General features: G+C 27.9%; 51 protein-coding genes, 2 tRNA genes and 1 other annotated feature (2 of these 54 only partly in view). Of the genes, 48 read left to right on the top strand and 5 right to left on the bottom strand.

Translation table 11 applies throughout. From position 1 onward, the window contains the following. The 7 genes from KMP11_RS04550 to rpmA form a co-directional block, all read left to right on the top strand. Positions 1–6,217, top strand: partial view of a DUF1542 domain-containing protein gene (locus KMP11_RS04550; RefSeq protein ID WP_216279563.1) — the 3' portion only. The gene continues 1,238 nt to the left of window position 1, outside the view; the window shows 6,217 of its 7,455 coding nt (coding positions 1,239–7,455); its start codon lies off the left edge, out of view; the stop codon is at positions 6,215–6,217. 327 nt (positions 6,218–6,544) lie between these two features. Further along, positions 6,545–8,728 (top strand): RelA/SpoT family protein, encoded by a 2,184-nt coding sequence (locus tag KMP11_RS04545; RefSeq protein WP_216279562.1) that lies wholly within the window; start codon positions 6,545–6,547, stop codon positions 8,726–8,728. An 8-nt stretch (positions 8,729–8,736) separates the two neighbouring features. Continuing rightward, a complete protein-coding gene (gene dtd / locus KMP11_RS04540; RefSeq protein ID WP_216279561.1) occupies positions 8,737–9,192 on the top strand; it encodes a D-aminoacyl-tRNA deacylase in 456 nt (151 codons plus the stop codon). A 2-nt stretch (positions 9,193–9,194) separates the two neighbouring features. Beyond that, positions 9,195–10,622 carry an N-acetylmuramoyl-L-alanine amidase gene (locus KMP11_RS04535; RefSeq protein ID WP_216279560.1) on the top strand — a complete coding sequence of 476 codons (1,428 nt, stop codon included), beginning with the start codon at positions 9,195–9,197 and terminating at the stop codon, positions 10,620–10,622. A gap of 54 nt (positions 10,623–10,676) precedes the next feature. Further along, positions 10,677–10,749 (top strand) — a sequence feature (ribosomal protein L21 leader region). Between the two features lie 16 nt (positions 10,750–10,765). Then, entirely contained in the window at positions 10,766–11,074 is a 309-nt protein-coding gene (rplU, locus tag KMP11_RS04530) for a 50S ribosomal protein L21 (RefSeq protein WP_216279559.1), read from the top strand. Positions 11,075–11,076: 2 nt separating this feature from the next. Further along, positions 11,077–11,409, top strand: coding sequence for a ribosomal-processing cysteine protease Prp (locus KMP11_RS04525; protein WP_216279558.1), 333 nt, complete (start codon positions 11,077–11,079; stop codon positions 11,407–11,409). 2 nt (positions 11,410–11,411) lie between these two features. Continuing rightward, on the top strand, positions 11,412–11,693 hold the full coding sequence (gene rpmA, locus KMP11_RS04520) for a 50S ribosomal protein L27 (protein ID WP_215756028.1): 282 nt from the start codon (positions 11,412–11,414) through the stop codon (positions 11,691–11,693). A 58-nt stretch (positions 11,694–11,751) separates the two neighbouring features. Here rpmA and KMP11_RS04515 read toward each other — a convergent pair whose 3' ends face one another. Beyond that, the gene (locus KMP11_RS04515) at positions 11,752–12,738 is read right to left on the bottom strand and encodes a hypothetical protein (RefSeq protein WP_215755936.1); all 987 of its coding nucleotides are present in this window, start codon (positions 12,736–12,738) and stop codon (positions 11,752–11,754) included. Between the two features lie 145 nt (positions 12,739–12,883). After that, positions 12,884–14,182: a hemolysin family protein gene (locus tag KMP11_RS04510; protein ID WP_215755937.1), complete on the bottom strand. Its 1,299-nt coding sequence runs from the start codon at positions 14,180–14,182 to the stop codon at positions 12,884–12,886. Between the two features lie 193 nt (positions 14,183–14,375). On the opposite strand from KMP11_RS04510, the gene purR reads away from it, so the two are divergent. The 16 genes from purR (at position 14,376) to KMP11_RS04430 (ending at position 29,606) form a co-directional block, all read left to right on the top strand. After that, entirely contained in the window at positions 14,376–15,239 is an 864-nt protein-coding gene (purR, locus tag KMP11_RS04505) for a pur operon repressor (RefSeq protein ID WP_215755938.1), read from the top strand. Further along, positions 15,232–16,617: a bifunctional UDP-N-acetylglucosamine diphosphorylase/glucosamine-1-phosphate N-acetyltransferase GlmU gene (gene glmU, locus KMP11_RS04500; protein ID WP_215755939.1), complete on the top strand. Its 1,386-nt coding sequence runs from the start codon at positions 15,232–15,234 to the stop codon at positions 16,615–16,617. The genes purR and glmU overlap by 8 nt, the downstream gene beginning before the upstream one ends. 111 nt (positions 16,618–16,728) lie before the next feature. Continuing rightward, positions 16,729–18,036, top strand: coding sequence for a DRTGG domain-containing protein (locus KMP11_RS04495; protein WP_215755940.1), 1,308 nt, complete (start codon positions 16,729–16,731; stop codon positions 18,034–18,036). Positions 18,037–18,052: 16 nt separating this feature from the next. Continuing rightward, on the top strand, positions 18,053–19,027 hold the full coding sequence (locus tag KMP11_RS04490) for a DHH family phosphoesterase (RefSeq protein ID WP_215755941.1): 975 nt from the start codon (positions 18,053–18,055) through the stop codon (positions 19,025–19,027). Positions 19,028–19,109: 82 nt separating this feature from the next. Then, the gene (locus KMP11_RS04485) at positions 19,110–22,850 is read left to right on the top strand and encodes a PD-(D/E)XK nuclease family protein (protein WP_216279557.1); all 3,741 of its coding nucleotides are present in this window, start codon (positions 19,110–19,112) and stop codon (positions 22,848–22,850) included. A gap of 83 nt (positions 22,851–22,933) precedes the next feature. Continuing rightward, positions 22,934–23,821 (top strand): YidC/Oxa1 family membrane protein insertase, encoded by an 888-nt coding sequence (locus tag KMP11_RS04480; RefSeq protein ID WP_253195935.1) that lies wholly within the window; start codon positions 22,934–22,936, stop codon positions 23,819–23,821. A 175-nt stretch (positions 23,822–23,996) separates the two neighbouring features. Then, positions 23,997–24,986: a lipoate--protein ligase gene (locus KMP11_RS04475; RefSeq protein ID WP_215755943.1), complete on the top strand. Its 990-nt coding sequence runs from the start codon at positions 23,997–23,999 to the stop codon at positions 24,984–24,986. Between the two features lie 46 nt (positions 24,987–25,032). Continuing rightward, entirely contained in the window at positions 25,033–25,833 is an 801-nt protein-coding gene (srtB, locus tag KMP11_RS04470; RefSeq protein ID WP_216279556.1) for a class B sortase, LPKTxAVK-specific, read from the top strand. A 114-nt stretch (positions 25,834–25,947) separates the two neighbouring features. Next, positions 25,948–26,021 (top strand) — tRNA-Gly (locus tag KMP11_RS04465). Positions 26,022–26,129: 108 nt separating this feature from the next. Then, positions 26,130–26,203, top strand: a tRNA-Asn gene (locus tag KMP11_RS04460). Between the two features lie 111 nt (positions 26,204–26,314). Next, on the top strand, positions 26,315–26,653 hold the full coding sequence (locus KMP11_RS04455) for an Asp23/Gls24 family envelope stress response protein (protein ID WP_215755945.1): 339 nt from the start codon (positions 26,315–26,317) through the stop codon (positions 26,651–26,653). A gap of 9 nt (positions 26,654–26,662) precedes the next feature. Then, entirely contained in the window at positions 26,663–27,058 is a 396-nt protein-coding gene (gene nusB / locus KMP11_RS04450) for a transcription antitermination factor NusB (RefSeq protein WP_215755946.1), read from the top strand. Between the two features lies 1 nt (position 27,059). After that, a complete protein-coding gene (gene xseA / locus KMP11_RS04445) occupies positions 27,060–28,310 on the top strand; it encodes an exodeoxyribonuclease VII large subunit (protein WP_216279555.1) in 1,251 nt (416 codons plus the stop codon). A gap of 14 nt (positions 28,311–28,324) precedes the next feature. Continuing rightward, complete coding sequence (xseB, locus tag KMP11_RS04440; protein WP_215755948.1) at positions 28,325–28,525, top strand: exodeoxyribonuclease VII small subunit; 201 nt, start codon at positions 28,325–28,327, stop codon at positions 28,523–28,525. After that, entirely contained in the window at positions 28,515–29,381 is an 867-nt protein-coding gene (locus KMP11_RS04435) for a polyprenyl synthetase family protein (protein ID WP_216279554.1), read from the top strand. The genes xseB and KMP11_RS04435 overlap by 11 nt, the downstream gene beginning before the upstream one ends. 21 nt (positions 29,382–29,402) lie before the next feature. Next, the gene (locus KMP11_RS04430) at positions 29,403–29,606 is read left to right on the top strand and encodes a hypothetical protein (RefSeq protein WP_215755950.1); all 204 of its coding nucleotides are present in this window, start codon (positions 29,403–29,405) and stop codon (positions 29,604–29,606) included. A 135-nt stretch (positions 29,607–29,741) separates the two neighbouring features. On the opposite strand, the gene KMP11_RS04425 is transcribed toward KMP11_RS04430, so the two are convergent. Further along, on the bottom strand, positions 29,742–30,983 hold the full coding sequence (locus KMP11_RS04425) for an aminotransferase class I/II-fold pyridoxal phosphate-dependent enzyme (protein WP_215755951.1): 1,242 nt from the start codon (positions 30,981–30,983) through the stop codon (positions 29,742–29,744). Between the two features lie 279 nt (positions 30,984–31,262). Between KMP11_RS04425 and KMP11_RS04420 the strand changes: the two genes are divergently transcribed. The 20 genes from KMP11_RS04420 to prmC all read left to right on the top strand — a co-directional run bounded on the left by KMP11_RS04420 (position 31,263) and on the right by prmC (position 50,204). Further along, entirely contained in the window at positions 31,263–31,643 is a 381-nt protein-coding gene (locus KMP11_RS04420) for a PTS sugar transporter subunit IIA (protein WP_215755952.1), read from the top strand. A gap of 40 nt (positions 31,644–31,683) precedes the next feature. Then, complete coding sequence (locus KMP11_RS04415) at positions 31,684–33,123, top strand: rhomboid family intramembrane serine protease (protein WP_216279553.1); 1,440 nt, start codon at positions 31,684–31,686, stop codon at positions 33,121–33,123. Between the two features lie 5 nt (positions 33,124–33,128). After that, the gene (locus tag KMP11_RS04410; protein ID WP_215755954.1) at positions 33,129–33,320 is read left to right on the top strand and encodes a YqgQ family protein; all 192 of its coding nucleotides are present in this window, start codon (positions 33,129–33,131) and stop codon (positions 33,318–33,320) included. 18 nt (positions 33,321–33,338) lie between these two features. Further along, the gene (locus tag KMP11_RS04405) at positions 33,339–33,617 is read left to right on the top strand and encodes a DUF1507 family protein (protein ID WP_215755955.1); all 279 of its coding nucleotides are present in this window, start codon (positions 33,339–33,341) and stop codon (positions 33,615–33,617) included. A gap of 6 nt (positions 33,618–33,623) precedes the next feature. Next, entirely contained in the window at positions 33,624–34,826 is a 1,203-nt protein-coding gene (locus KMP11_RS04400) for an FtsW/RodA/SpoVE family cell cycle protein (protein ID WP_216279552.1), read from the top strand. A gap of 42 nt (positions 34,827–34,868) precedes the next feature. Next, positions 34,869–35,894: a tRNA preQ1(34) S-adenosylmethionine ribosyltransferase-isomerase QueA gene (gene queA, locus KMP11_RS04395; RefSeq protein ID WP_216279551.1), complete on the top strand. Its 1,026-nt coding sequence runs from the start codon at positions 34,869–34,871 to the stop codon at positions 35,892–35,894. Positions 35,895–35,908: 14 nt separating this feature from the next. Beyond that, on the top strand, positions 35,909–37,063 hold the full coding sequence (tgt, locus tag KMP11_RS04390; protein WP_216279550.1) for a tRNA guanosine(34) transglycosylase Tgt: 1,155 nt from the start codon (positions 35,909–35,911) through the stop codon (positions 37,061–37,063). Positions 37,064–37,128: 65 nt separating this feature from the next. After that, a complete protein-coding gene (gene yajC, locus KMP11_RS04385) occupies positions 37,129–37,386 on the top strand; it encodes a preprotein translocase subunit YajC (RefSeq protein WP_216279549.1) in 258 nt (85 codons plus the stop codon). Positions 37,387–37,499: 113 nt separating this feature from the next. After that, on the top strand, positions 37,500–38,264 hold the full coding sequence (locus KMP11_RS04380) for an undecaprenyl pyrophosphate synthase (RefSeq protein ID WP_216279548.1): 765 nt from the start codon (positions 37,500–37,502) through the stop codon (positions 38,262–38,264). After that, on the top strand, positions 38,254–39,030 hold the full coding sequence (locus tag KMP11_RS04375; RefSeq protein ID WP_215755961.1) for a phosphatidate cytidylyltransferase: 777 nt from the start codon (positions 38,254–38,256) through the stop codon (positions 39,028–39,030). Before KMP11_RS04380 ends, KMP11_RS04375 begins: the two co-directional genes overlap by 11 nt. A 20-nt stretch (positions 39,031–39,050) precedes the next feature. After that, positions 39,051–40,349 carry an RIP metalloprotease RseP gene (gene rseP, locus KMP11_RS04370; protein ID WP_216279547.1) on the top strand — a complete coding sequence of 433 codons (1,299 nt, stop codon included), beginning with the start codon at positions 39,051–39,053 and terminating at the stop codon, positions 40,347–40,349. A 102-nt stretch (positions 40,350–40,451) separates the two neighbouring features. Continuing rightward, on the top strand, positions 40,452–42,407 hold the full coding sequence (locus KMP11_RS04365) for a fructose-1,6-bisphosphatase (RefSeq protein ID WP_305798413.1): 1,956 nt from the start codon (positions 40,452–40,454) through the stop codon (positions 42,405–42,407). A 39-nt stretch (positions 42,408–42,446) separates the two neighbouring features. Continuing rightward, positions 42,447–43,193: an RsmE family RNA methyltransferase gene (locus KMP11_RS04360; RefSeq protein WP_215755963.1), complete on the top strand. Its 747-nt coding sequence runs from the start codon at positions 42,447–42,449 to the stop codon at positions 43,191–43,193. A gap of 16 nt (positions 43,194–43,209) precedes the next feature. Beyond that, complete coding sequence (locus KMP11_RS04355) at positions 43,210–43,515, top strand: DivIVA domain-containing protein (protein ID WP_215755964.1); 306 nt, start codon at positions 43,210–43,212, stop codon at positions 43,513–43,515. A 14-nt stretch (positions 43,516–43,529) separates the two neighbouring features. Further along, complete coding sequence (coaBC, locus tag KMP11_RS04350; RefSeq protein WP_215755965.1) at positions 43,530–44,699, top strand: bifunctional phosphopantothenoylcysteine decarboxylase/phosphopantothenate--cysteine ligase CoaBC; 1,170 nt, start codon at positions 43,530–43,532, stop codon at positions 44,697–44,699. A gap of 18 nt (positions 44,700–44,717) precedes the next feature. Beyond that, positions 44,718–47,075 carry a replication restart helicase PriA gene (gene priA, locus KMP11_RS04345; RefSeq protein ID WP_216279546.1) on the top strand — a complete coding sequence of 786 codons (2,358 nt, stop codon included), beginning with the start codon at positions 44,718–44,720 and terminating at the stop codon, positions 47,073–47,075. A 288-nt stretch (positions 47,076–47,363) separates the two neighbouring features. Then, on the top strand, positions 47,364–47,609 hold the full coding sequence (locus KMP11_RS04340) for a type B 50S ribosomal protein L31 (RefSeq protein WP_215755967.1): 246 nt from the start codon (positions 47,364–47,366) through the stop codon (positions 47,607–47,609). Positions 47,610–47,679: 70 nt separating this feature from the next. Further along, the gene (locus KMP11_RS04335) at positions 47,680–48,261 is read left to right on the top strand and encodes a thymidine kinase (protein WP_216279545.1); all 582 of its coding nucleotides are present in this window, start codon (positions 47,680–47,682) and stop codon (positions 48,259–48,261) included. Between the two features lie 12 nt (positions 48,262–48,273). Next, positions 48,274–49,362 carry a peptide chain release factor 1 gene (gene prfA, locus KMP11_RS04330; RefSeq protein WP_215755969.1) on the top strand — a complete coding sequence of 363 codons (1,089 nt, stop codon included), beginning with the start codon at positions 48,274–48,276 and terminating at the stop codon, positions 49,360–49,362. After that, positions 49,362–50,204, top strand: coding sequence for a peptide chain release factor N(5)-glutamine methyltransferase (gene prmC, locus KMP11_RS04325; protein ID WP_216279544.1), 843 nt, complete (start codon positions 49,362–49,364; stop codon positions 50,202–50,204). Before prfA ends, prmC begins: the two co-directional genes overlap by 1 nt. A 26-nt stretch (positions 50,205–50,230) precedes the next feature. On the opposite strand, the gene KMP11_RS04320 is transcribed toward prmC, so the two are convergent. Next, positions 50,231–51,484: a replication-associated recombination protein A gene (locus KMP11_RS04320; protein WP_253195981.1), complete on the bottom strand. Its 1,254-nt coding sequence runs from the start codon at positions 51,482–51,484 to the stop codon at positions 50,231–50,233. A 137-nt stretch (positions 51,485–51,621) separates the two neighbouring features. On the opposite strand from KMP11_RS04320, the gene KMP11_RS04315 reads away from it, so the two are divergent. From KMP11_RS04315 to KMP11_RS04300, 4 genes are read left to right on the top strand one after another with little or no spacing between them, the layout of a single operon-like run. Then, on the top strand, positions 51,622–53,382 hold the full coding sequence (locus KMP11_RS04315) for a 2-oxoacid:acceptor oxidoreductase subunit alpha (RefSeq protein WP_215755972.1): 1,761 nt from the start codon (positions 51,622–51,624) through the stop codon (positions 53,380–53,382). After that, on the top strand, positions 53,370–54,239 hold the full coding sequence (locus KMP11_RS04310; RefSeq protein WP_215755973.1) for a 2-oxoacid:ferredoxin oxidoreductase subunit beta: 870 nt from the start codon (positions 53,370–53,372) through the stop codon (positions 54,237–54,239). The genes KMP11_RS04315 and KMP11_RS04310 overlap by 13 nt, the downstream gene beginning before the upstream one ends. Positions 54,240–54,253: 14 nt before the next feature. Continuing rightward, positions 54,254–54,529, top strand: coding sequence for a hypothetical protein (locus KMP11_RS04305; protein WP_216279542.1), 276 nt, complete (start codon positions 54,254–54,256; stop codon positions 54,527–54,529). A 16-nt stretch (positions 54,530–54,545) separates the two neighbouring features. Next, positions 54,546–55,607, top strand: a complete 1,062-nt coding sequence (locus tag KMP11_RS04300) for a M42 family metallopeptidase (RefSeq protein WP_216279541.1) — start codon at positions 54,546–54,548, stop codon at positions 55,605–55,607. A gap of 49 nt (positions 55,608–55,656) precedes the next feature. On the opposite strand, the gene KMP11_RS04295 is transcribed toward KMP11_RS04300, so the two are convergent. Next, positions 55,657–56,823 carry an FtsW/RodA/SpoVE family cell cycle protein gene (locus KMP11_RS04295; protein ID WP_215755976.1) on the bottom strand — a complete coding sequence of 389 codons (1,167 nt, stop codon included), beginning with the start codon at positions 56,821–56,823 and terminating at the stop codon, positions 55,657–55,659. An 84-nt stretch (positions 56,824–56,907) separates the two neighbouring features. Between KMP11_RS04295 and mutS the strand changes: the two genes are divergently transcribed. Beyond that, positions 56,908–57,671 carry the 5' end (the start) of a DNA mismatch repair protein MutS gene (mutS, locus tag KMP11_RS04290; protein ID WP_253195934.1) on the top strand. The gene runs 1,777 nt beyond the window's last position, so only the first 764 of its 2,541 coding nucleotides appear in the window; the start codon lies at positions 56,908–56,910; its stop codon lies off the right edge, out of view.

Raw genomic sequence — 57,671 nt, 5'->3', positions numbered from 1 at the left:
CACTGAAATAGACGGCAAAGCTGGCCTAGAAGACCAAGACAAACAAAAAGCTAAAGACGCAGTAGCTACGGCAACAAATGCAGCCATACTAGCAGCAGGGGCTGCAACAACAGATGCAGACTTAAACACAGCAAAAACAACAGGAACAGACAAAGTAAATGCAATAAAAGCCCTGGCAGAAAAACAAAACGAAGTCAATGAAGCAATAAACAACAACCCAGACCTAAGACCAGAAGACAAATTAGCAGCAAAAGAAAAAGTAGCAGCCGCAACAGCAGCCGCAATGGATGCAGTAAACAATGCAGCAAACACAAACGAAATAAACGCAGCTAAAACCCTAGGAGAAAACAAGGCAGACGCCCTAAAAGACCTAGCAGACAAACAAGGACAAGCAAATAAAGCAATAGACGGCAGTCAACACGTAGGTCCTGCAGACAAAGACTTAGCTAAACAAGCCATAGCAGCAGCAACAGCAGATGCAATGGGAGCAGTAAACGCAGCAGCAGATACAAACGGCATAAACGCAGCAAAACAAACAGCAACACCAGGAATAGACCTGGCCAAAGCCAAAGCAGCCGCAATAGAAGAAGTAGAACTAGCCAGATCAGACGCCAAAGCAGCAATTGAGCAAAATAACCACCTAAGCCCAGAACAGCAGCAAGCAGCCAAAGACGAAGTAGACCAAGCAGCAACTGATGCAATAAGAGACATCAACGCAGCAACAGACAACAACGGAATAGACACAGCCAAAGCAAGCGGCTTAACAGGAATAGAACTAGCCCAAACAAAAGCAGATGCAATAGATGCAGTAGAGGCAGCAGTAGAAGCAGCACAAGCAGATATAGACGGTGATGATCTCTTAAATACTGATGAAAAAGAACAAGTCCTAAATGCAGTAAAAGCAGAAGCAGCAAGAGTAGTAAATAGCATAAAAGCTCAAACAGACAAAAATAATATACCAGATGTAAAAGATGCAGGAATAGAAGATATTGTACTGAAAAAAGCAAAAGAATTAGCTAAAAAACGTGTAGAAAAAACAGCAGAAAACAAAGAACAAGCAATAAGAACCTCAAAAATGACAGACAGCGAAAAACAAGCTGCATTAAGAGATGTAAGACAAGCTAAACAAGATGCAATAGATGCAATAGATAATACACATACAAACACTGAAGGTGCAGCTAAACAAGCAGGAAAACTAGGTGAAACAAACATAAACAACGTCTCAACAGACTCAAGAGCAAAAACAGATGCTAAAAATGCAATAGATCAAAGTAAAGCTGACAAACTAAGAGATATAGACGGTCCAGGAAACAACCAAACAGCTGAAGAAAAAGCAGCGACAAAAGCAGAAGTAGAAAGACTGGCAAGAGAGGCAAAAGCCAATATCGACGCTGCAACTACAGACAGAGATGTAGAAATTGCTAAAACAAATGGAACAAGAGTTATAGAAGGCGTTCCAACAAACTCAGCTAAAAAAGACACAGCAGTACAAGAGCTAGGACAAGCCCAAACAAATGCAGACACTGAAATAGACGGCAAAGCTGGCCTAGAAGACCAAGACAAACAAAAAGCTAAAGACGCAGTAGCTACGGCAACAAATGCAGCCATACTAGCAGCAGGGGCTGCAACAACAGATGCAGACTTAAACACAGCAAAAACAACAGGAACAGACAAAGTAAATGCAATAAAAGCCCTGGCAGAAAAACAAAACGAAGTCAATGAAGCAATAAACAACAACCCAGACCTAAGACCAGAAGACAAATTAGCAGCAAAAGAAAAAGTAGCAGCCGCAACAGCAGCCGCAATGGATGCAGTAAACAATGCAGCAAACACAAACGAAATAAACGCAGCTAAAACCCTAGGAGAAAACAAGGCAGACGCCCTAAAAGACCTAGCAGACAAACAAGGACAAGCAAATAAAGCAATAGACGGCAGTCAACACGTAGGTCCTGCAGACAAAGACTTAGCTAAACAAGCCATAGCAGCAGCAACAGCAGATGCAATGGGAGCAGTAAACGCAGCAGCAGATACAAACGGCATAAACGCAGCAAAACAAACAGCAACACCAGGAATAGACCTGGCCAAAGCCAAAGCAGCCGCAATAGAAGAAGTAGAACTAGCCAGATCAGACGCCAAAGCAGCAATTGAGCAAAATAACCACCTAAGCCCAGAACAGCAGCAAGCAGCCAAAGACGAAGTAGACCAAGCAGCAACTGATGCAATAAGAGACATCAACGCAGCAACAGACAACAACGGAATAGACACAGCCAAAGCAAGCGGCTTAACAGGAATAGAACTAGCCCAAACAAAAGCAGATGCAATAGATGCAGTAGAGGCAGCAGTAGAAGCAGCACAAGCAGATATAGACGGTGATGATCTCTTAAATACTGATGAAAAAGAACAAGTCCTAAATGCAGTAAAAGCAGAAGCAGCAAGAGTAGTAAATAGCATAAAAGCTCAAACAGACAAAAATAATATACCAGATGTAAAAGATGCAGGAATAGAAGATATTGTACTGAAAAAAGCAAAAGAATTAGCTAAAAAACGTGTAGAAAAAACAGCAGAAAACAAAGAACAAGCAATAAGAACCTCAAAAATGACAGACAGCGAAAAACAAGCTGCATTAAGAGATGTAAGACAAGCTAAACAAGATGCAATAGATGCAATAGATAATACACATACAAACACTGAAGGTGCAGCTAAACAAGCAGGAAAACTAGGTGAAACAAACATAAACAACGTCTCAACAGACTCAAGAGCAAAAACAGATGCTAAAAATGCAATAGATCAAAGTAAAGCTGACAAACTAAGAGATATAGACGGTCCAGGAAACAACCAAACAGCTGAAGAAAAAGCAGCGACAAAAGCAGAAGTAGAAAGACTGGCAAGAGAGGCAAAAGCCAATATCGACGCTGCAACTACAGACAGAGATGTAGAAATTGCTAAAACAAATGGAACAAGAGTTATAGAAGGCGTTCCAACAAACTCAGCTAAAAAAGACACAGCAGTACAAGAGCTAGGACAAGCCCAAACAAATGCAGACACTGAAATAGACGGCAAAGCTGGCCTAGAAGACCAAGACAAACAAAAAGCTAAAGACGCAGTAGCTACGGCAACAAATGCAGCCATACTAGCAGCAGGGGCTGCAACAACAGATGCAGACTTAAACACAGCAAAAACAACAGGAACAGACAAAGTAAATGCAATAAAAGCCCTGGCAGAAAAACAAAACGAAGTCAATGAAGCAATAAACAACAACCCAGACCTAAGACCAGAAGACAAATTAGCAGCAAAAGAAAAAGTAGCAGCCGCAACAGCAGCCGCAATGGATGCAGTAAACAATGCAGCAAACACAAACGAAATAAACGCAGCTAAAACCCTAGGAGAAAACAAGGCAGACGCCCTAAAAGACCTAGCAGACAAACAAGGACAAGCAAATAAAGCAATAGACGGCAGTCAACACGTAGGTCCTGCAGACAAAGACTTAGCTAAACAAGCCATAGCAGCAGCAACAGCAGATGCAATGGGAGCAGTAAACGCAGCAGCAGATACAAACGGCATAAACGCAGCAAAACAAACAGCAACACCAGGAATAGACCTGGCCAAAGCCAAAGCAGCCGCAATAGAAGAAGTAGAACTAGCCAGATCAGACGCCAAAGCAGCAATTGAGCAAAATAACCACCTAAGCCCAGAACAGCAGCAAAGAGCCAAAGACGAAGTAGACCAAGCAGCAACTGATGCAATAAGAGACATCAACGCAGCAACAGACAACAACGGAATAGACACAGCCAAAGCAAGCGGCTTAACAGGAATAGAACTAGCCCAAACAAAAGCAGATGCAATAAGTGAAGTAGAAGCAGAAAAAGCCCAAGCTCACCAAGACATAGACAACACACCAGGCTTAAGCGACAAACAAAAAGCAGACGCCAAAGCAAAAGTAGACGCAGCCGCTAAAGAAGCAGAAGCCAACATCAACGCTGCGCCAGACACAAATGCAATAACACAACCAAAAGAAAATGGTAAAACAAAAGTTGAGCTAGAAAAAGAAAAAGCAGACGCAATAGGTAAAATAGAAGTAGAAAAACAAGCATCAAACGACGCAATAGAAGCTGACAACAACCTAGACAGAGATCAAAAAGACGCAGCAAAAGACAAGATAACAAAAGCTGCTAAAGAAGCAGAAGACAACATCAACGCTGCGCCAGACAAAGACGGAATAACACAACCAAAAGAAAATGGTTTAGAAAAAGTCAAACTAGAAAAAGCCAAAGCAGATGCAATAAGTGAAGTAGAAGCAGAAAAAGCCCAAGCTCACCAAGACATAGACAACACACCAGGCTTAAGCGACAAACAAAAAGCAGACGCCAAAGCAAAAGTAGACGCAGCCGCTAAAGAAGCAGAAGCCAACATCAACGCTGCGCCAGACACAAATGCAATAACACAACCAAAAGAAAATGGTAAAACAAAAGTTGAGCTAGAAAAAGAAAAAGCAGACGCAATAGGTAAAATAGAAGTAGAAAAACAAGCATCAAACGACGCAATAGAAGCTGACAACAACCTAGACAGAGATCAAAAAGACGCAGCAAAAGACAAGATAACAAAAGCTGCTAAAGAAGCAGAAGACAACATCAACGCTGCGCCAGACAAAGACGGAATAACACAACCAAAAGAAAATGGTTTAGAAAAAGTCAAACTAGAAAAAGCCAAAGCAGATGCAATAAGTGAAGTAGAAGCAGAAAAAGCCCAAGCTCACCAAGACATAGACAACACACCAGGCTTAAGCGACAAACAAAAAGCAGACGCCAAAGCAAAAGTAGACGCAGCCGCTAAAGAAGCAGAAGCCAACATCAACGCTGCGCCAGACACAAATGCAATAACACAACCAAAAGAAAATGGTAAAACAAAAGTTGAGCTAGAAAAAGAAAAAGCAGACGCAATAGGTAAAATAGAAGTAGAAAAACAAGCATCAAACGACGCAATAGAAGCTGACAACAACCTAGACAGAGATCAAAAAGACGCAGCAAAAGACAAGATAACAAAAGCTGCTAAAGAAGCAGAAGACAACATCAACGCTGCGCCAGACAAAGACGGAATAACACAACCAAAAGAAAATGGTTTAGAAAAAGTCAAACTAGAAAAAGCCAAAGCAGATGCAATAAGTGAAGTAGAAGCAGAAAAAGCCCAAGCTCACCAAGACATAGACAACACACCAGGCTTAAGCGACAAACAAAAAGCAGACGCCAAAGCAAAAGTAGACGCAGCCGCAACAGAAGCAGAAAACAACATCAACGCTGCGCCAGACACAAATGCAATAACACAACCAAAAGAAAATGGTAAAACAAAAGTTGAGCTAGAAAAAGAAAAAGCAGACGCAATAGGTAAAATAGAAGTAGAAAAACAAGCATCAAACGACGCAATAGAAGCTGACAACAACCTAGACAGAGATCAAAAAGACGCAGCAAAAGACAAGATAACAAAAGCTGCTAAAGAAGCAGAAGACAACATCAACGCTGCGCCAGACAAAGACGGAATAACACAACCAAAAGAAAATGGTTTAGAAAAAGTCAAACTAGAAAAAGCCAAAGCAGATGCAATAAGTGAAGTAGAAGCAGAAAAAGCCCAAGCTCACCAAGACATAGACAAGAACACTAGCCTAACTCCTGATCAAAAAGACGTAGCAAAAGACAAGATAACACAAGCAGCCAAAGAAGCAGAAGATAGCATCAACGGAGCAGCGAGTATAGAAGAAGTTAGGGCCGAACTAAATACAGGTAAAGAAAAAGTTGAACTAGCCAAAAAAGAAGAAGAAGCCAAGGCGGCAGGAGAAAACGTAGCCAAAGCAATAAACAAGGCAGGTCTACTTGGCAATCCAGGACTAGGAGAACCTGAATTTAACATAGGAGCAGCAGCCCAACCTGAAGAAGAAGCAAATAACTTAGAACTTAAACCAGAAAATAACAATGCAAACCAAGCAAATGCCCAAGAAATAAAAGAAGGCAAGCTTGAAACAAATATTGACAATCTAGGTTATGCTTCTACAGAAGAAAAAGAAGCTAAAAAACTTACTAAAGCAGAGCATAAAGGAAAACATGCAAGTAAGAAACTAACAAAAACAGGAGAGGCAGAAAAAAATACAGTAGTTTATTCAACTACAGCTCTAGGATTAGCCTTAATGATCGCATCATTAAGAAGAAGAATTGACAAAGAGTCAAAATAAAGTCTAGGATAGCTAGGATTTAATAGGGTCATAAAATAATAAAATAATTATGACCACAAATAAAAATAAGAAGCCAATATATTGGCTTCTTATTTGCTATTTAGGCAAAAATTTTATTAAATTAAAATAAAAATTAAAAAATAAAAGATTTAAAATTTCGAGTTTTATATAATTAAAAATCAAAAAATCATTAATACTATTATAAAAGTTATATATGAATTTAATAAAAAATATAATTATTTTAATTTATTAACTTAGTATATCTAGAATTTATTGTATTAATATGTTATTATAGTATATAAATATTTATGGAAGGAGCTAGCCTAGATGAATTTAGAATATCCCTATACTTATGAAGATGTTTTTAAAATTTGTAGAGAATATATTCCAGAAAAATATTTAGAAATGATTGACAAGTCTTTTTTGCTGGCTAAAAAAGCTCACGAAGGGCAAAAGAGGAAATCTGGCGAAGATTATATAATGCATCCCATTCAAGTTGCAGGAATATTGGCAGAATTAAAACTTGATTATGCCACTGTTTGTGCTGGATTTTTACACGACGTTGTAGAAGATACAGAGTATACTTTAGAAGATATTAAAGAATTATTTACTGAAGATATTTCTATAATAGTTGACGGAGTTACTAAATTAGACAAGGTGAAATTCACCTCCAAAAAACAATCCCAAGCAGAAAATCATAGAAAATTATTTATGGCAATAGCTAGCGACATAAGGGTTATATTCGTGAAACTTGCCGACAGGCTTCACAACATGAGAACTTTAAAGCATATGCGTGAAGAAAAACAAAAAGAAATTTCTAGTGAAACTTTGGAAATCTATGCCCCTTTGGCACACAGGCTGGGTATTAGTTCTATAAAATGGGAGTTAGAAGATACCTCATTAAGATATTTACATCCTGAACAATACTTTTCAATAGTGGGAATGATGAAACAAAAACGCAGTTTTCGTGTTGAGAGTATAAAGCAAGCCTCTGAAGATATAATGAGAATTTTAGTAGAAAATAATATTGTTGCTGAAGTAAATGGCAGGCCCAAGCATATTTATAGTATTTATAAAAAGATGCAAAAAAATAATAAAAGTTTTGAAGAAATATATGACTTGTTAGCAGTGAGGGTTTTAGTAAATAGTGTTGCAGATTGCTATGCAACTTTGGGACTTGTAAATAATATGTGGCTCCCAATTCCTGGCAGGATGAAAGATTATATTGCAATGCCAAAACCTAATATGTATCAATCACTGCATACGACCTTAATTTCTCCTGCTGGACAACCTCTCGAAGTTCAAATTAGAACTTATGAAATGCACGAGATAGCAGAAAAGGGCATTGCCGCCCACTGGGCCTATAAAGAGGGTAGAAAAACCAATAAACAAGATGATTTTTATCAAAAATTAAATTGGTTCCAAAAAATTGCAGAAGGGGATGAAACAGAAGCTACTGCAGAAAGTTTTATGGATTCATTAAAAGTGGATTTATTGAGTGATAAGATATATGTATTCACACCAAATAGTGATATCATAGAATTACCAAAGGGTTCTTGTGTAGTAGACTTTGCTTATGCAATTCATACCGAAGTAGGTAATAAGATGGTGGGGGCTACAATAAATGATAAAATTGTACCTTTTGATTATGTTTTATCAACTGGAGAAATCTGTGATGTTAGAACTAGCAAAAATTCATCTGGTCCCAGTAGAGATTGGTTAAATCTAGCCACTTCTTCACAAACAAAATCAAAAATAAAATCCTTTTTTAAAAAGGCCGCCAGAGAAGAAAATCTTGCAAAGGGTGAAATTTTACTAAAAGATGAAATTAAAGCACAAGGCTTTGATATTGATGAAATAATGACTCAAGAAGCTATTGAGTTAGTCTTAAATAAATATAGATTTGCTAGCCTAGAAGACCTTTATCGCACAATAGGTTACGGAGCATTAACAGCTAATCAAGTTTTCATGAGGCTAACTGAAAGATTAAGAAAAGAAAAATTAGCCCAAGAAAAATTGGATAAACTCATAAATGCAAGCGAGGATACTAATAAAAAAATAATAACGGATACTGGTGTTTATGTAAAAGGAGTTGACAATATACTAGTTAGATTGTCTAAATGCTGTAAACCTATACCAGGGGATAATATTGTTGGATTTATAACAAAAGGTCGTGGTGTAACTGTTCATAGAGAAGAATGTCCTAATATAGCCAATGAAGATAAAAATAGAATACTCGATGTAGAATGGGTGCAAAGCACACATAAAAGAGATTATGCCGTTAGCTTACATCTACATGGTTTTGATAGAGATTTATTACTTAGTAATGTTTTATTAAAACTTAATGAAAGTAAAATTGCAATAACAAAACTTAATTCAGAATCTAAGCTAGATAAGACTTGCGTAATTGACCTTAGTATTCTGATAAAAAATATAGAAGAATGTAATTTTATAATGAAAAAATTACGTCAAATATCTGATATATATAGCGTAGAGAGAATTGTTAAATAGGGGTAGTTATGAAAGTAGTATTACAAAAAGTAAAAAAATCTTCAGTAATAGTTGATGAAAAAATTGTAGGCTTTATAAATAAGGGTTACTGTTTATTAGTAGGAGTACATAAAAATTCTACCGAAGAAGATGCAAAGTATTTAGCAAAAAAAATAGCAGAGGCCAGACTTTTTGAAGATGAAAATGGAAAAATAAATTTAGGAATAAAAGAAGTGAAGGGAGAAATACTATCTATTTCTCAGTTTACCCTATATGCAGACACTAAAAAGGGCAAAAGACCAAGTTTTACTGATGCGGCATGGTCTGAAAAAGCAAATGAATTATATTTAAAATTTAATGAATATCTACGCAAGGAAGAATTGGAAGTACAAACTGGTATTTTTCAGACACACATGGAAGTCAAGATAGTAAATGACGGTCCAGTAACAATAATATTTGAAAAATTATCAAATAATAAGGTATAAGTATGAGAATAAAAAGAAAAAAGAAAATTAGTCTACTTACCATTTTAATTTTTTCTATGGGAGTATTACTATTAGGTTCTGCAATTTTATATTATAAATACAATAAAAATATTATAGATAAAAGAAAAATCACCAAAAATCAAATAGCCTTATCTAAAGAAACTGAACTTAGAACAGGACCAGATGATATTTATCCAGAAATAAAATTATTATTAGCAGGAACAATTTTAGAAAAATATTCTGAAAGTAATGAATGGATAGAAGTAAGAACAGCAGATAATCTAATAGGTTGGGTTGCTGGTTGGAATGTGTCTGGTTCACAAATAAAAAGTCCAGAAGAAAAGATGAAAGAAAAATTAAGTAATTATTCCGTACTATTAAATCCTTTAGTAGTAGATACAGAAAAAGACTATAATTTAGAAACAGCTAATAAATTAAAGGAAGAGTTGGAAAAATTGGGAATAAAAGTCCATATTTCGAGAATGGATAATAATGAGGCAAAAGAAGAAAACAAGCTTAAACTAATTAATGACAATAATATTAGCTTGGTTTTGAATATAAATATTTATAATAATGATCAAGCAAATAGTGGTGTTTCTCTAAATTACGGAAAACAAATATCAAGACTTTTAAGTAAATATATTGAAAAAAATTTGAATAGTAATTATGTTTTAAATGTTAATACGTCAGAAAAAAATGACATCTTAGTAAATCAGTTAAAAGATGAAGTTCCTGAAGTTCTTATTTCAGCTGGGAATTTAAAAAACAAAATTGATTTAGATATTTTAAATAATGAAATTTATAAAAATGATTATGTCATGGCTATAACGAGAGGGCTAGAAGAATATTTATACTATTTAATAAGTGTAGACAATTATAATGAAAAAGTAAGGGAAGAACTTATAAATGCACCTCATCGTGGTATGAATATACCTTTTTATTACTCTAAAAATGATGATGTTAAAGATATAAGTTATGGAACAGATAATAATAAAAAAATATCAGAAAATGGAGATGCTATAATAGCTTTAGCCATGATAGAGCATTACCTAAATCCTTATAGCAGTTTGAGTATAAAAGAAATTGTTGATTGGGCTGGCGATAAATATTATCTTAGCGGCCAAGGAACTTCAGAGAAAATTGTAAAAAATTTCGCTGATAAGTATAATTTAAAAGTAAATGATGTTAGAAAAAATCAATTTAATAAAATAGATGAGGCCCTTAAAGATAATAAACCTGTCTTAATTCAAACAAAAAAAGGTAGCTTTAAATTGGATAGACCAAGTTTTAAAGTTATCAGAGGCTTAGAAGATGGTAAATATTACTTAAACGATCCAGCAGATGATGATATTAAATTAAATACTTATAGAGGGTTTGCTAAAGAAGAAATAGAAAAAGCAACAACACAAATTTGGATAATTTATAAATAAAATAATTGACTAGAAAAACTTAATGTGTTAGAATTGTAATGTTGCAGTAGCACCTTGCTACTACAACCGCACAAAATAAGGTATAAAAGAGCTTAGTCCACCTTATTTGGCGAGTCTTAGTAAAAAATTAAGGAGGTGCAGATATGTACGCAGTTATAGAAACAGGTGGTAAACAATTAAAAGTTGAAGAAGGACAAACTATCTTTGTAGAAAAATTATTGGCAGAAGAAGATTCTACATTCACTTTTGATAAGGTTTTATTAGTTGGAGGAGAATCAACTAAAATCGGAACACCTTACGTTGATGGTGCAAGAGTAACAGCAAAAGTTCTTGCTCACGGCAAGGGTAAAAAGATTACAGTTTTCAAATACAAAGCTAAGAAAAACAGTCACCGTAAATTAGGTCATCGTCAACCTTTCACTAAATTGGTTGTAGAAAAAATTAAGGCATAATAATGATAAATGTATTAATTGTAAAAAAAGAAGATAGGATACTTGAAATTAGTGTAGATGGACATGCTAATTATGCCAAGCAAGGTTGGGATATTGTTTGTGCGGGAGTATCAGCAGTTGTAATTGGTGGAATAAATGCAATAGATGAATTAGATGATAAAGTAGTTTTTGATGTTTCAGCAAATGAAGACACTACTGGTTATATCACATATCGGTCTATTAAACCAACCTATGAAGAACAACTTCTTTTAAAATCAATGGTCATATCATTACAAAGTATTGAAGAAAATTATTCAAAATATATAAGTATTGAAACAAGAGAGGTGAAACAGTGATGATGTTAAAATTAAATTTACAATTCTTCGCATCTAAAAAAGGGGTAGGATCTACTAAAAACGGTCGTGACTCTGAATCTAAAAGATTAGGTGCTAAGCGTGCTGATGGACAATTTGTTACTGCTGGTTCTATTCTTTATAGACAACGTGGTACTAAGATATATCCAGGAACTAATGTAGGCAAAGGTGGAGATGACACCCTATTTTCATTAGTTGACGGTGTAGTTCGTTTTGAAAGATATGGACGTAGCCGTAAAAAAGTTTCTGTATATCCACAAGTATAAAATAAAAAACATAAGTTAAAAACTTATGTTTTTTATTTTTGATAAACTAATATAAACTTTAAGATGTTTTTTTCTTAGTAGTTGTAGTTTTTTTAGTTGCTGAATTATTTTTACTTTTATTTTTATTATTAGAAGCATTTTCATCGCTCTTTCTTTGGGTTTCGACAGTTTTTGTTAAGTCGATAGGTAAAAAACTACCATCTTCTATATAATATATTAGTCTGTTGTTTTCAGCTCCATAACCCTTAATATTTAAAACTACATTTTTATATGCAATAGCTTTAACATTTTTCAAAGTAGCCTCTTTATAAGTATTTTGATTAGCTTGTAATTTTATAGCAATTGGTTTAGCTATAAATTTCAAGTCTAAATTATCATTTACCCTATCTACCATTATTAATTTTTCATTAGCCGTTATAAAATATCCTGCATAATCTCCACTAGCTATCTTATACATCATATAACCACCAGGAGAAACAATATAATTAACTTCAAATTCTGTATTTTCAGGAATTATTTGTTTATAATCTGACCAATTAGCAGAATTAAATAAGTGTATTTTAGCAATAGTTTTTATGTTTCTTGCAACATTAAATGAATATGAAGTGTTTTTATATGAGGCTTGTGCTTCAATTTCTTCTTCTAATGCCCTTTCATCTATCCTATCAATAGATGAAGTATTATTCATATTTTCACTTGTGTTATTTTCACCAATTTCAATATTTTTTGTATTATTTTGTATAAGATCATAATCTCCATAATTTTCTTTATTTATACTTGTAATTTTCATAATAAGAAAGATTGAAGACATTAATATTGCTGATAAAAGAATTGAAATAACTGTATCCACTTTAAAATTATTTTTAAAATTTTTTGTATATTCTAATTTTTTATTTTCTTTTTTTAGTATGTATTTTACTATATAAAAATATATTTTATCTAAGGCAACTTTAAATATGTTTTTCTTTTCATCTCGGTATTTTAAGTAAAATATAGAATAGCTGTCTTTTTTTATTTCCTTTTGCATTTCTTTTAAGATGTTCATAAATTCACTTTCAATTTTACATATCTATTTTTGTTTTTTAATTTTATATTATCAGATAGATATATGTAAAATCCTTTCTAAATATAATAATATTATATCATAAAATTATATTTATGATATGTAAAAAACTAAAGGCTTTATTCCTTTAGTTTTTCCAAATTTCTATTTGTCTTATTTGATGGTCAGTTGTAGAGAGAACTTTGAATGTTACATTTTGTATTTCATAGCTTGCACCGATTTTGGCTTCGTATTTTATCATATAAATATAAGCACCTATTGTATCAACTTCTTCATGAGGAATTGCAATGTTAAATAAAGAATTTACGTCTTGAATGGCAACCCAACCGTCCACTAAATAATGACCATTTTTTAATTTTTTTATAAGACTTTGTTCGTCTTCGTCAAATTCATCTCTTATTTCGCCAGTAAGTTCTTCAACAATATCTTCTAGGGTAACAACACCACTTGTTCCGCCGTACTCATCAGTAACAACAATCATGTGTTCACGATTTTGTTTTATTTTTTGTAAAACTTGTGATATTGGAGTATGTTCAAAAACTTTTATTGCTGGACTAATGTATTCTTCTAAATCTTCTGTAATCTCTAACTTACTATCTGTAAATAATAATTTTTTAACATTCAAAATACCTATAATATCATCTTTATCTCCATTTTTAATAACAGGATACCTAGTATATTCTTCTTGTTTAATTTGTCTCATTATTACAGCAAGCGAATCATCTAAATCTATGGCTTCAACTTCTTTTCTTGGTGTCATTATTTCTTTGGCTATTTTATTATCAAATTCAAAAACTCTTTCTACATATCTATATTCGGTGTCATTAATTTTACCGTGGGCTCTTGATGAACGCATTATGGTTCTTAATTCTTGTTCACTATGTATATCGCCGTGTTCACTTAAATTGTCGTAACCAAGTGATTTTGAAATAATATTTGCTAATGAGTTAAGAGACCAGACGACAGGCTTCATTATTTTATTGAATATAAATATTGGTCTGGCTATTCTAAAAGCAGTTTTTTCAGCGGCTTGAATGGCCATAGTTTTTGGGACTAATTCTCCTAAAACAACATGGAGTAAAGTCATAAATGAAAATGAAACGACATAGGATAAAGAATGAGTTATGGTATCGCTTATACTTAACTTTATGAATAAGGGATTAAAGAGAGAAAAAAAAGTAGCTTCCCCGACCCAACCTAATCCTAATGATACTATGGTAATGCCTAATTGAGTGGCAGATAAATAATTATCAAGATTTGCAACCATTTCACTCAATATTTTTGCTTTTTTATTACCTTTGTTGGATAATTCTTCTATTCTAGTAGGTCTTATTTTAACAAGTGAAAATTCTGCCATAACAAAAAGAGCAGAACCTAATAACAATATTACTATTAATAAAATTTTTAATGAGATACTGAGATCCATGTATAATTTACCTTTCAATATATAAATAATTATTAGTAATTGTACTATACTTTTAATAAAAATTCAATTTAATAATTTTCTGCTAAAATTTTGAGTTTTTTGTTACTAAAATTATTATTTAATTAAATTTCTTTACTAATACGAACGTTCGTGTTATATTATTCGTATATTATTCGAACTTTAGGAGGAATATATGAAATTAAAAAGAAGTGAACGTATTGTGGTAATGACTGAATATTTATTAAAAAATCCTAATAAATTAATACCACTTACTTATTTTGTTTCTAAGTTCAATCAAGCAAAATCTTCAATAAGCGAAGATATATTTATTATAAAAACGAGTTTTAAAGAAGAAAATATTGGTATAATTAATACCTTACCTGGTGTTAATGGTGGAGTTATCTTTCAGCCAATACTTAGTGAAGAAGCAGCTAAAGAGGTTGTTTCAGATTTCTTAGAAAGACTTAAGTCTAGTGATAGATTATTAGCTGGGGGCTATATTTTTATGTCTGACATAATAGGGGATACTAGCTTAATGAATAGGCTAGGTATTTTAATATCGAATATTTATCAAGATAGGAAAATTGACGCAGTAGTAACAGTAGCATCAAAAGGAATACCCGTTGCTTACGCCATAGCCTCGGTATTAAATAAACCAGTTGTAATTATTAGAGAAGATAATAAGGTTACAGAAGGAACTACTGTTGCAATTAATTTTGTTTCAGGTTCAAGAAGAAAAATAGAAACAATGGTGCTTTCTAAGAAGAGTTTAGCATCAGGTTCTAAAGTTCTTTTAGTAGATGATTTTTTAAGAGGAGGAGGCGTTATGAACGGTATGCAAACTCTTATGAGAGAATTTGATGCTGAAGTAGTAGGTAAGGCAGTTCTAGCTGAATGCTTTGACTCTGATAATGATTTTGATAAAAATTATACTTATTTAGCCAAGTTAACTAATATAAATGAAGTTACGGGAGAATTTGATATAAAAGAAGGAAATGCTTTAAAACAATTATTAAAAAATAAATTTAAGGAAGATAAGGAGGAAAAAAATGACTAGTCGTTATGTTGTTATATTAGCTGCTGGAAAAGGAACAAGAATGCAGTCAAAATTATATAAGGTATTGCACAAGGTTTGTGATAGGACTATGGTGGAGTTGGTTTTAGATAGTGTTAAAAATTTAGGTATGAAAGAAATTATTACCGTAGTTGGACATGGGGCAGAGCAAGTGAAAAGTGTAGTGGGAGATAGAAGTAAGTTTGTTTTACAATCCGAACAACTAGGCACAGCTCATGCAGTAAAAATGGCAAGGTCAGAACTTGCAGATAAAGAAGGAACAACTATTGTTATGTATGGTGATACACCACTAATAAAATCATCAACAGTAGATGCAATGTTAAATCATCATGAATTAACTCAAGCTAAAGCAACAGTTCTTACAGCATACGCAGAAAATCCTTACTCTTACGGAAGAATTATAAGAGATGTAAATGCAAATTTAGTAAAAATTGTAGAAGAAAAAGATGCGACAGCTGAAGAGAAAAAAATTAAAGAAATAAATTCAGGAATATACTGTTTTGACAATAAATTATTATTTGAAATGCTTGATTTAGTAAAAAATAATAACAATCAAGGAGAATATTATCTTCCTGATGTTTTATCACTACTTAGAGAAAAAAATGAAAAAATAGAAACTTATGTGTGTGATGATTTTGATGAAACTTTTGGAGTTAATGACAGGGTAGCATTAGCTTATGCAGAAAATATTATGAGAGGTAGAATAAATAATGAACATATGCTAAAAGGAGTTACATTAGTAGATCCGTCATCAACATATATTGCACCTAATGTTTTAATAGGGAAAGACACAACTATATATCCAAATGTTACTATAAAATCTAATACTATAATTGGTGAAGATTGTAAGATAAAACCAAATTCTTATTTAGAAAATGCAATTATAGAAGATGGAGTAGATATATTGCAATCAACTATAATAAATTCAAAAGTTGGAAAAAATTCTAGTATAGGTCCTTATGCACATTTAAGAAATAATTCTGAAGTAGGAGAGAATAGTCGTATAGGGAATTTTGTAGAAATTAAGAATTCTACTTATGGTAAAAATTCTAAAACAGCTCACTTGAGTTATATAGGAGATGCTACAATAGGAAATAATACTAACATAGGCTGTGGAACTATAACTGTGAATTATGATGGACAAAATAAATACAAAACATCTATTGGCAATGATACTTTTATAGGTTGTAATTCCAATCTTATAGCACCTCTTTCCATAGGAAATGGTGTGGTCGTTGCCGCGGGTACTACGGTAACTAAAGATATAAAAGATGATACACTAGCTATTGCAAGAGTAAAACAAGAAAATAAAGAAGGTTATGCTAAAAAATTGCCATCAAGGCGAACAGTTGAAAAATAAGCTTTAAAACAATTATATAACAGATTATAAAACAGTTGTAATTATTATTGAAAAGTTTTATAATATATAGTAATACAGATTTATAATGAAACAGTTTTAGGAGTGATTAATATGAAATCAAAACATCAGAAAATTTTAGAGTATATAAAATCTTTGCCTATTGGTTCAAAAATATCTGTCCGTAAAGTAGCTAAAGATTTAAGAGTAAGTGAAGGAACAGCTTATAGGGCTATAAAAGAATCAGAAAATAGAGGCTTTGTGTCATCTATTGAAAGAGTAGGGACAGTTAGAATCCAGAAGAAAGAAAGAGATAATATAGAAAAACTTTCTTATTCTGAAATTGTTAATATTGTAGGGGGTCAACTTATAGCAGGACGTGGCGGAGTACATGAAATAGTTCAAGATTTTGCAATAGGAGCAATGGATGCTGAACAAATAGGCCAACATATAAGAAAAGGTACTTTATTAATAGTGGGTAATCGACCAAATATAATTTCTATGGCATTATCAAAAGATTGTGCTATTTTGGTTGCAGGTGGTTATATGCCTAGCGAAGAAATTAAAAAAGTAGCAGACATAAAAAATCTTCCTTTGATAGTTACACCTCATGACTCATTTTCAGTAGCACATTTGATAAATCGTGTAACTAATGACCAAATTATTAAGAGAGATATTGTTACTGTTGAAAGTATCTATATACCAAGAGAAAATATATATACAATTGATATATCAGCAACAGTAAAAGATTGGTATGAATTACAATTAAGAGTTGGTCATACGAGATTTCCAGTAGTAAATGAATATGGGAAACTTGTTGGTATAGTAACGGCTCGTGATGTTTTTTTACAAAAAAAAGAAGCAAGTATGCGTGATGTTATGGAAAGGGATGTTATGACAACAAAACTTGACGCTCCTGTATCCTCTGTAGGCAATACTATGCTGTCTGAAGGATTTGAATTAATGCCCGTAACTGATGACAAGAATACTTTATTAGGAATAGTTACTAGAAAAATAGTTATAAATTCAATGTTAGCTAATAATAGGTATCAAGAATCGCAAAATAGCGATACATTTGATGAAATTATAAGAAAAGGAATAGTTCCTAGAGCAGAAGGTTTGCAAATAAAGGTAATTCCTCAAATGTTAGATCAGTTTGGTACATTTTCACGTTCAGCTTTACTAAGCATAATTGATGAATCAATACATATAGTTAGCCATAATTACAATAAGAGTGAAGTTCTTATGCAGAATGTAAATGTTTATTTTTTAAAAACAGTTCCTTTAGATAGGATAATAACTACTAAGGTTATGATTATGGATATTGGAAGAAAATCAGCTAGGTTTGATGTTGAAGTTTATGATAAAAATGATTTGGTTACAAAAGCCTTGGTAACTTGTCAAGTGTTCCGAAGAAACTAAATAGAGAAAGAAAACAATGATAAAAGAAAATGTAGAATTATATGAAGAAATTTATCAAAAAATAAAATTAAATGATAAAATTATTATTCATAGACACGAAAGACCAGACCCAGACGCATACGGCTCACAAGGAGGATTAGCAGAAATTATAAAAGCTAATTTCCCCGAAAAAAAAGTTTTTTTAGTAGGAAAAGAATCTCCCTCGCTATCTTTTCTATTTCCAACAGAAGAATTGGTAGAAGATGATTACAAAGAAGCTTTGGTAATTATTACTGATACTGCAAATTTTCCTAGGATAGACGGTAAATTATTTACTAGAGAAAATTTCCTTATAAAAATCGACCATCATCCTCCTAAAGATAATTATGCGAACATTAATTTAGTTGACACGACTGTATCATCTTGTAGTGAGTTAATTTATGATTTTTATTGCTATCTAAATGAAAAATATAATTTTATCATTACTGATAAGGCAGCTGAATTATTATACGTAGGTATAGTAGGTGATACTGGAAGATTTTTGTTTCCTAACACAACTTCAAATACCTTGCTTATTGCGTCTGAATTAATTAAGCATAATTTTGATATGTCAAAAGTTATTGATTTTCTTGATACAACATCAGAAAAAATGATGAGGTTCAGAGCCTTCATATTTAAAAATTATTCAGTTTATAATGATGGAGTTGCTTATTTAAAAATTACTAAAAAAGATATGGAAAAATACAAGATAGAGGCTGGTGAAGTTTCTAGTGGAGTTAATTTATTAAGAACACTTGATGGTTTGTTGGCTTGGTGTTTTGCCATAGATGAAGGTAATAAAATAAGAATTAGATTACGTTCCAAAGGGCCTGTAATAAATAATTTAGCAGAAAAATATAACGGTGGAGGTCATCCTCTAGCTAGTGGGGCTACGGTAAAAAATTGGGACGAATTTGATGACTTGTTAGATGATTTAGAAAAAGTTGTAAAAGAATATAAAAATAATAAATGATTAAATACTAGATAGTTTTTCTTAAAAATAATATAATTGTTAAGAGAAATTATTTAGTATTTTTATTTTAGGAGATTTAAAATTGAATTTAGAATTTTTAGTTTCACCTAGTGGACTTGGAAAAACATCTTATATATTAGATGATATAGAAAAAAATAAAAAAAACAATAAAATAATTGTTTTAACTCCGGAACAAAATGGTTACAATTTTGAAAAATTGCTTTGTGATAGATTTAAGGGTACTTTCAATATAGATGTAATGAATTTTAATTCTATGGCAAAAAATTTTGCAAAAAAATTGAATATAGATAATAAAATATTGGAAGAGGAAGCAAGATTATTTTATTATCTTGATATAGCAGAGAGATTAAAAAATAGTAATAATTTTTTAATCTCTAGAATACTACAAGATGTTAATTTTATTTCTGTTGTTGATAATATTATTTCTGAATTTAAAGAATATAATATTAGTTTAGAAATGTTGGAAAATCATTATAATAATTCTCTTGACGCTAATCACAAAGAAAAAATTTTTGCTATACTAGAAATATATAGAGAATACTTGTTATTTTTAGATAGGGATAAAAAATATGATAAGTTTGATTTTTTCAAAATTATAACTTTTTATATGGATTATTTGGATTTATCTGATTACATATTTTATATTGATGCTTACTATAATTTTTCTTCTATGCACTATGCTTTTATTGAAAAATTATTACAAAAATCTAAAAAAGTTACTATTTCATTAATATCGGATATTGACAGATATACTAATTTTAAAGTTGAACACTTGATTGAAGAGTATAATATTGAAAATTTAGAATACAATTTACTAACATTAGAGGATGTAAATAATAATTTTAAGTATAGTTTGGATATTTTTAGAAAATCTCATGAAGTAGTAGCCTATATTAATGATATTATTAAAAGAAATAAAATATTATCTTTTAATTTGCTAGCTATTCATCAATATAAAGAAAATAATTATACTATAAAATTCAATGTGGAAAATAATAAGATACTAGATTTTAATATTATAAATGTTCATGCTAATAGGTATAAAAATAACAGCTTAAATTATTTAGTGGCAGAGTATCCTAAAGTATCTAAATCTTATAAGTTTGAAACTGATGAGTTTTTAAAAATTTACGAGGCAGAAAATATAGAATTAGAAGTTAAGCAAGTAGCGAGAAATATATGTAACTTAAAAAAAGAAAATAATATGAATGATAGAGATTTTGTAATTCTTTATCGTGATGATAGTTATGAAGATTTTATTAATATTTTTAATGATTATGGCATAAAAATTCATTTAGATAAAGACTTAGATGTTGCTAACCATAGATTAATAAAATTAATATTTAATATTTTTAATTATAGAGATGAAGATTTTACAACTTCAATTTTAAATATTTTAAAAACTCAACTTACAAATTTTGAAAATATATATAAAGAGTTATTATTGAAATATATTATTTTTAATGATATTAAAGTGCCAGATAAAGACTTAAAAGAATATATTAAAAATAATGATATTCCTAGTTTAGAAAATTGTAGAATAATTAATATTTTAGATGTAGAAAATATTTTAAAGATGAAACTTGTAAAAAAATATGACGACTTACATTCGGAATATTATTTATTAGAGTCTAAAAATAGTAAATATAAAACTTTTGAGTTAGAAATTGTAAAAGAAATTTTAGAAACAATAGTAGTTAAAATAAAAAAAGTTATATTATCGAAAAAAGTAAAAAATTATATATCTAACCTGGATGAATTACTGAATTATTTTGATATAAAAATGTTATTGAATAGATATTTAGAACATTATGATAGTGTAGATGACTTACAACAAGAAAGCATTGATAGACAAGTTTACACTAAATTTTTAAATATATTAGAAAGTATTAATAAAAATGTAGGAAGCAAAACTATAGATTATAATGATTTTAAAGAATTATTATTTTTAGCAATTAACAAAATAAAATATAGAAATATTCCTGAAATTTTAAATTCGGTAATTATGGCAAAAATGGATTTGGCAAAGGTAGAAAATAAAAAAATTGCCTTTATTATAGGTTTTAATAAGGATATTTTACCAAAAACCAAGGCTAGTGAAAGTATATTAGATGATAGTGATAAGGATAAACTATTTAATTCAAGGCTAATAATTTCTCCTACAAATAAAAGTATGATTATTGATGAAGAATTTGTTAGTTATATTTCACTTAGTAGAGTAAGTGATAAAATTTTTATAAGTTATACGAAGTTAAGTAATGATTTTAAGGAAACATCATCTTCAATATACTTAAATACAATAAAAAATATTTTTCCAAGTTTAAAAATTAATAAAGTAGACGATATTTTAAGATATAAAATTAAAAATTTAGATTATTATACGAATAATTTGGATAAAATTTATTCTTATAAAGAAGCAAATTATTTATTTATGAAATTTATTCAATCTTATAAAAGTTTAATTAGTACTAATTCCAAAGAAAATAGCCAAATAATTAAAAAATTGATGTTCTTAATAAATACATATAATAAAATTTTAAATAATAATTTATTAAGTAATAAAGTAGATAATGTAGGCTTAAATATAGAATTAACAGATGAGTTATTTTATAAGGATATTAACAATAATATTTTTTATAATAATGAATTATTAGATATAAATAAATTTTTTATTTCTGATGAACTAAGAGAAACTTTTATCAAAAGTAAAGATAATTTTAATGAGTATAGCTCTTCTAAAATATCAGAATATGTAAATAACCCCTATAAATTTTTCTTTAGAAGAATATTAGGTGTTAGTGATGTTGAAAATTATGATATTAATTTCTTAAATACTGGTAGTTTTTTTCATGCAATTATGGATAATAAAGTTGTAAAAAATTATATTTTAGAAAAGTCAGAATTAATTTCTAGCTTGTATGAAGAAGATGAGTATAGCATAGAAATTTCTAAATTAAATATAAGAGAAATGCTAATTAACGAAATAAACAATAGTAATAATAAAAGTATAAGGGATTATCTTATACTGATATCATCTTTAAAAACTAATAATTATATTATGGAAAAAATTATTACTAGGTTGACTCTTGCTATTGAAATTGAGATAAACTATATGGCAATTTCTAAATTCAAATTTTATGATACAGAAAAAAAATTTAAATTGGAATTTTCTAAGGATAGTGTAATTTATAAACAAGGTAAAGAAGTTATAGAAAAAACTTTACCTAGACAATATAATATTCCCAATATTGTATTTAAAGGAACAATAGATAGAATTGATTTTAAAGGTGATAATTATTTAATAATTGATTATAAGAGTAGTAAAAATGATTTTGACTTAAATAAATTCTATAATGGGGAAATATCTCAAATACTTTGTTATATTTTAGCCTTACAATTAATATTAAATAAAAAAACAGAAAATATTTTTGGGGCATTTTATAGAGAAATTTATAACGGAAAAGAGAAAAAGGAGTATAGACTAAGAGGTTTAGTAAATAAAGACTTGTTTCTTCAAGAAGATTATAGTAATTTAATATTTACAAGAGTAACAAAAAGTGGAGATATTAATGCCGCTGATGCTCATAAGGCATATAATAGTAATGAAATGGAAAAATTAATAGCTATAAATATTGATAATTTATTAAGTATTGTAGAAAAAATATATAATTTTGATTTTCAAATAGATGATGAATTAAGAAATTTATACAATTTTGCAAATGAAGATAGTAAACCATTAGAAAAAAATTATGAAAATATAAGTAAAAAAGATTTAAGAAAATTAATTTTAAAAAAATTATAACTTGATAAAGAATAAATATATAATTGACGCTAGAATATATATTTGTTATAATTGAAAAGTAAAAAATTTAAAGGAGAAATATATTGAAAAAGATAATAGCAATAGTAGCAGGTCTTGTTTCAATGGTTACTATTACTGGATGTTCTGCTCAGGATAGAAGCGGTTGGTTTTACGATGGATTTGTAGAACCTATGGATAAATTTTTAAAATTTATTTATGACATAGTGGGTAGCTGGGGACTTGCGATAGTAATAATAACACTTATTTTAAGATTAGTAATAATGCCTTTTATGCTTAATAATTATAAAAAGCAAAGAGAATCTAAAATAGGGATGGAAAAAGCTAAACCTGAATTATCTGTAGTTCAAGAAAAATTAGAGGAATTAAAAAAAGAAGCGGTTAGGGCTATTAGTAAAGAAGATAAAATAAGAATAAGAACAGCTCAAATGGATTTGCAACGTGAGCAAATGGCAATAATGAAAAAATACAATGCCAATCCAATAAGTGTGGGGGGCTGTTTGCCTATTTTAATCCAAGCACCTTTTTTGACAGGTATATACTTTACTTTATTAAATCCAGCACATTCTGCTGGAATTGTTGATTCTACTTTTTTAGGTGTTTTCAGTTTAGGGACTAGGTCTTATGTATTACCAGTTATAGCCTTCATAGTTTATGCTTATCAAACACATTTGACTATGAAGTTAATGCCGCAAACTAATGTTCAACCAGGACAAGAAGCTATGGCTGAGCAAATGAAAATGATTCAGTGGTTAACACCAGTAATGATTTCAGTTATTTCATTTACGGTTGCAGGAGCTGTCGGAGTTTATTATATAGTTGGGGGATTATTTATGATAGTTCAAACTTTTATAGGTTATAAACTTTACCCACCTTATAAGGCTCCAAAAACAAAAGAAAATTTTGATTCTAACAAAGTAACTTTAGTTTCAAACAAAAAAAGAAAAAAATAAAAATTTAAAATATTTATTCTATACAATAAATGTTTAGGCTAAATATTTATTGTAAATTTTTTCTTTATATTATTTAAAAAATTTTTTAAAATAAATTATAAAAATAATATTTAATTGCATAATTAGAAAATTAATTATATAATATTAGTATTATTAATAAATGAGGAAACTTAATATGATATATATAGATACAAAAAGTAATGACCCTAAGTTTAACACAGCAGTAGAATTTTACGCTTTTAATGAGTTGGCTAAAAAAGATGATGTTTTCATTCTTTGGATTAATAAACCTTGTATAGTTGTAGGTAAAAATCAAAACACTACGGAAGAAATTAATCAAAAATATTGTGATGAAAAAGGAATTGAAATAGTAAGACGAGTTAGCGGTGGTGGAGCAGTCTACCACGATTTGAATAACTTGAATTATACTATAATTTCAAATGGTAGAAGTGGAGAAGCATTTGATTTCAAAAGTTTTTCTCAACCTGTAATTGATGCCTTGGCAACTCTAGGTGTTTCTGCAAGTTTTACGGGTAGAAATGATTTGGAAATAGATGGAAGAAAATTCTGTGGTAATGCCCAATATGTTAGAAATGGAAGAATAATGCATCACGGTTGTTTGATGTTTGATGTAGATACAAGTGTTTTATCAGAAGCTTTAAAAGTTTCAAAAGATAAAATAGAATCAAAAGGAATTAAATCTGTTAGTTCAAGGGTTACTAACATTAAAGAATATGTTCCTAATGAAGAAATGACTGTTCAAGATTTTAAAGAATCACTTAGACTTCACATGGAAGAAAAATTTGGCATGACAAGCTATGTTTTATCAGAAGAAGAATTAACAGAAATTAAAAAAATTCAAACAGAAAAAAATGATTCTTGGGATTGGGTATACGGAAAAAATCCAGAATTTAATATTAAGAGAAATAGAAGATTATCAACTGGAAAAATAGAAGCAAATATTCAAGTGGATAATGGTCATATAACTAATGTTAAATTCTTTGGAGATTTCTTTGGAGTTATGGATGTAGAGGATATATCTAAAAAATTAGAAGGTGTGAGATATAGTAAAAAAGATATTTCAGAAGTGTTGGAAAAAGAAGACATAAACTCATATTTCCTAGGTGCAAAATTAGAAGAAGTTGTAGATATAATAGTAGATTAACAAATATCTCAATAAGGTATAAATTATGAAATTGGAGGTGATGTAATTGAAATTAAATATTAATTTTAAAAAAATATTTTTACTATGTTTATTAATATTAGGCTTAGTCATAACGGGATGTAGTAAAAAAGAAAATATTAAAGAAAATATTTCTAATAAAGTTGAAGCCGCAGAAAGTTCATATAAAGTAAGTGAAGAAGAAAAAACTTATCTAAAAGAAAGATTTGATAACTTATTAAGTATCAATAAAGAAACGATAGGATATATATATGCTCCAAATACTAATTTAGATGAACCCATAGTTCAAACTAATGATAATTATACATATTTAGTTAAAACTTTTGAAGGAAATGATGTCCCACTTTTAGGTGCTGTTTTTATGGATATGGATAATAATAAAAATTTTTCAGATAAATTAACATGGTTATTTGCTCACGCCAGAGGAAGTCAAGCACCAGATAAAAGAATGTTTAATGATGTTAATTATTACGACAAACAAGATTTTTTTGATGAACATCCTTATTTAGTAATAGAAACTCCTCAAAGAAAATATTATTATGAAGTAGCATTCTTAATAATAGTACCAGAAACTACGGCTTTTTATAGAACTACTTTTGAAAGTGATGCAGATTTTGCAAATCAATTAACAGCAGTTAGCAAAGATGCCACTACAAAAAATCCTAATATAAAAATTGATTCTAAAGATAGGTATTTAGTATTATCTACTTGTCGTGAAGAAGATGAAACAATAAGATCTAATTTATACCTGCGTCAAATTCCAGATGATGAATTGCCAAATTTTTTAGAAAAAAATGCAGAGAAATTATCTTATGTTAAAACTAGATAAATAATTAAAAAATCGACGAGAAGTATCTTGTCGATTTTTATAAATTTTTAAAAATAGTATTGACAATAAAATTAAATTTTATTATAATAAAAAAATAAAATGAATAAATGATATGCGGGTGTAGTTTAGTGGTAAAACCTCAGTCTTCCAAACTGATGTTGTGAGTTCGATTCTCATCACCCGCTCCATTTTTTTATTTAGGAGGAATATTTAAGTCTGCCTGGAGGTATTCATCTTGAAAACCAATAGGAGTATAAAAGATCGCAGGGAGCAAATTTCCCTTACTCCTACATTTATCCACAGTAGCTCAGTTGGTAGTAGCATCTGACTGTTAATCAGAGGGTCGCAGGTTCGAGTCCTGCCTGTGGAGTATTAAGGTTGATACATTTCTTGTATCAACTTTTTTTATTCTATAAATTTGCTAAGTAAATATTTTTATAGTATAATTGAACATATTATATTTAATATAGGAGATATATTGATGATGCAGAATAAATTGGGAAATATAGAAATAAAACCACAGGCTTTAGCTGTAATAGTAAGCATATCGACATCTGAAGTTGAAGGAGTTTCTAAACTTGTGGGTAATTTTAAAAATAATACTTTAGAAAAAATGGGCAAAAAAGAATATTCAAAAGGTGTAAAACTTTCTTTTGATGATAAGGAACTTAATGTAGAAATTTCTTGCAAATTAAAATCTGGTTATCCTGTTTCTCAGGTAGCAGGAAAAATACAATATAATGTTAGAAATACTTTATTTAATATGACAGAAATTAAGGCTAAAAATGTTAATGTAAATATTGTTGGTATAGACTACTAGGAGAATAATATGAAAACTAGGCATAAATTACGTGAGATTGTATTTAAAATATTATTTCAGTTAGATAATACATATTTAAATATTGATGAAATTTTATATTTTGAAACTGAAGATATAAAAAATAATTCTTATATAATAACTACATTAGCAGAAATAATAAATAAAAAAGAAAGTATTGATAAAATTATTTCTGAAAATTTAAAAGGTTGGACTATTAAAAGATTGTCCAAGATGGATAGACAAATATTGAGAATAGCTATTTACGAAATACTTTATAGTGATATACCTTACAAGGTATCAATTAATGAAGCAGTTGAACTTTCAAAAAAATATAGTGAAAGTGATGATAGTTATAAATTTGTTAATGGTGTTTTAAAAGGCTTTGTAGAGAAAGAAGAACAATAAAATGTCAGAAAGAGTATATTTAACAGTAACTGCCCTTAATAAATACTTGGAAAGAAAATTTGTTCATGACCCCTACTTAAAGGAAATATATTTAAAAGGAGAAGTGTCTAATTGTAAATTACATACAAATGGGACACTTTATTTTTCTATAAAGGATTCTAATACTAGAATAAACGCCTTAAAGTTTAATTCTACGAATGTAGATATAAAAGATGGAGATAATGTATTAATAAAGGCAGAACTTAATTTTTATTTTCCCTATGGCAATCATAGATTAATAGTTTATGAAATTAAAAAAGAAAGTATTGGTGATTTATTTCAAAAATATATTGAATTAAAAGATAAGTTACAAGGTGAAGGAATATTTTCACAAGAACACAAAAAGTTGATAAAAAAATTTAATAAAAATATAGCCGTAATTACAGCAAGTAGTGGGGCAGCTATACAGGATATTAAAAGAACTATCACTAGAAGATATCCATTAGCTGAAATAAATATTTATTCATCTTTGGTTCAAGGAGAAAATGCTACTGACGATATTATAAAAAATTTAAAATTGGCAGATGAGCAAGATAATGATGTTATTATCTTAGCTCGTGGGGGAGGAAGTATCGAAGATTTGTGGAGTTTTAATAGTGAACTTTTAGTAAGAGAAATATTTAATTGTAAAACTCCTATTATAACTGGAATAGGTCATGAAACAGATACTACTTTAGCAGATTTTGTAGCTGATGTTAGAGCCTCTACACCGACAGCGGCAGCCGAAATAGTAACATCAGTTACAATCGAAGATTTAAAAAATCATTTGCTAGATACTGAAAATTTAATATCAAAACTTATTGTTGAAAAAATAAATTTCAAAAAAAATATGTTATCTTCTTTGGCTAATACTTATCAAATAAGAAATTTTGAAAAAAATTATCATTATTTTTATTCTGAATTAGAAAATTATAGTGATAAGTTAAATATCTTGATTAAAAATACAATAAATATTAAAAAAGATAATCTTATTAAAAATAAAGAACTTTTAAAAAGGTTAGATATTATAGAAAAGTATAAGAGTAATTACTATTCTTTAGTTGATAGTTTAGAAAATAATTCTCCTATAAATATATTAAAAAAAGGATACGCCATAGTTAAGGATAAAGAGGGTAGAAAAATATCTTCTGTTGCAGATTTGTCAGTAAATGATGAAATAAAAATTTCTGTTAAGGACGGGGATATATTAGCAAGAGTAGATAAATTATTATAAGAGAGAAGTTATGTATGGAAAAAAAGAACTTTGAAGAACAATTATTAGATTTGGAAAATATAGTAAGAAAATTAGAAAGTAATGAATTAACATTAGATGATGCCTTAGAGCAATACAAAGCCGGAATAGATATTATAAAATCTTGTAACAATATAATTAAAAAAGCTGAAAAAAAAGTTTTAAGTTTAAAAAAGGAATTGGATAATGAAGAGTAAAGTTGATATTTTTTTCTTAGATAATAAAAAATTAATAAATGATTTTGCTAAAAAAAATATTTCTGAATTAAATACATCAGAATATTTGAAACAATCAATAGAATATTCTTTGGTTAATGAGGGTAAAAAAATACGTCCCCTTATATTTTTATTGTTACTAGATTATTACGGTATTGATTACAAAAAATATTTGGATGTGGCACTGGCTATTGAACTTATTCATACATATTCTTTACTACATGATGATTTACCATCTATGGATAATGATGATTATAGATGGGGTAAATTAACAAATCATAAAGTTTTTGGAGAAGATATGGCTGTACTCACAGGAGACGCCATGCAAACTTGGGCTTATGAGTTAATCGCAGATAATAAATTTTTAGATAATGATGTAAAAATAGAATTAATAAGACTGCTTTCTAATTTTTCTGGGATTAAAGGCATGATAGCTGGTCAAGTATATGACGTTAGGCAAGAAAAATATAAAGTTAACGCTGAATATTTGAAAAATATGCACAGGTTAAAAACTGGTAAATTAATTATTTTACCACTCCTATTTTCAGCTTTAGTTTCTAATAACAAAAAAGATTTGAATTTATTAAAAGAATTTGGCAATGAATTAGGTATAGCATATCAAATAAAAGATGATATCCTAGATTATTACGGAGAATTTGAAAATATAGGGAAAATGTCAAGTGATGAAGATATGATAACATATTTAAATTTTTACGGTATAGAAAAATGTAAAAATTTACTTGAACAGCATACAGAAAAAGCCAAGAATACAGCTTATACATTAAATAATAATTTACTAATAGAATTAGCTGATTTACTTTTAAATAGAAAAAAATAATTTTTAGGGGAGGAAATTTATTTGTTTTACAAAAAGTATATTATAATAATTCCTAGTATAATTTATGTAATTTCAGCTTACTTGTATATAAATATTTGTAAAGTATTAGAGATAAATTATACAATAACACATATAGATATTTTTGCTATATCAGTTTTAATTTTAGTATTTAATTTTATTTTTATAGAAATAATGAAAAGAATTAATAAAAAAGGCAAAAATTAAAATTTTATATTTTAAGACTATTGAAATAAAATCAATAGTCTTTTTTTGATAATAAAAAACTATAAAAGGAAAAATTATCTTTTATAGTTTTATTTTTAATATTTATTATAAGTTTTGTAAATAGAATTTAAAAATTTATTTCCAAGATATTATACATTCTTTTATGCTTTTAATAATCATAGGAATATATTCTTCATCTAAGCAAGAGAATGCAATTCTTATGTGAGAATTATCAATTGAATACACACCAAATTTGTAGTCATTTAAAAGTTTAATTCTAAATTCATGAGCGTTTATATTTTCTGGTAACTTTATAGTGAAAAAATAACCTGAATTAAATGGCAAAATTTCTGTGTATTCTTCTAAATTTTCTAATTCTATTACTTCTTTTAATTTTTTATATCTATTTTCAATTATTTTGTCATTTTTTAATTTTTCATTTATGTATTTATCATCTTTTAACAAGATTTCTAAAGTTTTTTGAGCAATACTAGAAGCTGAAGATGTTGTACTTCTTAAAAAACCTTGTGATTTTTCAAGGATTTCGTTACGCAACTTATCATCACTAACATAATAGGTTAAAAATCCTAATCTAAAGCCCCAAGCATAAAATTCTTTAGTAATACCGTCTAATTTAGCGATTATGCAGTTATCATATTTAACTAATTCAGCAAATTCATTTAGTGTAGAATTTTTGTTATCTTCTTCGAAAAATAATCCAAAGTAGGCATCATCACATATTAAAATTAATTTTTTATTAGGGTTAGCACTTAAAAAATTTTTTAAAACTTCTTTTAGTTCTGAAAATTCTTTTTTTGAAGGTGTGTAGCCGGTTGGATTATTTGGAAAATTTAATATCATTGATATTTTATTTTCTTGTAAATTCTCCAATATGTTTTTTATTCCTGCTATGCTATAAAGTCCGTTTTCAAATTGTTGATATTTATAAATTTTATTTTTTAGTTTTACTGAAAATATTTGAGAATAATTTTGCCAGTATAAGTCTGGTAATACTAAAGCATCGTCTTTATCAGAAAATAAATTTGCAACAAGGTCTATACCTTGAGTAATCCCAGCTGTCGTTATGGGTTCAGAAAGAAATTCAGGAATAATTTTATTATTTTCTCTAATTATTTTTTCTTTCCATAATTTTCTAACTGTAGGATGACCTGAAGTAGGGGAGTAGGGTAAATATTCTTCATAGGATAAATTTTTTATTATCTCCCTCAATATAGGCAGGTACATTACTTTTTTATTTAATGTTGCCATGCCTATTGTAGAGTTTATAGCTCCCTTGACATTTTCAGTTTCTCTTGATTGAATAAGAACATCTTTAGGTAAAATAATATCCTTACCTGTTTTTGAAAAAAATGACATAATATTCTCCTTAAAATTTTATCTATATGCAATAATTATAATTATTTATTTAAAAAAAATCAAATTTAATATAGCGGTATTAGCTACTTAATTTTGTTGAGTTTTATACTTAGATATGTTAAAATTGTAGAGTAGGTTAAGTTTAAGGGTCATTTTAGTATGAATTTATTTTTGAAGTTATTTAAGAAAAAAATATATTTTCAGAATTAATGATAAATTCATTTGTCAAAGGTGAATTTGTAAAACTAGCAGATATTCCAGACCCAGTTTTTTCAAAAAATGCTAGGTCAAGGCTTTGCTATTCTTCCATCAAAAAATAAACTATGTTCGCCTGTTGCAGGAAAAATTATAAATATATTTCCAACAAAACACTCTATGATGATAAGAACAAATTCAGGTATAGAATTACTTATTTATATAGGCTTGGATACAATTTATTTGCAAGCTCAGGGATTTAAATTTCATGTAGATGTTGGCGATGATATAGAAAGTGGACAAGATTTAGTTACCTTTGATTTGAATTTAATAAAAGAAAAAGCAAAATCTACACTTATACCGTGTATAATAACTAACATGGAGTTAGTTTCAGACTTAATATTTCTAAAAAAAGATGGAAAGTTAGAATATAATGAGAAAATATTATTAGTTAAACTTAAATAGCAAGAGCTGTTTAAGTTTATTAATTGAGGATAACTTAATTATGGATGATAAAAAATTTTGGAAAATAGTTTATCTATATACAACAAAATATAATAATGAAGTTTTGTATTATCGAGAAGAAAAACAAGATATTTGGTTGATAAATCATGAAAATGAGATTACCAGATTAATTTATAATGACAAGCTAGACAATCCGACAGTAGATGCTAATGTTTATAATATTATAAAAAACGAAAAAAGATTAAAAAAACATTTTAAATTAAGTAGCTTAAAAATAAAGATATTACATTTTTCTAAAGAAGAGAATGATATTCAAGAATATAAAAAATATAAGGTTTCAGAAGAATTACTTGTAGAAAGAGTAGTTGTATCGGAGAAAAACATACATAATTTTATAAAAAAAGGTGATATAAAATTTGTTGATATATCTGTGGATAGCGATAGATACCAGAATAGGGTAGTTGACAGATACAAGTATAAAGATAAAAAACTAAAATCTACAAATATTTACTTTAATTTAATAGCAATATTTTTTGTTTTATTATTTTTATTAAATTATATTTTGCTTTATTATAGCAAGGGAGGTATATATAAATATTTTGAGTATAATTATCAAAATATTATAAGTGGTCAATTTTATAGGTTATATACGGACATATTTATTTTTCAAAATTCACTTCATTTAATTTTTATAGTTGGATTTATCGTACTGTGTTCAGTTTTATTAAATGAAGAATTAAGTTTAAAAAATTCAATAATAATTTTGTTGGCTGTTTCTTTATTTTGTAATTTATTTTTAATTCTTAACCAAATACAATATACCAACACAATAAATTTATCATTTTTTGGTTTGTTAGGTGCTATGTTTATTTTTGAACTTAATAAAAGAAATGATAATCTTAAATTTATTTATACAGCTGTAATGCCTATTATATATTTAATTTTACTCAATTTAATTTCAGATTTTAAAATATCAATAGGTATGTATATGTTTGCCTTTATTTTAGGAATATTTGTTCAGATAGCACTATTAAAAGGAACAAACAGTAAATTTGCTATATTTTTAATTTCATTAGTTGTGGTTTTAGGAATATTTATTAATATTTTTGGTATAGATATGAAAAGTTCAATTAATAATTACAGATTAAATTCAGTAAATGAAAGATTACTTAAGGTAAATAGATATACTTCAACAGAAAAATTAGAATTAGAAATAAATTCTAATAATAAATCAATACTATCATACTATGAATTAGGTATGATGAAAATAACAACATCAACAGTACAAGAAGCTAAGAAAGTGTTTTTAGATGGAATTAATTTTGATGATAAATTCGCACCAATCTATTATCAATTAGCCTTAATAGAATACAAGGAAAGCAATTATAGTAAAAGTTTAGAATATATAGAGAAAGCTATTAAATTAGATAAGAATATTAAATATTTAAACTTTAGAGAAGAAATAAATAGTAAGGGGTAGATTTCATGAAGGATTTTTTCGATATACAGCAATTACTAAAATCTTTTGATATAATTATTTATATGAAAAATAGACTGCACTTGCTTCAATTAACAAAATTTGAGATAATGGAGTTATATAGACTAGGTTTAATTACTCAAGATACTTATCTAAGAGCAGTAACTATTATAAAAAAAGAGCAAAGACTTTTACAATAAATTGTTAGGAGAATGAATATGGACAATATTTTGAAAATAAAAGTAATTAATAAAATCAGACAAGATATAAAAAAGGTAGAAGAACTTATTGAAGCTCAGCTATCTGTAAAAAAATATAGAGAGTGTCCTCTTTATCAAGATGTAATAGACACTCAAATTTATGGAATTTCAAAAGAGTTAGAACTTGCAGTTGAGATAGGATTTGTTACAAAAAGTTATAGCAAAGAAGTTTTAGAAGATTTAGAGAATAAACTTAATAATCTATATCTTAATATTGAGAAAAGAAAAATTAATTAAACGTATATGAATATAAAAAAAATATTAAAACGTGTAGCAAAAGAAAAACGCTATAAGAAATTGGATATATTTGTAACTTTATCTCTAATAATTTTATTTGTTTTTAGCTGTATAATGGTTTATAGTGCTAGTATGATAGGCAATAAGTACGGAATGTTCACTGGTAATGTTCCAGTTGCTGCAAATTATTTTCTAATAAAACAGCTAATTTGGGCAACTATCTCTTTATGTGCTTATCTTGTCTTTGCAACTATAATTCCATATGAAATTTTTAAAAATAAAAATATTTATACGTCTGGATTTTTATTTATTGTAATACTTTTAATAATTCCACTATTTCAAGCATCAGTAAACGGGGCTCACTCTTGGATAAATTTAGCTGGCTTTACATTTCAGCCATCTACAATAGCTCAAATTTTTATAATTGCTTATATGGCTTTGATATTAGAATCGAGGAAGAGAACTCTTTTAAGACCCACTCCACTTAAAGAATTAATCAGCATGTTTGGAGTTCCTTTAGCTGTATTAGTTTTTATTTTTTTACAAAATGATACTGGAACAATGTTAATAACCGTTTTTGTTTTAGTTGTCATGGTTTTATGTGCTAATATAAGTTTTAGAAATATTTATACTCTTATAAAAATTTCAATTTTAGGTGCTTCTGGAGGATTATTTATCTTACTAATAACAGTTATTTTTTATAGTGGTAGTTCATACAGAGTAAATAGGATAAAAACATTTTTAGACCCTTTTTCTGGGAAAAGTAGTTCAGATAGTCAAGTTGTTAATTCTTTAATCTCATTTGGTAATGGGGGACTATTTGGAAGAGGCTTAGGAAATTCTATACAGAAATTAGGATATTTACCAGAAGCACACACAGATTTTATATTAGCAATAACTGCTGAAGAGTTGGGCTACTTTGGAGTATTATTTTTAGTTTTACTCTTGTCTATAATAATATTAAAAATTATATATACTGGATTAAAAGCGGGAAGAACTTTTGAATCTCTTTTTGCTCTTGGTTTTGCGGCATTATTATTTATTCAAACTATAATAAATATGGGAGGAGTTTCCGCTTCTCTTCCATTAACCGGAGTTCCTATTCCTTATTTTAGCTTTGGAGGTAGCTCTATGTTTATTCTTAGTATTACCTTAGGAATAATAATGAATTTGCTTTCGCATATAAAATATGTAAGAGGTAGCAATTAAGCTGCCTTTTTATAATGAAAATGATTATATTAGGAGAATACAATGAAATTAGAAGATTTTAATTTTTATTTACCAGAAAATCTAATTGCACAAGTCCCACTTAAAAAACGCGATGATAGTAAATTATTGGTTATTAATAAACAAGATAATTCTTATAGTCATAAAAATTTTTTTGATATTGTTAATTATTTCGATAGTGGAGATACTCTAGTCTTAAATAATACTAGGGTTATGCCTGCAAGATTATTTGGTGAAAAGATAGATACTAAGGCTAGTATAGAAGTTTTATTATTAAAAAATAAAGTAGATACAAAATGGGAATGTTTGGTAAAACCAGCAAAAAGAGTAAAAGTTGATACTATTTTAGATTTTGGTGGTATAATGCAGGCTGAGTGTATAGCTGTAAAAGATGACGGTTTTAGAGAATTAAAGTTTATTTTTAAGGGGATATTTCAAGAAAGACTTGATGAGTTAGGTCTTATGCCTCTGCCCCCATATATAAAAGAAAGATTAGAAGATAAAGAAAGATATCAAACTGTATATTCTAAAGAAATAGGTTCTTCTGCAGCTCCAACAGCTGGTTTACATTTTACAAAAGAATTGTTAGAAGATATTAAGAAAAAAGGTGTAAATATTTGTTATTTGACACTACATGTGGGTTTGGGAACATTTAGACCAGTAGCAGTTGAAGATATAAAAACTCATAAAATGCATACAGAATATTATGAAATTAATCAAGAAACAGCAGATATTATAAATAAAACTAAAAGTAAGGGGAAAAGAGTAATTTCTGTTGGTACAACAACTACAAGAACATTAGAAACTATAGCTAGAGATAATAAAGGAAAAATAATTGAAACATCAGGTTGGACTGATATATTCATATATCCTGGTTTCAAATTTCAATGTATTGACGGACTTATAACAAATTTTCATTTACCAAAATCATCATTACTGATGTTAGTAAGTGCTTTTTATAATAGAGAAAGTATGTTAAAATTATATGATATTGCAGTGAAAAATAAATACAGGTTCTTTAGTTTTGGAGATGTCATGTATATATATTAATTTTGGAGGAATAAATGAAAAACGTAAGAAATAATGCAGTATGGTATGAACATATTAAAACTTGTAAGCAATCAGGTGCAAGATTAGGTATAGTTCACACACCTCATGGAAGTTTTGAAACTCCTGTTTTTATGCCAGTAGGCACACAAGCAACAGTAAAAACTATGTCTCCAGAAGAAGTCAAAAATATGGGAGCTAACATAATATTATCTAATACTTATCATTTATGGTTAAGACCAGGAGAAAAGATAATAGAAAAAGCTGGTGGTTTACACAAATTTATGAATTATGATGGTAGTATTCTAACTGATTCTGGCGGATTTCAAGTATTTTCCTTGAGTGATTTTAGAAAAATAGAAGAAGAAGGAGTACATTTTAAAAATCACCTATCAGGAGAAAAATTATTTTTATCACCAGAAAAAGCAGTTAGTATACAAACTTCATTAGGTAGTGATATTATGATGGCTTTTGATGAATGCCCAGACTTTAATCACGATTATAAATATATTAGACAATCTGTCGAAAGAACATCAAGATGGGCAGAAAGATGTTTAAAAGCTCACACTAATTATAAAAATCAAAGTTTATTCGGTATAGTTCAAGGAGCAGGTTTTAAAGAATTGCGAGAACAAAGCGCCAAAGATTTAGTTAGCATGGATTTTCCAGGTTATGCAATAGGAGGTTTATCTGTTGGAGAACCTAAAGAAGTTATGTACCGAGTTTTAGAAGAAACAATGCCACTATTACCAACTAATAAACCTAGATATTTAATGGGAGTTGGTTCTCCTGATGCCCTTTTTGAAGGAGTAATAAGGGGTCTTGATATGTTTGATTGTGTCCTACCTACTAGAATAGCAAGAAATGGAACTTGTATGACGAGTAAAGGAAGAATTGTTATAAAAAATGCAAAATTTGCTGAAGATTTTACTCCTCTAGACCAAAATTGTACTTGTTATTGCTGTAAAAATTATACTAAGTCTTATTTAAGGCACTTGTTTAAAGCTGATGAAATTTTTGGGGCTAGATTGGCAACAACACACAATATTCACTTTTTACTTAATATGATGAAAAATATTAGACAAGCAATAATGGAAGATAGACTACTAGATTATAAAGAAGAATTTTTTGAAGAATACGGATTAAATGTTGAAAATCCTAAAAATTTTTAAAAAATAGTTTATTTTTTTATTAGTGTATAGTAAAATAGATATTATAAAATTTATAGGAGAAAATTATGCAGAATTTATATAGTATTTTAATGTTTGTGGTGATTTTTGCTTTTATGTATTTTTTAATAATACGCCCACAAAACAAACGTAATAGAGAATTAAAATTATTACAGGATTCATTAAAACCTGGAGACAATGTTGTTACATTTGCAGGAATTTATGGAGAAATAGTAGAAATAGGAACTGCTACTGTGGTTTTGCGTATTGCACCAAAAACAGAAATTAAATTAGAAAGAGCAGCAATTAAAGGATTAGCAGCTTAAAATAAAAACAGCAAAAATTTGCTGTTTTTATTTTTTATTTGTATAATAATTGTTGACTATAAATATTTATGTTATAATTATTTGAATTACTTTATAAAAAGCTAGGAGTATTTATGTTTAAGTTTTTTATTAAAAAAAATAAAAAAGAAAAACTAGAAGACAAAATTATAAAAAAAATTCCTAAACACGTCGCAATAATTATGGACGGTAACGGAAGATGGGCTAAAAAAAGAAATTTGCCGAGAATAAAAGGTCATTATGAAGGAATGCAGACTGTAAAAAAAATTACAAAATACGCATCAAATTTGGGAATAGAATATTTAACTCTTTATGCTTTTTCAACAGAAAATTGGTCTAGACCCAAACATGAGGTTAATTATTTAATGGGTTTGCCAGAAAAAATGTTTTCTAGTTTCATGCCTGAACTCATGGAAAATAATGTGCAAGTTAGAGTTATAGGTAATGTAGCAGACTTGCCTAACAGTACTAAAAATGCAATTAATAAGGCGATAGAAGAAACAAAAAGCAATACTGGTTTAAAATTAATTTTTGCACTTAATTATGGCTCTAAATTAGAAATATTAAATGCAGTAAAAGACATAGTTAATGATTATAAAAATGATGTTATAGGCTTAGACAAAATAAGTGAAGAAATTTTTTCTAATTATTTGAGCACAAAAGATTTTCCTAATCCAGATTTATTGATAAGAACATCAGGTGAACAAAGAATTTCTAATTTTTTATTATGGCAGATAGCTTACAGTGAATTTATCTTTACTAAAGTTGCTTGGCCAGATTTTACAGAAGAAGAATTTTATAAATCTTTACAAGAATATCAAGCTAGAGATAGAAGATTTGGAGGTTTAAATGAAGACTAGAATACAGACAGCTGTTGTAGCATTAATACTTTTTGTGCCATTTTTAGTATTAGGAGGAAATTATTTTTTATTTGCTTCTTTAGTTCTTAGTTTTTTATCAGTTTATGAAATAGTAAAAATTACTTTTGGTAAAATAAATATTGGTGTTTTTATTTTATCGTCATTATTCGTATTAGGATTTTTTTTCAAAAAATATTTTAGTAATGAAATTTTAACTTTAAGTTTATTAATAATTATTTTTTTATTATTTTTAAATATAATTATAAGTAATCATAAAATTAAATTAGTTGATATTGCTAATGTATTTTTCTTATCGTTTTACATAACATTAGGATTTTATTCTTTAAATGCAATTAGAGAGATAAGTTTATCACTATTATTTTATTTATTGCTAACTATTTGGGTAACTGATAGCGGGGCTTATTTTGGAGGTATGAGATTTGGGAAAAGAAAGTTATCTTCAAATATCAGTCCTAATAAATCAATAGAAGGTTCAATAATAGGAAGTTTGTTATCTATTATTGTGGCTATTATATTTTATTTAACAACTGATATATTCAGTAATATTTTAATAGCAATATCTGTTACTATTATTATTAGCCTAATAGGACAAATTGGAGATTTGGTAGAATCAGCCTATAAGCGTGAATATAATGTTAAAGATAGTAGCAATATATTGCCTGGTCATGGAGGGATATTTGATAGATTTGATTCTTTAATATTATCAGCTCCATTCTTATTAATTCTTTTGGAATTAATAAAATAAATTTAGAAAAGAGGAATTAAATGCAAGGAATAATTGTTTTTTTATTAGTATTTTTTGTTGTAGTAACAGTTCATGAGTTAGGACACTTTATTGTTGCTAAAAAATCAGGTATATTGTGCCAAGAGTTTGCAATAGGTTTTGGTCCTAAAATATTTCATAAAAAAATCGGAGAAACAAATTTTACAGTTAGATTATTGCCGATAGGTGGCTATGTAAAAATGCCTGACAATGTTTTTGATTTTAATAATGAAGTTTCTCCTTATGATATAAAAAAGGGAATGCAAGTTTTTTTAAAATTAGATTCTGAAGATAAAGTTGAAAAAATAATTTTAGATAAAAGTAATGATGTTGGTTTATTCCCTATCGAAGTAAATGAATATGATTTAACAGATAATTTATTTATAGAAGGTTTTGTAAACAGTGGACAAGATTTAGAAAAATTTTCAGTCAGAAAAGATGCTTGTGTTGTATTTAGTGGTATGGAAGAACAAATAGCTCCCATAGAAAGAATGTTTTCTTCACATTCTTGGCAAAAAAAATTTCTAACTCTATTTGCTGGTCCCTTGATGAACTTTATATTGGCGGCAATTATTTTTGTTGGTATATCTATTAGTAATGGTGTTCCTATAAATAAAGCAATTATAGGTAAGGTAGTTGAAAATACTCCAGCTTATTCAGCAGGCTTCCAAGCTGATGATGTAATAAAAGAAATTAATGGTGTTCCTATAAATACTTGGCTTGAAATTGGGGAAAATATTGTTAAATATGAGGGTAAAGAAATCACTACTTTGGTAGATAGAAAAGGAACAGAAAAAATAATCAAAGTTACGCCAAAGACAGAAATTGTCAAAGATAAAAATGGTAATGAAACTAAAAAATATTCTATTGGTATAGAAGTAAAATACGACCATAATATACTTAATTCTATCAAAGATGGACTTAGTAAAACCTTATATTACGGTACTCTTATATTTACTGGTATAGTAAGACTTTTTGTTTCTGTTTTTAGTGGTGGTTTTAATTTAGACCAATTAGGTGGACCGGTGGCCATATATGAAATGACAACTGAAGCAGCTAAAAATGGATTTATCACAACTTTAAGATGGGTAGGATTACTTAGTGTAAATCTAGGTTTGATGAATCTTATTCCAATACCTGTCTTAGATGGAGGCAGAATAATTTTTGTACTTTATGAAGCTGCTTTCGGCAAACCAATAAGTAAAAAAGCTCAATATTATGCTACTGCTATTTTTAGTGTGTTATTAATAATATTAATGCTTGCAGTTACATGGAATGATATATCAAGATTATTTAATTAAAAAATATAGTATAGAGATGATTTTATATCATCTCTATTTTATTTGAAAATGAAATTGCTAGATGTTAAAATATAATAAATATTTTGTTAAAGGGAGAATAATATGAATATTTCAAAAGAACATTTAGAATTATTATCAAAAAATTTTAAAAGTATTGATGAAGTAACTAGGGAGATTATTAATTTAGAAGCTATTTTATCTCTTCCAAAAGGGACAGAACATTTTATAAGCGACATACATGGGGAGTATGCAGCTTTTGACCATATTTTAAGAAATGGTTCTGGAGTGATAAAGGAAAAATTAAAAGAAATTTTTGAAAATAATTTGACTGCTAATGATATTAATTTATTAGCTACAATAATTTATTATCCAGAAGATAAATTATTATTGTTAAAAAAAGAATATGGTAATAAAGATTATAAAAACTTAAAAAAAGATTTAATACTTAATCTTTTAGAAGTTGTGAAAGTTGCCGCAAGAAAATATACTCGTTCTAAGGTAAGAAAAATTTTACCTGAAGGATTTAGTTACATAATAGAAGAATTAATTTATAAAATGGAATTTAATTCTGATAAACAAAAGTATTACGATAAAATAATAGAAACAATTTTTGAATTAGATATTTCGGAAACATTTATTATAAAATTATCTTACTCTATACAGAGATTAATAGTTAATCACTTGCATATAGTGGGAGATATTTATGATAGGGGACCTTATCCTGACAAAATAATGGATAGACTGATTGATTATCATTCTGTTGATATTCAGTGGGGAAATCACGATATGCTATGGATAGGAGCAAGTTGTGGTGATTTAGTTTGCATAGCAAATGTTTTACGAATATGTGCTAGATATGATAATTTAGATATAATAGAAGATAGATATGGTATTTCTTTAAGAAATTTGCTAAACGTTGCTGAGTTATATTATTCTGATGATGAGTGTATAGAATTTTTACCAAAACTAACAAAATATGACAAATACAGCAAAAGAGAAGTTCTACAAATAGCTAAAATGCACAAGGCTATTGCTATAATCCAATTTAAGTTGGAAAAATATTTCATTGATAAATATCCAGAATTTAATTTAAGCAGTAGGTTATTACTAGATAAAATAGATTACAAAACTGGTAATATTCAAATTGGAGAAAATAATTTCAAATTAAGTAGTTGTAATTTTCCAACGGTTGATATAGAAAATCCTTATAAACTTAATAAAGATGAAGAAATTTTAATAGAAAAATTAAGAGAATCTTTTGTATCTAGTGAAAAATTAAGAAAACATATTGATTTTATGATTAATAGCGGGGCTATGTACAAGTGCCATAATGGAAATTTATTATTGCATGGCTGTATGCCGGTTGATGAAAATGGGGATTTCAAAGGAGTGAACTATAAAAATAAACTTTACAAGGGTAAAGAGATGTTAGATTTTTTTGATAGTAAGGTTAGAAAAGTATATTATAGCAAAGAGCAAAAAGGGCATGGTATATTTTTGTATCTATGGCAGGGAGAAAATTCTCCATTATTCGGTAAAAAAGATATGACTACATTTGAAAGATATTTTATTGATGATAAAGAATCTCATATAGAACTTAAAAATCCGTATTATAAATTACGAGATAGGGAAGAATTTTCTAAAAAATTATTGAAAGAATTTGGACTTAATGAGGATGGTCATATTATCAATGGTCATACACCAGTAAAGGCAACTAAGGGAGAAGACCCGATAAAAGCTAATGGAAGAACTATTGTAATTGATGGAGGTATGTCTAAGGCATATAATAAAACAACAGGTCATGGTGGATATACATTGACATATAATTCTTATGGACTTCAAATAATGAAACACGATATTTTTACAAGTAGGGACGAAGCAATAAAATTAGAAACTGATATTGTTTCTACTAGACGAGTTGTTGATAAAAATTTAAATAGAAAAATGATAAAGGATACGGATACTGGTTTAGAGTTACAAAATCAGATAAAAGTTCTAAAAATTTTATTAGAAAATTACAAATCTGGAGAAATCAGAGAAAAGAATAATATAATGTAATATATGGTATAATATAGATATACTTATTTGAGGTGTTTTATGCAACAATATTTTTTAGATGAAAAATTTGAAGAAAAAGAATTTACTTTAAATGAAGATGATAGCTTTCACATATTAAGAGTTATGAGAAAAAAAGTTGGTGCTTCAATTTATATAGTATTTTCTGATAAAAAAAAGTATGTATGTAGTATAGTTGATATTAACAATAAATGTGTTAATATATTACCAATATCAGCAGTAGCAGATAAAACAGAATTACCTACTAAAACAAAAATAGCAATACCACCACTTAAGAGTGATAAAATAGAATATCTGATACAAAAATCTACTGAATTAGGAGTTAGAGAAATAATTATTTTTAATTCTGAAAGAAATATTGCTAAAATAAAATCAGATAAATTAAATTTAAAACTTAAACGTTGGGAAAAAATTGCTAAAGAAGCCTCGGAACAATCTAAAAGAAGCCTTATACCAAGTATTAAATATGTAGATTCAATAAGAAATTTAATAAACGAAAATGAAGATATTGATTATAAGGTTATAGCTTATGAAAATGAATCGCAGAATGAAAATAATAATAATTTATCAAAACTATTAAATTCTGATTTATTTGAAAAAAGTGTAATAGCTGTTTTTGGAAGTGAGGGTGGTTTTTCAGAAAAAGAAGTTTTAGAATTTAACAATTGTGGTTATAGTAGTATTGGTTTGGGTAGAAGAATACTAAGGGCTGAAACAGCACCACTTTATTTTTTAAGTTGTGTTGCTTATTTTTCAGAAATAAATTAATAAGGAGATTGTTATTATGAATTTAACGGCTATAGAAATATACGAAAAAGAATTTAAAAAAAGTAAAGATAAGGGATATGATATTGAAGATATAAATAACTATTTAGACCTTATTATAGAAGATTATATGTTTATGGAAAAAACTCTTATAAAATTAAAAGAGTTAGAAATAGAAAATCAAAATCTTAAAATAAAAATAAGTGCATTAAAAACAACAAGTAAGGAAGTTGATAAATCTGTATCAACACCATCTAGTAATATAGATATATTAAAAAGAATATCTAGGTTAGAACAAGCAGTATTTGGAAAAAATAATGAATAAATAGGTGGAATTTTATGAATATATTACATATAGTTTCTGGAGGAATTGCAGCTTATAAATCACTAGATTTAGTTAGTAAATTAACTAAGAGTGGTCATAATGTAAAAATTGTAATGACAGAAAATGCTGCTAAGTTTGTAACAGAATTGTCATTTCAAACAATATCAAAAAATTTTGTTTATACTGATACATTCATAGAAAAAAACGAAAAAGAAATACAGCATATAGACTTAAATAAATGGGCAGATAAAATAATAATTGCTCCTGCTACTGCTAATATTATTGCCAAAATAGCTAGCGGAATAGCTGATGATTTAGCTAGCACTTTAATTTTAGCAGTAAATGATTTTTCTAAAATATATATAGCACCAGCTATGAATACAAATATGTATAATAACCCAATAACTCAAGGAAATATTTTTAAATTACAGCAATTAGGATTTAATTTTATAGAACCTGCTTCGGGGATTTTAGCATGTGGCGATGAGGGCAAAGGCAAGTTATCAGATACGGATACAATAATTAATTCTGTTTTAGTGGAAAAGAAATTTAGTAATAAAACTATATTAGTTACTGCTGGAGCAACCAAAGAATATATAGACCCTGTAAGATTTATTTCCAACCCCTCTAGTGGTAAAATGGGTATTGCAATAGCAGAGGAATTTGCTAATCAAGGAGCAAAAGTCTATTTGATAACTGCAACTGATTATAGCCCTATAAACTCAAATATTGAAGTCATAAGTATAGTTACTGCTTATGATATGTTTGAAGAAATAAAAAAATATTATGAAGAGTGTGATATTGTAGTAAAAGCAGCTGCTGTATCTGATTATACTCCAGTAATAAAGTATGATAGAAAAGTAAAAAAACAACTTGGTAATATCGAAATAGAATTAGAAAGAACAGATGATATATTATATTATCTAGGTCAAAATAAAAAAGATAATCAAATATTAGTAGGCTTTGCGGCGGAAACGGATAATGTAATTGATTATGCTAAAGAAAAAATTAAAAAGAAAAACTTAGATTTTATTGTTGCTAATGATGTTTCTAAAAAAGATATAGGTTTTGCATCAGACAATAATGAAGTTGCTATAATAGATAAATATGATAATATCTACAAGATAAATAAAACAAGTAAAACAAATATTGCGAAATCATTAATATCAAAATTAATAGATTAATTAGAGAAAGGTACTTTTATGTTTGTTCAAGTAATAGTTGATGTGAAAAACAGTAGAATTGATAAAAAATTTTATTATAAAATTCCTCAAAAATATATCAACAAAAATTTACTTGGATATAGGGTAGAAGTACCTTTTGGTAGTAGAATTATTCAGGGATATATTGTTGAACAAAAAGAAAACCCTAATTTTGATGTAGCTAAAATAAAAGAAATTAAAAAAATAAAAGATGATTATCCAGTATTAAATAATGAATTAATACTCTTATCTTCTGTTTTGGCTGATGAACTATATTGTACTCAGATACAAGTTATAGAAGCTATGTTACCAACAATATTAAAAAATAAGTATAAAGAATATTATAAATTAGCAGCTGATGATTTAACACTTTTTCAATATAAAAAATATTTTTCTAATGAAGGAATTTTAGAAAAAAATAAATTAGAAAGATTATTAGATTCAGAAGAGTTATCATATTTGATTTCTAATAAAATAATAAAATTAATTAGTATCGTAGAAGAACAATTAAAATCTAATAACGAAAAATATATTACTTTAAATAATTTTGGTAATAATATAAAACTTACTGCTAAACAAAAAATATTAATAGACTATTTAGAAAAAAATATTGATATAAAAAAATCATTGATAAAAGATAAGCTCCAAATAGGAGAAAGTGTTATAAAAAATTTATTAGAAAAAGATATAATCAAATATATTTATAAAGAAAATATATTTGAAGCTAATGAATACACTTATAATAATAAGAATATTTTAAATGAAGAACAAACTAGAGTTTATGATACTGTAAGACAAAGTCTTATTAATCAAAAATTTGCAGATTATTTGCTACATGGAGTTACTGGCTCGGGAAAAACAGAAGTCTATATAAATTTAGTTAAAGATTGTATAAATTTAGATAAACAAGCTATTATTTTAGTTCCTGAAATTATACTAACACCTCAAATTGAAGAAAAATTTAAAAAAGTTTTTGGCGATAATATTTCTGTTTTGCATTCCAGATTAAATAAAAAAGAAAAATATGAGGAATGGAAAAAAATAAAAGAACAGAAAGTTAATATATGTTTAGGAACAAGGTCAGCAATATTTGCTCCTTTTGAAAATATAGGATTGATAATAATAGATGAAGAACATGAAAATTCTTATAAACAACAAGAATCTCCTAGGTATGATGCAAAAGATATAGCTAAAAAAAGAGCTGTTTTTAACAAAGCAACACTACTTTATGCGAGTGCAACTCCGTCAGTTGATTTATACTATGAATTTAAAAATTTCAAAAAAAATAGATTGTTGAAATTATCTAAAAGATTTAATAATCAATTTCCTATAATAGATATTATTTCTTTAGAAAATAAGGAAAATGTTATTGATGAAAAATTACTTGGTATGATTGAAGAAACTATCTCTAAAAATGAGCAAGTTCTTTTACTTATTAATAAGAGGGGATACACTAATTTCATACGTTGTTTTACTTGTGGTCATATCTATAAATGTGAAAAGTGTGATATAAGTTTAAATTATCATAAAAATGATAAAAGTTTACAGTGCCATTTTTGTGGTTATAGAAAAAAAATATTTTCTATAAAAAAATGTTGCGAAAATCCAGAATTAGTATCAGGTGTATTTGGCATTCAAAAGGTTGAAGAATATATTAAAAGTAAATTACCAGAAGCGAAAATAATAAGAATGGATTCTGATACAACTTCACGAAAAGGTATGTATGAAAAATTATTAACAGATTTTAAAAATAAGAAAGCTGATATATTGTTAGGAACGCAAATGATTTCTAAGGGGCTTGATTTTCCAGATATTACTCTTGTAGGTATATTATCTGTCGATAGTATGTTAGCAATTCCTAGCTTTAAGTCAAATGAAAAATTATTTCAACTCTTGGTTCAAACTTCTGGTAGAGCTGGACGTAAGGATAAGCAAGGTAGAGTAATATTACAATCTAATGTTGATAGTAATATTGTAACTTATGCCGTAAATGCAGACTATGAAAAATTTTATGAATACGAAATAAACAGAAGGAAAATTATAGAATATCCACCTTTTTGTAAAATATCTTTTATTATGATAAAGGGTAGTGATGAAGAAAAAACAAAGCTAGCAGCTATAACAATTTATAATTTTTTACATAAGAATTATTATAAAGAAAAAATATTAGGACCTAATAAAAGTAATTTTTATAAAATAAATAATGAATATAGATTTAATATAGCTGTGCGTTTTGAAGAAAAAGACTACAATAAATTACATAAATTATTAAAATATATAAATAACTATTTCCAACAAGTTTATATAAAAGATAAAATATCAATAGTGATAGATAATTCAGTTCAAGATTATATTTAAGTAATTAAAATTTTAAAAATGATATAATTAATAATAAAAATAATTTTTTAAATTTTTAAGTTTACTATTAATAATTTAAAATATAGTTATTAAATAAAATTAATTTAATATACTAAAAAAATTTAATTCTTTTAATTAAAATGTATAAATTAAAAAAATTTACGAAAATAGATATTTTTATCTTGATTTTTTTGGAATAATTATTTATAATAATTTGGTATGTGAATTATATTCACTCAAAATAACTCTGTTCATATTTTAAGTGTTCAGGGCAAAAGGAGATATAAAATGAAACAAGGAATACACCCAGATTATCGTAAAGTTGTATTTATGGATACAACAAGTGGTTTCAAATTTTTAAGCGGATCAACTAAACCAGCTAAAGAAACAATTGTGTGGGAAGATGGTAATGAATATCCATTACTAAAAGTGGAAATTAGTTCAGACACTCATCCATTTTACACAGGACGTCAAAGATTTGCTCAAGCAGATGGACGTATCGAACGTTTCAACAAAAAATACGGAATCAAGTAAAAATTATAAAAACAGACAACTGCAAAGATTGTCTGTTTTTATTCTATATTATTAAAAAAATGGAGAATGTATGTTTGAATATAGAAAAACGGGTTGGATAGAATGTATTTGTGGAAGTATGTTTTCTGGTAAATCAGAAGAATTAATACGCAGAATAAAAAGAGGAGTAATTGCCAAGCAAAAAGTTTTACTATTTAAACCTGAAATTGATAATAGATATAGTAAAGATAAAATATCGACACACAATGGAAATAGTTACGAATCAATTTCTATAAAGTCGTCATCGGAAATTTATGATTATGTAAAAAATAAAAATTATGATATTATAGGAGTTGATGAAGTGCAATTCTTTGATAAAGATATATTAAAAGTTATAAATGATTTAGCAAATAACGGGGTAAGAGTTATAGTCGCTGGTCTGGATATGGATTTTAAGGCTGAACCATTTTATCCTATGCCAGATATAATGGCTGTTAGTGAAATAGTTACGAAATTACATGCAGTATGTAGCAAGTGTGGGAGTGAAGCAAGTCTTAGTCAAAGATTAATAGATGGAACACCAGCAAAATATAATGACCCTGTTGTTGTAATTGGAGCTAGTGAATCTTATGAAGCTAGATGTAGACATTGTCATGAAATAAAAAGAGATTAATAGGAGATAGACATGGAAATACTAGGTCAACTTGAAATAGTGGAAGAACGCTATGAAAAATTAAATGAATTGTTAAGTGATCCAGATGTAGTGAGCGATACTAAAAAATTAATGGAATTTTCTAAAGAACAACGCTCTATTGAAAAAACAGTAATAGTTTTTAGAGAATATAAAAAAATAGTTCAACAAATTGCAGAAACAAAAGAACTTTTAGAGATAGAAGATGATAAAGAAATGAAAGAAATGATGCAAGAAGAACTAAAAGAATTAGAACCAAAACTTTCACCTATGGAAGAAGAATTAAAAATATTATTGTTACCAAAAGACCCAAATGACAGCAAAAATGTTGTTGTTGAAGTTCGTGGTGCCGCTGGTGGAGATGAGGCTGCATTATTCGCAGGAGATTTGTTAAGAATGTATACTAGATATGCAGAATCTCAAGGTTGGAAAGTTGAAATTTTAGAAAGAACTGAAATTGGAATAGGTGGAGTTAAAGAAGCTACTTTCCTTGTGTCGGGAGAAGAAGTTTATTCTAAAATGAAATTTGAAAGTGGGGCACACAGGGTACAACGTGTACCGACAACAGAATCTAGTGGACGTATTCATACATCTACCGCAACAGTAGTAGTATTACCTGAAGTTGAAGAAATAGAAGTAGATATTAATGAAAATGATATCCGTGTAGATACATTTGCATCTTCTGGTGCAGGAGGACAATCAGTAAATACAACAATGTCAGCAGTCAGATTAACACACATACCTACTGGAGTTGTAGTTTCTATGCAAGATGAACGTTCACAAATAAAAAATAAAGAAAAGGCAATGAAAATTTTACGAGCTAGAGTTTATGATAAATTCCAACAAGAAGAACAAGAAAAATTTGATGCTGAAAGAAAATCAAAAGTAGGTACTGGAGACCGTTCAGAAAGAATAAGAACTTATAATTATCCTCAAAACAGGGTTACTGACCACAGAATAGGTCTTACTATTCAAAAGTTAGATCAAATTATGGAAGGAAAACTTGATGAAATAATGGAATCTTTAAGAATAGCTGAACAAACTGAAAAAATGGCAGAATTAAATAAAGGCGATGAATTATAATGAAAAGAAAACAAGCTTTAGAAAAAGCTTGTTTTCTTTTAAGAGAACAGGCAAAAGAAGAAAGTCTAGCTAGATTTTTATTGATGTATTTACTTGATGAAGATGTTAGAAAATTTAATAATAATATAAATTTAGAATTAGAAAAAAAATTAGAAGAAAAATATTTTAATTTAATAAATGAGCATATATTAACAAATAAACCCTTAAGTCATTTAGTAGGTTTTGATTATTTTTTTGATAGAAAATTTATAGTAAATAAATTTGTTCTTTCTCCAAGAATGGAAACAGAAGAGTTAGTTTATACCGTAATAAATTATATAAGAAAGAATGAAAATAATAACATTAAAATATTAGATTTATGTACAGGTTCTGGAATAATAGGAATAAGTTTAGCTAAAGAAATACCGAGTTTATTAGTAACAGCATCTGATATAAGTTGTGATGCTTTGTCAGTTGCAAAAGAAAATGCAAAAAATCTAAAAGCTCATATAGATTTTATACAGTCTGATATTTTTGAAAATATAGAAGATAAATTTGATATTATTGTTTCTAATCCGCCTTATATTTCTTATTCGGAAAAAGATAGTATAGAAAATAATGTTATAAACTACGACCCTCATATAGCCTTGTTTGCTGATGAAGATGGTTTATATTTTTATAGAAAAATATTAGAGCAGGCAGAAAATTATTTAACTAAAGAGGGTTTAATATTTTTTGAAATTGGATTTAATCAAAAAAATAAAATTATAGATTTAGCGAAAAAAAATAATTTTGATGCTGAAATTTTAAAAGATTTAAATGGTAGGGCTAGAATAGCCATAGTTATAAGAATAAAAAAATAAAAGTATTGCAATTTATTGCAATACTTTTATTTTAAACTTTTAAGAAAATCTTGATATAATTTTAAAATTTTTTCATTTTTATTTGATATATTAGGTTCATAAAATCTTTTATTAATTAAATTATTAGGAAGATATTGTTGTTTTATATAATTATTAGGATAGTTATGAGGATATTTATAACCAAGACCTGCACCTAGTTTTTCTGCTCCGCTATAATGATTATCTTTTAAATGATTTGGTATTTCAAATTTAGGATTGTTTTTAATTTCTGTTAGTGCTTTGTCTATTGCCACCATAGCACTATTCGATTTTTGTGATAAAGCAAGTTGAATTACTATATTAGCAAGTGGTATTCTTGCTTCTGGTAAGCCTAATGATTTTGAAGATTCTATTGCCGCATGAACGAATGAACCAATATTAGGATTAGCTAAACCAATATCTTCATAAGCTATAACATATAATCTTCTGCATAAAGTTTCCAAATCTCCACTATCAATTAGTAGTGCTAGATAATAAAGGGCAGCATCAACATCACTACCTCTAATTGATTTTTGTAAGGCGCTTATAGCATTATAAAAATAGTCTCCATCTTTGTCATAAGATTTAAAATTTCCCAAGGATAAGTTTAAAAATTTTTCCTTACTTATAACTTCATTTTCTTCAGAAATATTATATATTATTTCTAAGGTATTAATAGCAAATCTTAAATCTCCATAAGAATTTTGTGATATTATTTTATAGACTTCATCATCTATATTAATATTTTTATTAAAAATTTCAATGTTATTACTTATTGTTCTTAAATAAGTATATATTTCTTTTTTCTCAATTTGTTTTAATTCAAATATTTTTAATCTTGACCTAATAGCAGGTGCTACACTGTGATATGGATTTTGTGTTGTACAGCCTATAACAAATATATTTTCATATTCTATTTCTGGTAATAGTATATCTTGAAGAGGCTTTGTTAAACGGTGAAATTCATCTAATAATAAAATAATTTTTTTAAATCTTTTGGATTCTTCTATAACATCTGTTAAATCTTTTTTAGAACAATTTACAGCATTTAAAATTTTAAATTTAAAATTTAATTCGTTAGCTAAGGCTGAAGCTATTGTTGTTTTTCCTATTCCTGGTTGCCCGTATAATATAAAAGAAAACATATTATTTGTTTGGATAATTTTAGTTAATATTTTACCATCACCGATTAGATGTTTTTGTCCGACAACTTCACTTATAGTTTTTGGACGTAGTTTATTTATTAAATTTCTCATAGTTATCCTTTCTAAATAAAGTGAAAAAATAAATAAAATATGCTATAATGTAATGATATTATAAGTACTGAATAATGTAAATAATAATTAATAAAATAGTTATTATTTTTAAATTTTAAAATTTCTATTGAAGGAGATTTGGAATGATAAATAAATTATCTTGGAAAATAGGTGGCGAACAAGGCGAAGGTCTTGAGAGTACGGCTGAAATTTTTTCTACTGTAATAAATAGTTTGGGATATAATATGTATTCTACAAGAAATTTTTCGAGTAGAATTAAGGGTGGGCATAGCACCAGTAAAATTTGTATTAATGAAATTAAAAAACAATCTATTGAATATAAAACTGATATTTTATTAGCTTTTGACCAAGCTACACTAGAAAATTATATAGATGAATTACATGATAATAGTATTATTATAGTTGATGATAATATAAAACCAATAATTCCTGAAAATATTTTTTGTAGAGTTGCTGTATTTCCAATCACAAAATTAGCTAAAGAAATATCAAGTCCCATAATTAAAAATTTAATTACTTTAGGAATATGTTCAAAGCTATTAAATATAGAAACAAATCTTTTTTTAGAAATGATTGAAAATAAATTTTCTAGCAAGGGACAAGATGTAGTAGAAAGTAATATTAAAGCCTTTGAAGTAGGTCGTGAAATAATGACTGAATACGTGGAAAAAAATAATATTACTGATGAATATTATTTGAAAGTTTTACATAAAAAAGAAAAAAATAATATGTGGTTAATAGGTAATCATGCTGCAGCTATAGGTGCTTTGGCTGCTGGCTGCAGAGTTTACGCAGGTTATCCAATTACTCCTGCAACAGAAGTTATGGAATATATGTTTGAAAATTTAAGTAAATTTGGCGGAGCCTATATTCAAACAGAAGATGAGCTTGCGGCACTTGGTGTAGTCTTGGGAGCAGGTTATGCAGGAGCTAGAGCTATGACAGCAACATCTGGTCCAGGTATGGCATTGATGACAGAATTTTTAGGTTTAGCCACAATAAGTGAACAGCCTGTCGTTATATATGACGCTCAAAGGGGCGGACCTGCAACTGGATTACCAACAAAAATAGAACAATCAGATATTTTCCATTCTGTTTATGGTGGAGCAGGTGATGCTTCAAGAATAGTTTTGGCTCCAACAAGTGTTGAAGATAGTTTTAATATAATGATAGAAGCTTTTAACTTAGCAGAAGTTTATCAAAGCCCAGTAGTTGTTTTATCTGATTTACAACTTTCTATGAATAAAGAAACGGTTAAATATTTTAATTTTTCTAATGTAGAAATTAATAGGGGTAAATTGCTGACAGAAGAAGAAATAGCTGAACTAGAAAATACAGTTTATTTCAAACGTTATGATTTAGAAGACTTAGTTTCTAATAGGGCAATTCCAGGACAAATAGGAGGTATTCACAATGCAAATAGTTCGGAACATTCAGAATATGGGTTACCTTCTGAAAATCCAATAATACGTCAAAAACAAACAGAAAAAAGAATGAAAAAAGTAGCTTTGGCATTTGCTAAAGAACCTTTTGTATATAAAAATTATGATAATGAAAATAATATTTTGTTAATTGGTATTAATTCTGTTTGTGGCACAATAGATGAAGTATCAAGCCTCCTTAAAGAAAAAAATATTTCTGTTGACACATTACACATAAGACAAATTTTTCCTGTTTCTAGCAAAATAGAAGATATAATAAATAAATATAAAAATGTATATGTAGTAGAGCATAATTATAATGCTCAATTAAAAACAATTTTAGAAGCTAATTTAGATTTAGCAAAAAAATTAAATAGCATAAGAAAATATAATGGAGATATTTTTTATTGTCATGAAATTATAGAAGAAATTACTAGGGAGGAAAATAGATGGTTACATTAAAAAATTATAGAAATGATGTTAAACCTGATTGGTGTCCAGGCTGTGGAGATTTTTCTGTCCTTGCTGGTATAAATAAGGCAGTAGTAGGTTTAGGAATAGAACCACATAATTTGGTAATTTCTGCTGGTATAGGTTGCTCAGGGAAAATTAGTGGTTACACTAGAGCTTATGGAGTACAAGGATTACATGGAAGGTCTCTGCCTGTGGCACAAGGAATAAAGTTAGCAAATAAAGATTTGACAGTTGTTGCTATGGGAGGTGATGGAGATGGTTATGCTATCGGCTTAAATCACGCTATTCATGCAATGCGTAGGAATATCAACATTACTTATGTAGTTATGGATAATCAACTTTATGCTTTGACAAAATCTCAGGCTTCTCCAAGGTCTGATTTAGGTTTTGTAACAACAACTACCTTAGACGGTTCATTAGATACCCCTATATCTCCTATGAAAATTGCTCTTTCAGCTGATGTGACTTTCGTAGCCCAAGCATTTACTGGTAATATGAAACAACTAGTAAATATTTTAGAGCAAGCTATCGCTCATGAGGGCTTTTCTCTTGTTAATGTATTTAGTCCTTGCCATACTTATAATTATAAGAATACTCCTAAGTGGTTTAAAGAAAATTTAACAGAATTAGATAGTCTTGAAAATTATGATTATACTAATAAGTATGAAGCATACAGAATTTTAGATGAGTATAATGATTTAGTTACAGGTATAATATATAAAAACGATAATAAAAAAGCTTTCGAACAAAATTTAAGTGAAAATGAAGGATTTAAATCCATATCAAAACAAGATATATCTTTTGACGAGAAAATTTTTACTATCTTGTGTGATGAATTTAGATAAAGGAGATGTTTGTTATGAGTAAGTTAAAAAAAATAGCTTTATTATGTGCTTTAGGTTTATGTACTTATCCAGTATATAAAAAAATAAATAATTTGAAAAAAGAAGATGATTATATAATAGAATGTAAAAAAACTATATTAGAAATGGGCTATGAAATAAGAGATAGTTGGTGTTTTAATTTACCTGAAAACAACTACTTAGAATTTTCGTTTACGGATTACAAAAATAAAAATTATACAGTAGTTTTCAATAAATTAGAAAATAAAATAATTTCAATAAAAAAAGTATAAAAAATTAAGGGGAAACATGGAGAATTCAATAAAAATTTTTAAAGAATTAACAGATTTAGATGCAACATCAGGATTTGAAAGTGAAGTAGCAAATTATTTAATTGAAAATTTAAGTCCTTATGTTGACAGGATAGAAAGAGATAATTTAGGCGGAGTATACGCATATAAAGATTCAAAAAATCCTAAGTCAAAAACAGTTTTAATTGCTGCCCATATGGATGAAGTAGGATTTATGATAACAAAAATATTATCTAATGGGTTTTTAAAATTTGAACCTTTAGGTGGTTTTAGAGAAGATGTATTACTTTCACAAAAATTCACTATAACTAATTATCACGGAGAAAAATTTGTAGGAGTTATTCCGTCTATACCTAAACATTTTGTAGGAGGAAGTCAGCAATCAGTAAAAATTAGTGAAATGACATTAGACATAGGTGCAAGTTCTGAAAATGAAGTTAGGGAATGGGGTATTAATGAGGGAGCATTCGCTACACCTAGAACAGAATTTGAACGCTTATCACAATATCGTTTAATGGCAAAAGCATTTGATAATAGATACGGTTGTGTCATGATAGTAGACTTATTAAAAGAATTAAATAATATTGAATTAGACTTTAATTTAGTAGTCTGTGCTACTGTTCAAGAAGAAGTAGGTTTGCGTGGAGCAAAAATTGCTGCTAATAAAGTTCAACCAGATTTATGTTTAGTTGTTGACTGTAGTCCTGCAAATGATATGGACGGCAACAAAAATTCAAACGGGAGACTAGGAGAAGGATTTTTAGTAAGACTTATGGATAGAACTATGGTATTAAGAGCTAACCTTAGAGAAAAAATAGTTAGTTTAGCTAAAGACAATAATATAAAATATCAGTATTTTACATCTCCTGGTGGAACAGATGGTGGAGCAATACATAAATCACTTTTAGGTATTCCAACAGCTGTGATAGGAATATGTGGTAGATATATTCATACACACAATTCAATAATTGATATTAGAGATTACTTATCAGCTAAAGAAATAATAAAAAAAGTTTTAACGTCTGTTGATGAAAAATTCATTTCTGAAATTTGCTTGTAAGTAATATAAAAACAGGATAATTTTAAAAATTATCCTGTTAAAATTATTTTTAATAATCAATATATTCTTCGTTTTCTTCATCTTCAGCTAATTCTTTGTAGATAGTATTATTTATCTTTAAAATAATACCAAATAATATAGAATTAGCTATAAGTGAACTTCCTCCGTAGCTTATAAAGGGTAAGCTAACACCGATAACAGGTATTAATCCTGTTGATGAATATGTGTTTATTATGAATTGAAAACTGAAACTAAAGACAGTTAGTAAAATAAAATAGTAACTAAAATTGCCGTGTTGACATTTTTTAGAAATTCTTATTATTTTGTATAAAAATATAAAATATATAAAAATAAAAATTGTAGCACCTGCAAAACCATAAATTTTAGCAATTACAGAAAAAATGAAATCATTAAATTGCTCGTCTATATAGTTGATATTTTTTGAAAAACTACCATAAAGACCAGCAGTAGACATTTCATTAAGAACTTGAGTTATTTGATATGAAAAATTATAGGTAAAATCTTCTGGTCTTAACCATGACAATAATCTTTTTAATTGATATGGTTTTATTCCTATATTACTTAAAAAAGTAGGAAAATAAATTGCAAGCAATATTATTGAAGCTATAAATCCTAAAATGCTGCTATATATAATAAATAGTGTTTTACTTCTACTGCAAACTAAAAAGACTAGTGCTAAAAATAAAAATATAAAGTATAATCCATTACCTAAATCATTTTCTTTAATGATAAGAATTAATGGAATAGATATTATAATACCTAGTTCAAGTAGTTTGGCAATATCAGAAATTTTTTTAAAATGTTCTTGTATTATTAAGTAACTTAAAATAGCAAGTGTTGATATTTTTGCAAATTCAGACGGTTGAATGGTTAATATTTCGAAGTTAAACCAAGCCTTTGCTCCATTTATTGTAGGAGCTATTGATTCAGGTGCAAATATTAATAAAACAAGAATAACTGTTGTAAATAGATAAAATAAAATACTCATTTTCTCGTATGTTGATATAGAAATTTTTTGTATAAGATATATTAAGAAGAAACTTACAATATAAAATACAAGTTGTTTTAAAAATAAGGTTGGAGTTTTTTCATTAATATATTCAGCAAAAAATATTGAACTTATGCTTATAAAGGATAGTAAAAAATAAAGTATTAATAAAGAGATATTACTTTTTTCTAAAATAAACTTTTTCAAATTTTCAACTCCTTTTTTGCAATAATTATACAATAGAGTAAATTTTAATTCAATAAAAGATAATGGAATACAGATAATAAAGAGGTGATTTTTTTGAAATATACTCCCATGATTGAACAATATCTAAAAATTAAAGAAAATTATAAGGATACTTTTTTATTTTATAGACTAGGTGATTTCTATGAAATGTTTTTTGATGATGCAATAGAAGCATCAAAAATTTTAGAGATAACTTTGACTGGAAGAGATGCAGGAGTAGAATCTAAAATACCTATGTGTGGTGTCCCATTTCACTCTGCTTCTAACTATATTGATGTTTTAGTTAATAATGGTCATAAGGTAGCTATATGTGAACAAGTTTCACAAGCAGGACAAGGCAAAATTGTTGAAAGAAAAGTTGTTCAAGTTATAACACCTGGGACATACATGAACTATAAAAATTTAGATGAAAATAATTATATAGGTTGTGTTTATTTTTTTGATAATAAATATTATTTAGTCTTTATAGATATTATGACTGGGGATAGTAGGGGCACAGTATTAAATAATATTGATGATTTACTTGATGAAATATTAAAAAATAATATAAAAGAAATTTTAAATATTAATATAGAAAATTTGACTTTAAGAAATTTATATATAACTAGAATAAATTTAGATAAAGATTTACATTTTAGTAAAACAGAACTTATTTCTGATAATTATTTAAAAATTTCTGCTAATAACTTGCTAAAATATATAGAAGAAACCCAAAATATGAATGTAGACAACATAAAAGATTTTGAAGTATACTTTAAAAATAACTACGTTTATATGACTAATTATTCTATAAAAAATTTAGAAGTTAC

The sequence above is a fragment of the Gemella sp. zg-570 genome, from assembly GCF_018866345.1.
GTDB lineage: Bacteria > Bacillota > Bacilli > Staphylococcales > Gemellaceae > Gemelliphila.
Note: the sequence above shows the minus strand (reverse complement) of the source record. Positions and strands in the feature narration are given on the sequence as shown.

Bases quoted from the DNA above. Each gene is read 5' to 3' on its own strand.
- dtd (WP_216279561.1), top strand. From the start codon at position 8,737: ATGAAAGTAGTATTACAAAAAGTAAAAAAATCTTCAGTAATAGTTGAT.
- nusB (WP_215755946.1), top strand. From the start codon at position 26,663: ATGAAAACTAGGCATAAATTACGTGAGATTGTATTTAAAATATTATTT.
- rplU (WP_216279559.1), top strand. From the start codon at position 10,766: ATGTACGCAGTTATAGAAACAGGTGGTAAACAATTAAAAGTTGAAGAA.
- KMP11_RS04545 (WP_216279562.1), top strand. From the start codon at position 6,545: ATGAATTTAGAATATCCCTATACTTATGAAGATGTTTTTAAAATTTGT.
- KMP11_RS04315 (WP_215755972.1), top strand. From the start codon at position 51,622: ATGATAAATAAATTATCTTGGAAAATAGGTGGCGAACAAGGCGAAGGT.
- KMP11_RS04415 (WP_216279553.1), top strand. From the start codon at position 31,684: ATGGATGATAAAAAATTTTGGAAAATAGTTTATCTATATACAACAAAA.
- priA (WP_216279546.1), top strand. From the start codon at position 44,718: ATGTTTGTTCAAGTAATAGTTGATGTGAAAAACAGTAGAATTGATAAA.
- KMP11_RS04365 (WP_305798413.1), top strand. From the start codon at position 40,452: ATGAATATTTCAAAAGAACATTTAGAATTATTATCAAAAAATTTTAAA.
- yajC (WP_216279549.1), top strand. From the start codon at position 37,129: ATGCAGAATTTATATAGTATTTTAATGTTTGTGGTGATTTTTGCTTTT.
- coaBC (WP_215755965.1), top strand. From the start codon at position 43,530: ATGAATATATTACATATAGTTTCTGGAGGAATTGCAGCTTATAAATCA.
- KMP11_RS04495 (WP_215755940.1), top strand. From the start codon at position 16,729: ATGAAATCAAAACATCAGAAAATTTTAGAGTATATAAAATCTTTGCCT.
- KMP11_RS04355 (WP_215755964.1), top strand. From the start codon at position 43,210: ATGAATTTAACGGCTATAGAAATATACGAAAAAGAATTTAAAAAAAGT.
- prfA (WP_215755969.1), top strand. From the start codon at position 48,274: ATGGAAATACTAGGTCAACTTGAAATAGTGGAAGAACGCTATGAAAAA.
- KMP11_RS04335 (WP_216279545.1), top strand. From the start codon at position 47,680: ATGTTTGAATATAGAAAAACGGGTTGGATAGAATGTATTTGTGGAAGT.
- KMP11_RS04300 (WP_216279541.1), top strand. From the start codon at position 54,546: ATGGAGAATTCAATAAAAATTTTTAAAGAATTAACAGATTTAGATGCA.
- KMP11_RS04475 (WP_215755943.1), top strand. From the start codon at position 23,997: ATGATATATATAGATACAAAAAGTAATGACCCTAAGTTTAACACAGCA.
- KMP11_RS04535 (WP_216279560.1), top strand. From the start codon at position 9,195: ATGAGAATAAAAAGAAAAAAGAAAATTAGTCTACTTACCATTTTAATT.
- xseB (WP_215755948.1), top strand. From the start codon at position 28,325: ATGGAAAAAAAGAACTTTGAAGAACAATTATTAGATTTGGAAAATATA.
- tgt (WP_216279550.1), top strand. From the start codon at position 35,909: ATGAAAAACGTAAGAAATAATGCAGTATGGTATGAACATATTAAAACT.
- KMP11_RS04510 (WP_215755937.1), bottom strand. From the start codon at position 14,182: ATGGATCTCAGTATCTCATTAAAAATTTTATTAATAGTAATATTGTTA.
- queA (WP_216279551.1), top strand. From the start codon at position 34,869: ATGAAATTAGAAGATTTTAATTTTTATTTACCAGAAAATCTAATTGCA.
- KMP11_RS04380 (WP_216279548.1), top strand. From the start codon at position 37,500: ATGTTTAAGTTTTTTATTAAAAAAAATAAAAAAGAAAAACTAGAAGAC.
- KMP11_RS04305 (WP_216279542.1), top strand. From the start codon at position 54,254: ATGAGTAAGTTAAAAAAAATAGCTTTATTATGTGCTTTAGGTTTATGT.
- KMP11_RS04400 (WP_216279552.1), top strand. From the start codon at position 33,624: ATGAATATAAAAAAAATATTAAAACGTGTAGCAAAAGAAAAACGCTAT.
- prmC (WP_216279544.1), top strand. From the start codon at position 49,362: ATGAAAAGAAAACAAGCTTTAGAAAAAGCTTGTTTTCTTTTAAGAGAA.
- KMP11_RS04435 (WP_216279554.1), top strand. From the start codon at position 28,515: ATGAAGAGTAAAGTTGATATTTTTTTCTTAGATAATAAAAAATTAATA.
- KMP11_RS04405 (WP_215755955.1), top strand. From the start codon at position 33,339: ATGGACAATATTTTGAAAATAAAAGTAATTAATAAAATCAGACAAGAT.
- rseP (WP_216279547.1), top strand. From the start codon at position 39,051: ATGCAAGGAATAATTGTTTTTTTATTAGTATTTTTTGTTGTAGTAACA.
- KMP11_RS04410 (WP_215755954.1), top strand. From the start codon at position 33,129: ATGAAGGATTTTTTCGATATACAGCAATTACTAAAATCTTTTGATATA.
- KMP11_RS04375 (WP_215755961.1), top strand. From the start codon at position 38,254: ATGAAGACTAGAATACAGACAGCTGTTGTAGCATTAATACTTTTTGTG.
- KMP11_RS04425 (WP_215755951.1), bottom strand. From the start codon at position 30,983: ATGTCATTTTTTTCAAAAACAGGTAAGGATATTATTTTACCTAAAGAT.
- glmU (WP_215755939.1), top strand. From the start codon at position 15,232: ATGACTAGTCGTTATGTTGTTATATTAGCTGCTGGAAAAGGAACAAGA.
- KMP11_RS04525 (WP_216279558.1), top strand. From the start codon at position 11,077: ATGATAAATGTATTAATTGTAAAAAAAGAAGATAGGATACTTGAAATT.
- KMP11_RS04490 (WP_215755941.1), top strand. From the start codon at position 18,053: ATGATAAAAGAAAATGTAGAATTATATGAAGAAATTTATCAAAAAATA.
- KMP11_RS04310 (WP_215755973.1), top strand. From the start codon at position 53,370: ATGGTTACATTAAAAAATTATAGAAATGATGTTAAACCTGATTGGTGT.
- KMP11_RS04340 (WP_215755967.1), top strand. From the start codon at position 47,364: ATGAAACAAGGAATACACCCAGATTATCGTAAAGTTGTATTTATGGAT.
- KMP11_RS04515 (WP_215755936.1), bottom strand. From the start codon at position 12,738: ATGAACATCTTAAAAGAAATGCAAAAGGAAATAAAAAAAGACAGCTAT.
- KMP11_RS04360 (WP_215755963.1), top strand. From the start codon at position 42,447: ATGCAACAATATTTTTTAGATGAAAAATTTGAAGAAAAAGAATTTACT.
- purR (WP_215755938.1), top strand. From the start codon at position 14,376: ATGAAATTAAAAAGAAGTGAACGTATTGTGGTAATGACTGAATATTTA.
- KMP11_RS04420 (WP_215755952.1), top strand. From the start codon at position 31,263: ATGCTAGGTCAAGGCTTTGCTATTCTTCCATCAAAAAATAAACTATGT.
- xseA (WP_216279555.1), top strand. From the start codon at position 27,060: ATGTCAGAAAGAGTATATTTAACAGTAACTGCCCTTAATAAATACTTG.
- rpmA (WP_215756028.1), top strand. From the start codon at position 11,412: ATGTTAAAATTAAATTTACAATTCTTCGCATCTAAAAAAGGGGTAGGA.
- KMP11_RS04455 (WP_215755945.1), top strand. From the start codon at position 26,315: ATGATGCAGAATAAATTGGGAAATATAGAAATAAAACCACAGGCTTTA.